Consider the following 57,671-nt stretch of genomic DNA (forward strand, 5'->3'; position numbering starts at 1 on the left):
ACAGAACCCCGCTCACTGAGCGGGGTTTTTTATTTGCGTTGCCACAGGCGGTCGTCAGGGTGAAACAGGGAATTCGGGACGCAAACAGTTTTGCGTCACGCCTGTTTCACGCCTTGAGCTCTGCGACCAAACTGCCGGGAGCAGTTGGGGACTGCTTCAGCGGGTCGCGAAGCGACGAGACCCAGGATGGGTCGAGCAATGGCCGGACAAGACGGTCCGCTGTCGCCTGACCCAGAACCCCAGGATGGGGTGAGCACTGTAGTTCACCGCCAGGCGGACAAGACGACCCGCTGTCACCTCATCGCCCAGAGCACTGTAGTTCACCGCCAGACGACCCACTTCCGCCTGACCCAGAACCACAAATTCAGAATCTATCTGGCTCATTAGCCAGGTGTTTGCAGGAGAATGCTGAGAACAAAAAAGGCCACTCTTATGGTGGCCTTAGTGCTTGTTTCTGGAGAAATTACTGCTTTAAAAACTCAGCAGAAAGCTTCAACTCGTCGTTCAAATTTACACCCACACCACGGCTAATGATGTTTTGTGCAATCTCTTTGGCTTCAGCTAAAGAATGCATCTGCGCTGTACCACATTGATAAATATTCAGCTCAGGGATTTCAGACTGATTTTGTACTGTCAGTACGTCGGCCATAGCGGCTTTCCATGCGTTTGCTACACGCTGCTCATCCGGCGTACCAATCAGGCTCATATAAAAACCTGTGCGGCAACCCATAGGGGAAATATCGATGATTTCTACGCCGTCACCATTTAAATGATCACGCATAAAACCGGCAAATAAATGCTCTAGTGTATGAATGCCCTTTTCCGACAGGATTTCTTCGTTAGGCACGCAGAAACGTAAATCAAATACGGTGATGTCATCACCTTTTGGGGTATTCATTTTTTTCGCTACACGTACAGCAGGCGCTTTCATAATGGTGTGGTCAACGGTAAAGCTGTCTAATAAAGGCATGATCTCTCTCTCTGTTGAGGCTCGGTATTCAAGCAATTTTGCTGAATTATACGCTGCAATTGCTTTTTGAGTTAAATGCTTTTCTGTTCTATCGACTTAGTTTCAGCACTATTAAACCCTTAGCTCCCGCATTTTGTTTGCTTATTGCTCGAAATTGCACAAAGGATAAATTTTTTTAAAAAAATAACCTTGAATCGAATAGGGATAAACCCCATTAACTGGTCAACACAATTTTAATTGTAAAGATTAATAAGCGGAGAGTAGTTATGGGTAGAATTATTGGTATTGACTTAGGTACAACAAACAGCTGTGTGGCTATTTTAGATGGTGACCAGCCACGCGTTCTGGAAAATGCTGAAGGTACCAGAACCACTCCTTCCATCATCGCTTATGCCGAAGACGGCGAAGTATTAGTAGGTCAGCCAGCCAAACGTCAGGCTGTGACTAACCCTAAAAATACTTTGTTCGCAATTAAGCGTTTGATTGGTCGTCGTTTTGAAGATGCTGAAGTTCAGCGTGACATCAAAATCATGCCTTACCAGATTGTTAAAGCTGATAATGGTGACGCCTGGGTTGAAGTTAAAGGCAAAAAATTAGCTGCACCACAGATTTCTGCTGAAGTGCTGAAAAAAATGAAGAAAACTGCTGAAGATTATCTGGGCGAGCCAGTGACTGAAGCTGTTATCACTGTTCCTGCTTATTTCAACGATGCTCAGCGTCAGGCGACAAAAGATGCTGGTCGTATTGCTGGTTTAGAAGTTAAACGTATTATCAACGAGCCAACAGCAGCTGCTCTGGCTTATGGTATGGATAAGAAAAAAGGCGACACCAAAGTTGCGGTTTATGACTTAGGTGGTGGTACTTTCGATATCTCTATCATTGAAATCGACGATGTAGATGGCGAACAGACCTTCGAAGTGTTAGCTACCAATGGTGATACTCACTTAGGTGGTGAAGACTTTGACTCTCGTGTTATTAACTACTTAGTCGACGAGTTCAAAAAAGAGCAGGGCATTGACCTGCGTAACGATCCACTGGCGATGCAGCGTTTAAAAGAAGCGGGCGAAAAAGCTAAGATCGAATTGTCTTCTGCTTCTCAGACTGAAGTGAATCTGCCGTATATTACTGCGGATGCCACTGGTCCTAAGCACTTAAATATCAAAGTAACCCGTGCTAAGCTGGAATCTTTGGTAGACGATTTAATTCAGCGCACTATTGAGCCGCTGAAGCAGGCTTTAAAAGACGCCGACCTGTCTGTGAGTGAAATTAACGACATCATCCTGGTGGGTGGTCAGACTCGTATGCCTAAAGTTCAGGAAGCGGTAACAGCTTTCTTCGGCAAAGAGCCACGTAAAGACGTGAACCCTGACGAAGCTGTCGCTGTAGGTGCTGCGATTCAGGGCGCTGTATTGTCTGGTGACGTGACTGATGTCTTGTTGTTAGACGTAACTCCACTGTCTTTAGGTATCGAGACTATGGGTAGCGTGATGACAGCCTTGATTGAGAAGAACACCACTATCCCAACCAAGAAGTCACAAACGTTCTCTACAGCAGATGACAACCAGTCAGCTGTAACTATCCATGTGCTGCAGGGGGAGCGTAAGCAAGCTTCTGCCAACAAGTCACTGGGTCAGTTTAACTTAGAGGGTATTCGCCCCGGTCGTCGTGGTGAGCCACAAATAGAAGTCACCTTCGACTTAGACGCAGACGGTATTCTGCATGTGTCTGCGAAAGACAAAGACACAGGTAAAGAGCAGAAGATCACTATCAAAGCTTCTTCAGGCTTAACAGATGAAGAAGTGGAACGTATGGTACGTGATGCTGAACTGAATGCTGAAGAAGACAAAAAGTTTGAAGAGTTAGTGCAAACCCGTAACCAGGCTGATGCTTTAGTGCATGCAACCCGCAAGCAAATTGAAGAAGCTGGTAACGACTTAGCGACCAACGACAAACAAGAGATTGAAGCTGCTGTTGCCGCGTTAGAAGCTGCTATCAAGGCGAACGACAAAGCTGATATAGAAGCCAAAACTCAGGCTCTGATCCAGGCTTCTCAGAAACTGTCTGAAGTGGCTCAGGCAAAAGCGCAACAAGGTGGTGCTGAACCACAAGCCCGCAATGCCGCTGGTGATGACGTAGTAGACGCTGAGTTCGAAGAAGTAAAAGACAACAAGTAATCATTGTGTCTGTGGGGGCGCATCTTTAAGATGCACCCCATACCAGAGTTAATTTGAGCGACCGCCCTGTGCGGTCGCTCCTCTATCAAGATGAGTTGTTATGTCGAAGCGTGATTATTACGAAGTGCTTGGCGTCCAGAAAGGCGCTGACGATAAAGAAATCAAAAAGGCCTATAAACGGCTCGCCATGAAATATCACCCTGATCGAACTCAGGGTGATAAGGCTATGGAAGAGAAGTTTAAAGAAGTGCAAGAAGCCTATGAGATCCTGTCGGATGACCAGAAGCGCGCTGCGTATGATAACTATGGTCACGCTGGTGTGGATCCAAATCGTGGCGGCGGTGGTGGTGGAGCCGACTTTAATGACATCTTCGGTGATGTGTTTGGTGACATCTTTGGTGGTGGCCGCCGTGGTGGTCAATCCCGCGCGCAACGTGGTTCAGACTTACGCTACAACCTGGAGTTAAATCTCGAGGATGCTGTACGTGGTAAGTCAGTTGAAATTAAAGTACCAACCTGGGTGTCCTGTGATGTCTGTGATGGCTCAGGCGCGAAAAAAGGCACGCAGGCTAAGTCTTGTCCAACCTGTCATGGTGCGGGTCAGGTGACCATGCGTCAGGGCTTTTTTGCTGTTCAGCAAACCTGTCCTACCTGTAGTGGTCGCGGCAAAATTATTCCGGACCCCTGCACTAAGTGTCATGGCGATGGCCGCGTAGAAAAAACTAAAACACTGTCAGTGAAAATTCCTGCTGGTGTGGATACGGGCGATCGTATTCGTTTAGCAGGTGAGGGTGAAGCAGGGCAGTTTGGTGCGCCGGCTGGTGACTTGTATGTGCAGGTGCATGTGAAAGATCACCCTATCTTTGTGCGTGATGGCAACAACCTGTATTGTGATGTGCCTATCAGCTTCAGTACTGCTGCTTTAGGCGGTGAAATTGATGTGCCGACTTTAGATGGTCGCGTCAAGCTGAAGATCCCGGCAGAAACCCAGACCGAAAAAATGTTCCGTCTGCGTGGTAAAGGCGTGCAGTCTGTCCGTGGTGGCGGTGTAGGTGATTTGGTTTGTAAAGTGGTGGTGGAAACGCCTGTCAACTTAAGCGACAAGCAAAAAGACTTATTGCGTCAGCTTGATGAAAGCTGGGGTGGTGACAGTGAAGCGAAACACAGACCTAAGTCCAAAGGCTTCTTTGATGGTGTGAAGAAGTTTTTCGATGATTTAACCGGCTAAGCCAGTTTTCGAAACTATCTGAATGAAAACCACCTGCGGGTGGTTTTCTTTTTTCAGATGCCGCACAATAACTGAACTTATTTCAGTTTTTATAGTTCTATAAGCTGCAATTTCCAGTACGAAAAGAAGGATCATTGAATGCGTACTAAGTTAGTACTTCCCTTGTTAATCGCTAGTGTGCTGCTTGCAAGCTGTACTCAGTCGCCGACAGGTCGTCGCCAGTTGATGTTATTTGATGATAAAAAACTCAGCGCTATGGGTATTCAGACTTTTGAAGGGATGAAGGCAGAAACTCCGATCAGTAAAAACAAAAAAGTGAATCAGTATGTGCAGTGTGTGGCAAATAACCTGCTCAAACATACCGATGCAAAATGGCAACAAACCCCATGGGAAATCGTGGTGTTTGAAGATGATCAGGTGAATGCTTTTGCTTTGCCAGGTGGCAAAATGGGTGTGTACACCGGACTTTTGTTAGTGGCAGATAACCAGTCACAACTTGCGGCTGTGATAGGTCATGAGATTGCACACGTCATGGCAGGACACAGTAACGAGCGCTTATCCAGCGACCAGTTTATATCTACTGCCCTCACAGTCGCCGACAGTGCCCTGACTGTCGCAGGCTCGCCTTATCAGGAGCAAATGAAAACAGCCTTTGGCTTAGGTGCTCAGGTCGGTATTGCTCTGCCTTTTAGCAGAGCTCATGAAACAGAAGCCGATATTATGGGCCTTGAGCTGATGGCCAAATCTGGTTTTGTACCTACTGAATCTGTGAAGTTATGGCAGAACATGGCGGCTAAGGGCAGCGGTTCAACGCCACAGTTGTTATCCAGCCACCCTGTGCCGGACAATAGAATTAAAGAGTTGAATAAACATATGGCGGTGGCACAAAGTTATTATCAGCAGCGCCGCAGTCAGGGCGCTTTACCGAATTGTAATAAAGCTTAAAGTTTAAATAACAGGGCCAGCTTAATGTTGGCCCTGCTCTTAGAGATGGCTGCAGCCCAATGCCTGTCCAGGCCATCGTCGCTGCGCTTCGATGTTAAAAATCGCTCCGGTCGATTTTTTCAACCAAAATACGTGCTGTGGCAAAAACTGCGAGAATTAAACAGTAGTAGCTATGTGTTACCACGTCCCATGGCGATATGCCAAAACTAGCACCCAATAACAGAGCCTGAGCACCATAAGGTACTAAGCCTTGCGCTATACAGGCAAATACATCCAATAAACTGGCACTGCGTTTCGGTGGGATTTGATGGTGCTGCGCTATATCTTTACTCACATCCCCTGTGACAACTATGGCTACAGTGTTATTGGCAATACAAAGATTGCTGACAAAAGCCAAAGCGGCAATCGCCAGTTGCTGTGCTTTGTTACCTGCTAGTTTGAGCTTTAAAGCCCAAGCAGTGACATGACTGGATAAATACTGCAGGCCACCTTGTTGTTTAACAAATTCACCTAAAGCGCCCACCAGCATCGATAACAGGAAAATCTCCTGCATAGAACCAAAACCTTTGTAAATATCTTTACCCAGGTTCGTCAACTGATAATCGGCCAGTACAGCTCCTTGTAACGCCGCTAACACTATCCCCAGCAACAATACAGCGAAGACATTCATGCCGGCTACAGCTAGGAACAGGATAGCTGCATAAGGTAAAACTCCAGTCCAGCTAAAGTCTTGTACCCTCACTTCGGCGTGGCTTTGGGCTAAAAAAGCGAACAATGCTAAAGTGACCAGTGCTGCAGGCAGCGCAATTTTCAGGTTCTCTTTGAATTTATCTTTCATCTGTGCACCCTGAGTGCGGGTGGAGGCGATGGTGGTATCAGAGATAATCGACAGGTTATCGCCAAAAATGGCGCCGCTTAACAGCACACCAGCCACTAAAGTTGGCTCTAATTGCGCTTGTGAACTTAAGCCTACAGCAATAGGTGCCAGAGCACCTATGGTGCCCATAGAGGTGCCCATAGCTGTCGCTACTATGGCGGAAATTACGAATAAGCCGGGCAATAAAAATTGCGCTGGTACAAGCGATAAACCGGCGTTGACTACCGCATCAACACCACCAGTGGCCTGAGCGACAGTGGCAAAAGCTCCTGCCAGCAAGTAAATGATACACATGGTAATAATATTGCTATTACCCGCCCCCTTCACCAGGACTTCAATTGATTCTGCCAGTGGCGCTTTATACAACCAAATCGCCAATACCAAAGCAGGAATAATAGCGACAGGCCCTGGCAACTGATAAAAGGCATAATCAACGCCTTGAGATTGCAGATACAAGCCTGTGCCTAAAAACAGCGCGACAAAGAGCAATAAAGGCAGCAAGGATAAACGGGCTTGCTGTTTTTGCGATAACGTCATGAGTTTTCCTCTAAACCTATAAGGTTTTAAAATTTTCTGGAATATAGAGACGTCCAGAAGTCCTGTCAAATAGTAAAGCTGACTAAGCTATAGCCAAACTAATAAAAATGATTGCTTCTGATCACAAGTTTCATAACAAACAAGGCGTTTCATTCGCTTAAAATCAGCCTAACTGAATTCCGGCATTTTGCCTATGACAGAAGAAAAAACCAAAAGCGGCTTGAACTTAACGCGGTTCAGGCCCATATAAACCACTGAATTTTTGTATTACACACCGGAGTTACTATGTTTAATTTTTCTTACCATAATCCAACCCGTATTGTGTTTGGTGATGGCCAAATCAGTCAGTTGAGCAAGTTGGTTCCTAAGGAAAGCAAAGTATTGCTGACCTATGGCGGTGGCTCTATTAAGCAAAATGGTGTGTATCAGCAGGTGATTGATGCATTAAAAGACCATCAGGTGCTGGAGTTTTCTGGTATTGAACCCAACCCCAGCTATGAAACTTTAAGTAAAGCTGTTGCCTTGGTAAAAGCAGAAAACATCGATTTCATTCTGGCTGTTGGTGGTGGTTCAGTGGTAGACGGCAGCAAATACATAGCAGCTGCTGCGTTATTGGAGCAGGATGGTTGGGCAATTTTAGAGAATAAAGTACGTATTAAAGCGGCGTTACCTTTAGGTTGCGTGCTGACTTTGCCCGCGACTGGAACTGAAAGTAATGCCAATTCGGTGATTACCCGTCAAAGTACCCAGCAAAAGCTGGCCTTTTCGCACCCATCTGTGTATCCGCAGTTCGCAATTCTTGATCCAAAAGTCACGTACAGCTTGCCTGCTAAACAAATTTCTAATGGGGTAGTCGATGCTTTTGTTCATGTGATGGAGCAATACCTGACCTATCCGGTTAATGCTGCAGTGCAGGACAGATTTGCTGAATCCTTGTTACTGGTGTTGATTGAAGAAGGACCAAAAGCTATAAATGAACCCGAAAACTACGATATCAGAGCCAATGTGATGTGGGCTGCTACTATGGCACTGAATGGTCTGATTGGTGTAGGTGTGCCGCAGGATTGGGCGACGCACGGCTTAGGTCACCAGCTCACCGCTTTGTATGGTTTAGATCATGCGCAAACTCTGGCGATAGTATTGCCAGCTTTAATGCAGCAGCAACGAGCTACCAAACGTGACAAGTTGTTGCAGTACGCCAACAGAGTCTGGGGAATACAGCAGCAGGATCCGGAGCGTCAGATTGATGAAGCCATCCATCATACCCGGGCCTTCTTTGAGCAAATGGGGATTCCAACCCGCTTAACGGCTTATGGCTTACCGGCATCTTCTGTAGACGAACTGATGGCCAAAGTCATCAGTCAGGGCATGGATAAGCTGGGCGAACACGGCGATATCAACTATGATGTCAGCCGTGCTATTTTTAGCGCCGCGGTTTAGCAGAACGGGCAGTTTGGGGTTGCATATCCATCCAGACTGCCGTTTAATAGCGCCGAAATAGACATAGCCAGATACAGGAATTACAGATGAGTACAGTAGGCATTTTGGGCGCCAATGGTCGTATGGGCAGAGCTTTAGTTAGTGTGGCTAAAGAACACAAACTGCCTATTTGCGCTGCTACTGTGCGTGCTGGTTCCGCTTTAAAAGGTATGGATGCAGGTGAACTGGCCGGTTGTGGCAAATTGAATCTGCCTTTTATAGAGACTTCGTTAGCTGCTTTAGGTTCAGCCGATATCTGGATTGATTTCACTATGCCAGAAGCCATGCTACAGCATCTGGAGCTGGCGGTGCAGGCTAAAAAAGCCATGGTGATTGGTGTGACTGGCCTCACAGATAACCAATACGCAGCAGTACAACAGGCAGCTCAACATATCCCCATCGTCTGGGCGCCGAATATGAGTGTGGGTGTGAACCTGTTGCTCCATCTGGTGCAAACTGCAGCTAAAGTGATGGGCCAGACGGCGGACATTGAAATTATTGAAGCGCACCACAGATATAAAAAAGACGCCCCTTCAGGCACTGCTATGGCGATAGGCCATCAAATTGCCAAAGCTTTGGATCGTAATCTCGCCGATGTGGCAGTCTATGGCCGTGAAGGCATAACCGGTGAGCGTGAACAAAAAACCATTGGTTTTGCGACGGTCAGAGGCGGTGACATTATTGGTGATCATACCGCACTCTTTGCAGACCTTGGAGAACGGCTGGAAATTACCCATAAAGCTTCCAGTCGTAGTACTTTTGCTCAAGGCGCATGGCGCGCAGCGCTCTGGTTGCAAAATAAACAGCCAGGACTTTATTCTATGCAACAAGTACTGGGTTTAGCTGACTTAGCTTAACTTTTTGAGCAATATGTTATAAAAATGCGATCAAAGCGTCATTTTTATAAAATTTCAAAAAAGAGTTAGACCAAATAGCTCAAATCGCCTAGAATAGTCAGGTTTGCCCAAGCAAACGTGGATACAAAAATTCTGGGTCAAAACGGGTGGTGAACTGTAATGTTTTTCCCCCGTTTTCTGCTGTTTGGAGGTTATTTTGACTAAGTCCGCCCTGCTCGTACTGGAAGACGGCACCGTATTTCGCGGTACAGCCATTGGCGCTGAAGGTATTTCTGTTGGAGAGGTGGTATTTAATACCTCGATGACCGGGTATCAGGAAATCCTCACGGATCCCTCCTATGCTGAACAAATCGTCACTCTGACATATCCTCATATTGGAAATACCGGCACAAACGATGAAGATGAGGAGTCTGATAAAATCTGGGCCAAAGGCCTTATTATCCGTGACCTTCCTTTGTTAGCCAGTAATTTCCGTAATCAAGCCTCTCTTAGTCACTACCTTAGCTCCCGTAATATTTTAGGCATCGCCGATATCGACACCCGTAAACTGACCCGTATTCTGCGTGAAAAAGGCGCACAAAATGGCTGCTTAATGGCGGGTGATCACTTAGACGAAAACAACGCTTTAGAGTTGGCACGTGCTTTCCCTGGTTTATCTGGTATGGATTTGGCCAAAGAAGTCTCAGTCAAAGAGTCCTATCAATGGACTGAAGGAAGCTGGGCTTTAGGTCAGGGCTTTGCTAAACCAGATAATTCAGCCTTTCATGTCGTTGCCTACGATTTTGGTGTGAAACGTAATATTTTGCGTATGTTGGCTGACCGTGGTTGTCGTTTAACTGTGGTTCCGGCTCAAACTTCTGCTGAAGAGGTATTAGCACTGAATCCTGACGGTATTTTCTTATCTAATGGCCCTGGCGACCCAGCGCCTTGCGATTACGCTATTCAAGCCATCGAAACTTTCCTGACCACTGATATTCCTGTGTTTGGTATTTGTTTAGGTCACCAATTACTGGCGTTAGCCAGCGGTGCTAAAACAGTCAAAATGACAGTGGGTCACCATGGTGGTAACCATCCGGTGAAAAATCTGGATACAAACAAGGTGTTAATCACAGCACAGAACCACGGTTTTGCTGTGGAAGAAGCCACATTGCCTGCCAATTTACGTGCGACTCACAAGTCGTTGTTTGATGGTACTTTGCAGGGGATTCACCGCACCGACAAACCAGCGTTTAGCTTTCAGGGCCACCCTGAAGCCAGTCCTGGTCCACACGAAGCCAGTGAATTGTTTGACCACTTTATCGAATTGATGCAACAGCGTCAGGCTTAATTGGTAAGAATCAGAGAGACAGAGAATAGCTATGCCAAAACGTACCGATCTTAAAAGTATTCTTATCCTCGGCGCCGGTCCTATTGTAATCGGCCAGGCTTGTGAGTTCGATTATTCAGGTGCTCAAGCCTGTAAAGCATTAAAAGAAGAGGGTTACCGCGTCATTCTGGTGAACTCTAACCCTGCCACTATCATGACAGACCCGGAAATGGCCGATGCAACCTACATCGAACCCATCCACTGGCAAGTGGTAGAAAAAATCATCGAAAAAGAACGTCCATGTGCGGTGTTACCTACTATGGGCGGTCAAACCGCATTAAACTGTGCGCTGGACTTAGAGCGCCATGGTGTTCTGGCAAAATACAATGTTGAAATGATTGGCGCTACTGCCGATGCCATAGACAAAGCAGAAGATCGCAGCCGTTTTGATAAAGCCATGCGTTCTATAGGTTTAGCTTGTCCACGTGCAGGCCTAGCGCATTCGATGGAAGAAGCTTACGAAGTACTGGAGAAAATTGGTTTTCCATGCATCATTCGTCCGTCTTTTACTATGGGCGGTTCAGGTGGTGGTATTGCTTACAACCGCGAAGAGTTTGAAGAAATCTGTACTCGTGGTCTTGATCTGTCGCCAACTAAAGAGTTGCTGATTGACGAATCGCTGATCGGTTGGAAAGAATACGAGATGGAAGTAGTGCGTGATAAAAACGACAACTGCATCATCGTTTGTTCTATCGAAAACTTTGACCCTATGGGTGTGCATACAGGCGACTCTATTACCGTAGCGCCTGCTCAGACCTTAACGGATAAAGAATACCAAATCATGCGTAATGCTTCTTTGGCTGTTCTGCGTGAAATAGGTGTCGAAACTGGTGGTTCAAACGTACAGTTTGGTATTAATCCTGAAGATGGCCGTATGGTGATCATCGAGATGAACCCACGTGTATCGCGTTCTTCCGCTTTAGCGTCCAAAGCCACAGGCTTCCCTATTGCTAAAGTCGCCGCAAAGCTGGCCTGTGGTTACACACTGGACGAACTGGCCAACGATATTACTGGTGGTAAAACACCGGCTTCGTTTGAGCCAAGTATCGACTATGTGGTGACTAAAGTGCCACGTTTTAACTTTGAAAAGTTTGCTGGAGCTAATGACCGGTTAACTACTCAGATGAAGTCTGTCGGTGAAGTGATGGCCATTGGCCGTAACCAGCAGGAATCGCTGCAAAAAGCCTTACGTGGTCTGGAAATTGGCGTTTGTGGTTTAGACCCAATCATTGATATTCGCGCACCAGAGGCCAAAGAAAAAATCATTCGTGAACTGCGTGAACCTGGCTCGCACCGTATTTGGTACATAGCTGATGCGTTCCGCATGGGCATGAGCATGGATGAAATCTATGCACTGACCAAAATCGACCATTGGTTCCTGGTCCAGATTGAAGATTTATTGAAAGAAGAAGCCGCGGTGCAAGCTGCAGGTTTTGCTGGTTTAGATGAAAGCCGCTTAAAAGTATTAAAACGTAAAGGTTTTGCCGACCAACGTCTGGCAGACTTATTGGGCGTTGCTGAAAGCGAAGTGCGTAAAAAACGTCACAGCTTCGGCCTGCACCCTGTCTACAAACGGGTGGATACCTGTGCGGCAGAGTTTTCATCCAACACGGCTTACATGTACAGCACCTATGACGAGGAATGTGAAGCTGCACCAAGCAATCGTGACAAAATTATGATTATCGGTGGCGGTCCAAACCGCATAGGTCAGGGTATTGAGTTTGACTACTGCTGTGTGCATGCAGCGCTGGCCTTACGTGAAGACGGTTACGAGACCATTATGGTCAACTGTAATCCTGAAACCGTATCGACTGACTATGACACTTCAGACCGTTTGTACTTCGAATCTATTACTCTGGAAGACGTGCTGGAAATCGTCCGTAAAGAACAGCCAAAAGGTGTGATTGTTCAATACGGTGGCCAGACGCCATTAAAATTAGCCCGTGCTTTGGAAGCGAATGGCGTGCCAATCATTGGCACATCGCCAGACGCCATTGACCGTGCTGAAGACCGTGAGCGTTTCCAGCAGGCAGTGGAGCGTTTGGGTTTAAAACAACCTCAAAACGCTACGGTCACTAGCCTTGAAGAAGCTATTGCCAAAGCCCCTACTATTGGTTACCCGATGGTGGTGCGCCCATCTTATGTATTAGGTGGCCGTGCTATGGAAATCGTTTATGACGACCAGGACCTGCGTCGTTATATGACCGAAGCGGTCAGTGTGTCGAATGACTCTCCGGTATTACTAGACCGTTTCCTTGATGACGCGATTGAAGTGGATATCGACGCCATTTGTGACGGCAAAGAAGTCATTATCGGCGGTATCATGGAACACATTGAACAAGCCGGTGTGCACTCAGGCGACTCAGCCTGTACTTTACCACCACACAGCTTATCTGCCGATGTACAGGACAGAATGCGTGAACAGGTGAAAAAGCTGGCACTGGAGCTGGGTGTGGTCGGCTTAATGAATACTCAGTTTGCGGTCAAAGATAACGAAATTTATTTGATTGAAGTGAATCCGCGTGCTGCCCGTACTGTGCCTTTTGTCTCTAAGGCTACAGGTATGGCGGTGGCTAAAGTAGGCGCCCGCTGTATGGCTGGCCAGTCTTTAGCTGCTCAGGGTATTACCAAAGAGATTATCCCGCCTTATTTCTCCGTGAAAGAAGTGGTGATCCCGTTCAATAAATTCCCTGGTGTCGATCCAATCCTCGGCCCTGAAATGCGCTCTACGGGCGAAGTTATGGGCGTGGGTGATAGCTTTGCAGAAGCTTTTGCCAAAGCACAATTAGGTGCTGGTACAGTGATCCCAACCGGTGGTCGTGCTTTACTTTCAGTGCGTGACAGCGATAAAGTGCGCGTTGTTGAACTTGCCAGAACTATGATTGAGCTGGGTTTTGAACTTGATGCTACAGGTGGTACAGCTAAAGCTTTAGAAGCAGCAGGCATAGAATGCCGTACTGTCAGCAAAGTATTTGAAGGCCGACCACATATTCTGGATAGAATCAAAAACGGTGAATACAGCTACATTGTTAACACTACTGAAGGGCGTCAGGCCATTGAAGATTCGAAAGTGTTACGCCGTGGCGCGTTGCAACACAAAGCCAACTACACCACTACGTTAAATGCAGCTTTTGCAACCTGTAAAGCCAATGCGGCCAATGCCTTTGCTACAGTTGCATCAGTACAGGAACTACATAAGAGAGTAAACGGATGAGTCAAATCCCTATGACTGTTGAAGGCGCTCAACGCTTGCGTGATGAATTGCATGAGCTGAAGACAGTAAAACGCCCGGCTATCATTCAGGCGATAGCCGACGCGCGTGAGCATGGTGATTTAAAAGAGAATGCGGAGTACCACGCTGCCCGTGAACAGCAGGGCTTTTGTGAGGGCCGCATTCAGGATATCGAAGCCAAGTTATCCAACGCACAGATCATCGATATCACTAAGTTGCCAAATAACGGCAAAGTGATTTTTGGTGCTACTGTGACTATTTTGAACCTGGATACGGAAGAAGAAGTGACTTACCGTATCGTAGGGGACGATGAAGCAGATATTAAAAACTTCAGGATTTCGGTGAATTCACCTATAGCCCGCGGTTTGATTGGTAAATCAGAAGAAGATGTGGTCACTATCAATACGCCAGCTGGTATGGTGGAGTTTGAGATCACTCAAGTGCAGTACTTATAAGTTGTATCTGCAACAAAAAGGCGGCTTAGGCCGCCTTTTTAGTCTTAATCACTCAGAGTGGATTGCCATGCAAAAACGCCAGACAAAGGCTTATCAGATCCAACAGATGGACCATGTGCTTTGGGTTCAGGTTTTTGGCGTGTCGAGCTTGCTGGGGACAGAAGAATATGTCAGAGATTTCCGCGCTTTGATTACTCCGGTTATAACGAAACCCTGGGCCGTTGTTCTGGATATCCGATTATGGCAAGCCAGTCCTGCGCAATCACTGCAGTTGTTAAAACAGAATTCTGAATGGGCTATTGCCAATAATTTACATCATGTCGAATTGTTGTTACCGGCGGATGAAATGCTGACATGGCAGTATCTAAAAGCCACTGAAGTAGAGAAGCCTGAGTATTTGACTCGGCATATCGCAGAAAGTGAAGAGTCGGCCCGCTTGAATTTGCAGGCCGCAGGTTACTTAAAAGGTGCAGATTAGCCCTTTGGAATATGTAACTTTTTCTCTTTGGCTGCGCGGTAAAGCACTAATATATGGCCAATCACCTGAACCTTTTGTGCTTTGGCTTCACGCACTATAGCGTCCATAATGGCTACTTTCTCTTCGCGGTCGATGCTTGGAACTTTAACTTTGATCAGTTCATGGTGCTCTAACGCCAAATCAATTTCGGCCATCACGCCTTCAGTGAGTCCGTTGCCACCCAGCAGAATGATTGGCTTTAACTCGTGTGCTTTGGCTTTTAAAAACTGTTTTTGTTTATTACTAAGGTTCATATATGTAGATTTTCCGTGTTGGAAAGCTTGAAATTACACTATTGTACCGCCATCTCGCTATGAAGACTATTTAAGAGTACTCAGATGACAAAGAAAAAACGTTCCGGCAGCTCGTCTCGCTGGTTACAGGAGCATGTAAGCGACCCTTTTGTGCAAAAAGCACAGAAATTAGGCTTGAGATCCCGAGCCGCTTTTAAGTTGGATGAAATTCAGGACAAAGATAAACTGATCAAAACCGGCATGACAGTCGTAGATCTGGGGTCAGCACCTGGCAGTTGGTCTGCACGGGCTGCTGAATTAGTTGGTCAGTCAGGTTGTGTGGTGGCTTGTGATATTCTGCCGATGGACCCTTTAGCTGGTGTGGCTTTTTTACAGGGCGACTTTCGTGAAGAAGCTGTATTAAACGCCTTGTTAGAGCGTATAGGTGGCCGCAACGTGGACGTGGTTCTGTCTGATATGGCACCTAATATGAGTGGTAACAGCACAGTGGATCAGTCCAGAAGTATGTATCTTGTGGAACTGGCGTTGGAAATGTGTAACAACGTATTGAAGAAAAATGGCAGTTTTGTGGTCAAAGTATTTCATGGTGAAGGCTTCGAAACCTTTGTACAGCAGGTTCGCAGTGTATTTACCACGGTACGAATTCGTAAACCGGATTCGTCCCGGGCACGATCCAGTGAGACATATATCGTAGCGACAGGCTTTAAAGTTTAGTAAAGTAACGGTAGGTTCATTGTATCGTAATCGTTTTTGTAACTATTTTCGTAACTGAGAGGTTCTCACCTTGAGTGACATGGCAAAAAATCTCATCGTATGGCTGGTCATCGCCGTTGTATTGATGTCGGTATTTAATAGTTTTGGTCCTGCTGATAAAGCAGACAAGCAAATGAGTTATACCCAGTTTCTGAAAGAAGCCAATCAGGGCCAGATCCGCGAGGTGAAGGAACAGAATGGTGTCATCACGGGTATAAAACGTTCTGGTGACCGTTTTGAAACTGTGATCCCAACTGGCTACGATCCAAAGCTAATTGATGACATGTACAAAAATGACATCACCTTCTCTGGCACAGCACCAGAGAGTCCAAGCATGCTGGGGCAGATTTTCATCTCCTGGTTCCCAATGCTGTTGCTGATCGGCGTCTGGATTTTCTTTATGCGTCAGATGCAGGGCGGTGGTGGCAAAGGCGCTATGTCTTTTGGAAAGAGCCGTGCCCGCTTAATGGGCGAAGATCAAATCAAAACGACTTTTGCTGACGTGGCTGGTTGTGACGAAGCCAAAGAAGAAGTCACCGAGCTGGTAGATTATTTAAAAGACCCATCCCGCTTCCAGAAGTTGGGCGGTAAAATACCAAAAGGTATTTTAATGGTAGGGCCGCCAGGTACGGGTAAAACTTTGCTAGCCAAGGCCATTGCCGGTGAGGCGAAAGTGCCGTTTTTTGCCATCTCGGGTTCTGACTTCGTCGAAATGTTTGTTGGTGTCGGCGCCAGCCGTGTGCGTGACATGTTTGAACAAGCAAAAAAGGCCGCTCCATGTATCATCTTTATTGACGAAATTGACGCCGTAGGCCGTCAGCGTGGTGCAGGTTTAGGTGGTGGTCATGATGAACGTGAACAAACTTTAAACCAGATGCTGGTAGAAATGGATGGTTTTGACGGTAACGAAGGTATCATCATTATCGCCGCGACCAACAGACCAGACGTGCTGGACGCCGCATTATTAAGACCGGGCCGTTTTGACCGTCAGGTGGTCGTAGGTTTACCTGATGTACGTGGCCGTGAACAAATTCTGAAAGTACACATGCGCAAAGTGCCGTTAGGTGACGATGTTAAGGCCAGTGTGATTGCTCGTGGTACTCCTGGTTTTTCTGGTGCAGATTTAGCCAACCTGGTGAACGAAGCCGCATTGTTTGCCGCCCGTGGTAACAGCCGTGTGGTTGGCATGGAAGAGTTTGAAAAAGCCAAAGATAAAATCATGATGGGTGCAGAGCGCCGCTCTATGGTGATGTCTGAAGCTGAAAAAGAAATGACTGCATACCACGAAGCAGGACACGCTATTGTGGGTTGCCTGGTGCCAGAGCATGATCCTGTACACAAAGTCACTATTATTCCTCGTGGCCGTGCTTTAGGTGTGACGTTCTTTTTACCTGAAGCTGATGCCATCAGTATCAGTCGTCGTAAATTGGAAAGTAAAATTTCAGTAGCTTACGGCGGTCGTTTGGCGGAAGAACTGATCTACGGTGGTGACGCTGTATCAACTGGTGCCTCTCAGGACATCAAATATGCGACTTCTATTGCGCGTAATATGGTGACTCAATGGGGCTTCTCAGACAAATTAGGTCCGCTGCTGTATGCCGAAGAAGAAGGTGAAGTATTCCTGGGCCGCAGTATGGGCAAAGCCAAGAATATGTCTGATGAAACGGCGAGTATTATCGATTCTGAGATCAAAGCCATCATCGATCGTAACTACAACAGAGCCAAAACCATGATTGAAGAAAACATGGATATTTTGCACGCAATGAAAGACGCGTTGATGTTGTATGAAACTATTGATTCCAGACAGATTGAAGATTTAATGAACCGTCGTACTGTGCGTCAGCCAGAGAACTGGGAGCCTAAAGATAAAAACAAAGGCTCCAACAGTGACGATTCTAAGCCTGTTGATACGGTCAGCCCGTCAGAGCCATCTACAGAAAATCCTCTGTAAATTATAAGTTTTTATGAATCAAACCCCGGGAACTCCCGGGGTTTTGCTATGTGCAAGACCAGAGGATGTCGCAACAGCCTGTATAACGCCTCCGGCTCAGGCGAAAGCAGGCTGCTTGTTGCGACTGTCCAGACGATGAAGGAGCTTTATTATGTTATTGCAGTTACCCCGTCAGCGGCAGTTGGATTTATCTCGCCCTAAAGTGATGGGTATTTTAAATATCACGCCGGATTCATTCTCCGATGGTGGTCGTTTTATTGGAAAAGAAGCTGCCATCAGACAAGCCAGGGCTATGCTGGACGCTGGCGCTGCTATTTTGGATATAGGCGGAGAGTCTACACGCCCTGGAGCCGAAGAGGTTTCAGTGCAGCAGGAACTGGACAGAGTCCTGCCTGTGATTGAGGCTATTCGCTCTGAGTTAGATTGCGTGATTTCTATTGATACCTGCAAAACACAAGTGATGAAAGAGGCTGTGGCTGCTGGTGCTGATATCGTCAATGATATTAGAGCTTTATTGGACACTGGAGCTGTCGACTTTGCCGCCTCGGCGCAGGTCCCTGTCTGCCTGATGCATATGCAAGGGCAACCCAGAACTATGCAGCATGCTCCTTTGTATCAGGATGTAGCGAAAGAAGTGTGTGATTTTCTGATACAAAGAGCAGAGGTTTGTCTCGCCGCAGGTATTCCTAAAGGTCAGATCATTCTCGACCCAGGTTTTGGTTTTGGTAAAAGTCTGCAACATAATTATCAATTGTTAAGTCAGCTTTCAGTCTTAATGTCGCATCATTATCCTGTTTTAGTTGGTATGTCGCGAAAATCAATGATTGGTCAATTATTAAACCTTCAGGCTGATGAACGTTTGGCAGGTAGTTTGGCCTGTGCCACAATAGCTGTCATGAAAGGTGCCCGCATTATCCGCGTGCATGATGTGAAAGAAACTGTGCAGGCCGTGGCTGTTGCTTGTGCCACTTTATTTGGAGTAGAGCATGTCTAGGAAGTATTTTGGCACTGATGGGGTGCGTGGCAAAGTGGGTGAGTTTCCAATCACCCCTGAATTTGCAATGAAGTTAGGTTGGGCGGCTGGTCGTGTGTTATCGCAGCGTGGTACCAAAAAAGTACTGATAGGAAAAGATACGCGGATTTCCGGGTATTTACTGGAAACTGCGCTAGAAGCTGGTTTAGTGGCTGCTGGTGTCGATGTACGTTTATTAGGCCCTATGCCAACCCCAGCCGTTTCTTACCTGACCCGCACTTTCCGTGCTGAGGCTGGTATTGTGATTAGTGCATCACATAATCCTTATTATGATAACGGCATTAAGTTTTTCTCGGCCGATGGTACTAAGTTACCAGATGACGTCGAACTTGCTATCGAAGAAGCCATGGAACAGCCTATGGTCTGTGAATCATCCGAGCGTTTGGGCAAAGCCATGCGTATTGATGACGCGGCTGGTCGTTATATTGAATTCTGCAAAAGTCATATGCCAAACCACTTGTCATTAAGTGGTTTAAAAGTGGTGCTCGACTGTGCGCATGGCGCGACTTACCACATAGCTCCTAATGTATTCCGTGAATTAGGTGCCGAGGTTCAGGCCATAGGCGTCAGTCCTAATGGTTTAAATATCAACGACCATTGTGGTGCTACCCATACCGATCTGTTGCAACAGACTGTAATAGAGACCGGCGCTGACTTAGGTATTGCCTACGATGGTGATGGCGATCGGGTCATGATGGTAGACCACACCGGCCGCGTGATTGATGGTGATGAAATCGTTTATATCATTGCCCGCAATGCACAAAAGCTGAATAAGCTACAGGGCGGAGTGGTGGGTACTTTAATGAGTAATATGGGTCTGGAACTGGCTCTGGCTGAGTTGGGTATTCCTTTTGCTCGCTCTAATGTTGGCGATCGTTATGTGGTTGAAATGCTGGCGCAGAAAAACTGGCGTATTGGTGGCGAAAATTCCGGTCATGTACTGAATCTGGACCATGCAGGAACAGGTGATGGCATTATTGCCTCCATCCAGGTATTAACCGCTATGTTGGAAGCAAAATTATCTTTAGCTGAATTGGCACAAGGCATGACTAAATTGCCACAAGTGCTGGTGAACGTGAAGTTTGAAAAAGGCACAGCCCCTTTAGAAAACTTACACGTCAAGAAAGTCATACAGCAAGTTGAGCAGCAGTTGAACGGTCAGGGACGCGTTTTGATCCGAAAATCCGGTACAGAGCCATTGATCCGTGTAATGGTAGAAGGAAGAATACAAGACGAAGTACAGAATTTAGCGCAAAAAATAGCCGATGCAGTCAAGGTCGCTAGCTAAAAACTGTTAATTTAGTCATCAAGTCTTGTCTGTGCGGGCGAGGTTAGTTACTATCTCGCCCGTTTTAATTCAGAGGCAATAACATGAGACAACGCAAGCCGTTAGTGGTCGCTAACTGGAAAATGAATGGCAATTCTGAGCTGGTTCAACAGATGTCAGAAGCCTTGTCTGTGTTAAAACAGCCTCTACCTGATATTTTGATCTGCCCTCCGGTAATTTTTCTTGCCGACTTTCCAAAACATCCTAATTATAAGTTGGGTGCTCAGAATCTGAGCGAACAGTTGGTGGGGGCCTTTACCGGTGAAATCTCTGCGGATATGCTGTGTGCGTCTGGAGCTTCTTCTGTAATCGTTGGCCATTCAGAACGTCGTGCTCTTTACGGCGAACAAGACTCTGTGATCAGTCAGAAAGTAAAAGTAGCCATCGAAGCAGGTCTTACACCAATACTTTGTGTGGGTGAGACATTAGCGCAAAGAGAAGAAGAAAAAACTTTGCAGGTTCTTGCACGGCAATTGGATGCGGTGTATGCTGCGCAGCCTCATTTACTGGCGCATTCTGTAGTAAGTTACGAACCGGTTTGGGCCATAGGCACAGGTCGCACAGCAACCCCAGAACAAGCCCAGCAAGTGCATCAGTTTATGCGTCAGCATCTGGCGCAATATGATGCGGAAGCTGCAAATGAGTTAAGAATTATTTATGGTGGCAGTGTCACTGCTGCTAATTGTGAAGCCCTGTTTGCAGAGGCGGATATAGACGGCGCTCTTATTGGTGGCGCCAGTTTAAAAGTGGCAGATTTTTCTGCGATTTGCACAATGGCAAAGGATTCATAATGTACGAATTGTTTATTGTATTGTATCTGTTGGTCGCTTTAGCGCTGATCGTTCTGGTGTTAATCCAGCATGGTAAAGGTGCGGATATGGGCGCTTCTTTTGGTGCTGGTGGTTCAGCTACTATTTTCGGTTCTTCAGGTTCAGGTAACTTTTTAACTCGTACTACCACAGTACTGGCGACTTTGTTTTTCGCTTTGAGTCTGTTGTTGGGTAACCTGAGTACAGACCGTGTGAAAGCTGTAGACGAATGGCAGGATTTATCAGTGCCAGTTGAAACTAAAGCAGCTGATGCAACAGAAGAGAAAAAGCCAGCATCAGATATTCCTGTAGGAAACTGATTGCACCTCTGATTTTTAGCCGAGATGGTGAAATTGGTATACACGCTACCTTGAGGTGGTAGTGCCTTCGGGCGTGCGGGTTCAAGTCCCGCTCTCGGCACCAATATTCAAAGCACAACAAGCAATGCTTGCGATAGTCAGACCAGGACTATATAATGTGCGTCGTTTACGGACGCGGGATGGAGCAGCCTGGTAGCTCGTCGGGCTCATAACCCGAAGGTCGTCGGTTCAAATCCGGCTCCCGCAACCAAATTCGCACGGTGAAGTAAATATGAAGAAAAAGCCTACGGGCTCCTCTTTATAACCCCGGGCGAAGGGCGTCGGTTTAAATCCGGCTCCCGCAACCAACTTTCTCACTGAATAAAGTTTTTAAATTCTTTATATCGAAATGAGTAAGTTCATAGTAAGTTGCTTCTTTTGGAAGCAAATGTGTGGCCCAGGTTATACAGTTCGCTGTGAAACCTACAGAATTCAGGATTTTGATTGGCGATATCAAAGTCCAGTCAGCTCTAAAGTCGCCCCGAGATTTCGGGGCGTTTTTATATCTGGCGACAAGGTTTTATTACTATTCTGGGCTCTATGCCCTTTTTTTATTTCTGGAGGTCTCTTTGACTAAACAAGAACAGCAGTTAACTGAGCTGTTAACGCCAACAGTAGAAGCCGCAGGCTTTGAGCTGGTCGGCATAGAGTTCGTTCGTGCTGGACGTCACTCTATTCTGCGGGTTTATATTGACCATCAGGATGGTATTACCGTGGACCACTGCGCCACTGTAAGCCGCGAAGTGAGTGCGTTACTTGATGTTGAAGACCCTATACCGAATGAATATTACCTTGAAGTGTCCTCTCCTGGTTTAGATCGCCCACTTTTTACTCCTGCTCATTTTGCCAAAGTTGTTGGTCAGATCATTGAAGTAAAATTGGCTATTCCTCAGGATGGACGCCGCAAATTTAAAGGCCTGCTGACACAAATCGAAGACGATATGTTAGTAGTGGAAGTGGATGGCAAACTCTACCGTTTGCTGATGGATAACGTAGATAAAGCGAACGTAGTACCTGTGTTCTGATACACAGGTCAAAGCGAGGCAAAATAATATGGCTAAAGAAATTTTATTAGTAGTAGACGCGGTCTCGAACGAAAAGTCAGTTCCGCGTGAGAAAATTTTCCAGGCGTTAGAGTACGCGTTAGCGGCCGCCACTAAAAAGAAAAACGAAGGCGATATCGAAGTCCGCGTAGCAATCGATCGTAAAACTGGCGCTTATGAAACTTTCCGTCGCTGGTTGGTGATCCCCGACGAGCAGGTACAGGAACACCCGTACCGCGAAATCACTTTGTCTGCGGCTCAATATGACGAACCTCATTTACAAGTAGGCGATTATGTTGAAGAGCAAATCGACTCTATTACTTTTGACCGTATCACCACCCAAATGGCGAAACAGGTCATAGTACAAAAAGTACGGGAAGCTGAGCGTTCACAAGTCGTTGAAGCTTATGTCGATCAGGTTGGTGAATTAGTCACTGGCGTGGTAAAAAAAGTAAACCGTGACAGCATCATTGTTGACTTAGGTAACAATGCAGAAGCTATGTTGGCTAAAGAAGAAATGTTGCCACGAGAGACTTTCCGTCCAGGCGATCGAATCCGCACTTTATTGTATGAAGTAAAGCCAGAAGCACGTGGTGCTCAGCTGTTTTTAAGCCGCACCCGTCCTGAAATGCTGATCGAATTGTTCCGCATTGAAGTGCCGGAAATCGGCGAAGAGATGATCGAAATCCGCGGCGCCGCGCGCGATCCAGGTTCACGCGCTAAAATCGCTGTGAAAACCAACGACCGTCGTATCGACCCTGTAGGTGCTTGTGTTGGTATGCGTGGTTCACGTGTACAAGCTGTATCCAGCGAATTAACAGGCGAACGTGTTGATATCGTTTTATACGATGACAACCCGGCGCAATTTGTCATTAACGCTATGTCTCCGGCAGAAGTGGCTTCCATCATCGTTGATGAAGACAAGCACTCTATGGACATCGCAGTAGAAGACAGCAATCTGGCGATGGCCATTGGCCGCGCTGGTCAGAACGTACGTTTAGCTAGTCAGTTAACTGGCTGGGAACTCAACGTGATGACGGTTTCTGCCATGAAAACCAAACACCAGGAAGAAAATGCCAAGGTGTTGGAACTGTTTATGACTGCACTGGAAATCGACGAAGATTTTGCCGGTGTATTAGTAGACGAAGGTTTCTCGACTTTAGAAGAAATCGCTTATGTACCGGTCAGCGAACTGTTGTCTATCGATGGCCTGGACGAAGATACTGTAGAAGAGTTACGTAAACGTGCTAAAGCCGTGTTAACTACACGCGCTCTGGCCAGCGAAGAATCACTGGAAGGCTCAACGCCTAGTGAAGCATTAGTTAATCTGCCAGGTGTTGGTACCCACACAGCTTATGTGTTGGCCAGCAAAGGCGTCATCACTCTTGATGACCTGGCAGAGCTTGGGGTAGATGATTTGATTGAAATCGAAAAAATGACTGAAGAAAAAGCGGCAGAGCTGATTATGGCTGCCCGTAATATTGTTTGGTTCAGTGAAGACAAATAAGTGGGTCAACGGAGGTAAAAACTGACATGGCAGATGTAACCATAGAAAAACTGGCCAGTGACGTCAATACGACTGTTGATCGCATAATCCAACAGTTTGCGGACGCAGGCATAACAAAACAAGTCGGCCAAATGGTCAATGAAGAAGAGAAAAAAACGCTTCTGGATCACTTAAGCCGTGCCCATGGCGGTCAGTCCGCTGAACCGTCTAAACTGACGTTAGTTCGTAAAGAAAAAACCACTCTGAGTGTGGCTGGTGGCGCTGGTCGCAACCGTGAAATTCAGGTGGAAGTGCGCAAGCAAAAAACTTTTGTTAAACGTCCTTCTGGCGAAGAAGCTGCAAAACTGGCTGAAGAAGAACGTATTGCAGCTGAACAAGCCGCAGAGGCTGCTCAGCGCGAACAAGAGCGTTTAGCCGCTGAGCAAAAAGCGAAAGAAGAAGCTAATCGTAAAGCAAAAGAAGAGGCTGAACGCAAAGCTGCTGAACAGAAGAAACGTGACGAAGCAAAACATGCGCAGTTAATGAAAGACGATCCGGAAGAAGCGGCTCGTCGTGCGGCGAAAGAAGAAGCTAAGGCTGAAGCTGAACGTATCAAAGCACAACAGGAAGCTGAGCAGTTACGTAAGCTGGAAGCCGAAGCCAAACAACAAGCTGAAGCTGCACGTCGCTTAGCAGAAGAAAATGCGGAACGCTGGGCTAAAGAAGAGACTAAACCAGCAGAAGAAGCTGATTATCACTTAACCAGCAATGTCTACGCCAAAGCTGCTGAAGACGAAGTGGACGCCCGTGAAGAACGTGGTGGCCGTCGTACGACGAAAAAAGCACCTGCCGGCAAAGCCAAGAAAAAAGATGATGTAGATGATAAAGACGCCTTTAACCGAGCTAATCGTCACAAGAAAAAGAAAACGCCTGTCAGCATGCAGCATGGCTTTAACAAACCAGCTCAGCCAGTAGAACGTGAAGTGAAGATTGGCGAAACCATCACTGTCGCTGAATTAGCTTCCAAGATGGCTGTTAAAGCCTCTGAAGTGATCAAGGTCATGATGAAAATGGGTGCTATGGCAACCATTAACCAGGTGATTGACCAGGAAACTGCAGCTATTGTTTGTGAAGAAATGGGCCACAAGTTCACTCTGACCAAAGAAAACGAGCTGGAAGAAGCGGTCATGTCTGACCGTGAAGGTCAAGGCGAGTTAGAACCTCGTGCTCCGGTTGTTACCGTTATGGGTCACGTTGACCATGGTAAAACCTCTACGCTGGATTACATCCGTAAAGCCAAAGTAGCAGCTGGCGAAGCCGGTGGTATTACTCAGCATATCGGTGCTTACCATGTAGAAACAGAACGCGGTATGGTCACTTTCCTGGATACTCCTGGTCACGCGGCTTTTACTTCAATGCGTGCCCGTGGTGCGAAAGCCACAGATATCGTTATTCTGGTGGTTGCAGCAGATGATGGCGTGATGCCACAAACTAAAGAAGCTATTCAGCATGCTAAAGCTGCTGGCGTGCCTCTGGTTGTTGCTGTCAACAAGATGGATAAACCGGATGCAGATCCGGATCGTGTTCGTAACGAATTATCTCAGTACGGCGTTATTTCTGAAGAGTGGGGCGGTGATACTCAATTCGTGCCTATCTCTGCAAAAACCGGTATGGGTATCGACGACCTGCTGGAAGCTATCCTGAACCAGGCTGAACTGCTTGAACTAAAAGCAGTGAAAAAAGGTCTGGCCCGTGGTGTGGTGATTGAATCCCGTCTGGATAAAGGCCGTGGTCCTGTGGCGTCTATTCTGGTGCAGGAAGGTACACTGCAACAAGGCGAGATCGTACTTTGTGGCTTTGAATACGGTCGTGTTCGTGCAATGCGGGATGAAAACGGCAAAGAAATCAAAGTAGCTGGCCCGTCTATTCCGGTAGAGATCTTAGGTCTGTCCGGTGTACCTCAGGCTGGTGATGAAGTGACTGTAGTAAAAGACGAGCGTAAAGCCCGTGAAGTTGCTTTGTACCGTCAAGGTAAGTTCCGTGATGTTAAACTGGCTCGTCAGCAAAAATCTAAGCTGGAAAACATGTTTGCCAACATGTCTGAAGGTGATGTGGCAGAACTGAATATAGTTCTGAAAGCTGACGTACAAGGTTCTGTCGAAGCTATCAGCGAATCCTTAAGCCGTCTGTCGACTGATGAAGTGAAAATCAAAATCATCGGTAGTGGTGTGGGCGGTATTACTGAAACTGACGCGACGCTTGCAGCTGCATCATCGGCTATCGTGATCGGCTTCAACGTACGTGCAGAAGGTACTGCCCGTAAGATCATCGAAGACGAGAACCTGGACTTACGTTACTACAGCATCATTTATGAACTGTTAGACGAAGTTCGTGCAGCGATGACAGGTATGTTAGCGCCTGAGTTTAAACAACAGATCATTGGTCTGGCTCAGGTTCGTGCCGTGTTCCGCTCACCGAAGTTTGGTGCTATCGCAGGTTGTATGGTGACCGAAGGTGTGATTAAACGTAACGCACCAATTCGTGTACTGCGTGACAACGTAGTTATTTTCGAAGGTGAACTGGAGTCCCTACGTCGTGTCAAAGACGACGTATCCGAAGTACGCAACGGCTTCGAGTGTGGTATCGGCGTGAAGAACTACAACGACGTGCGTGAAGGCGACCAGATTGAAGTGTTTGAAGTGGTTCAGGTGGAACGTACTTTATAACAGCTTTAAGTTGGTAAATATAAAGTTGAAGAGATCGGCAGGGGCATAGGCCCCTGTTTCTTTCTGCTCACATGTGTTGGAAAGAGTTATGGCTAAAGAATTTACCCGGGTAGACCGCCTGTCGCAGCAAATGCAGCAGGAAATCGCAGTGATTTTACAACGTGAAATCAAAGACCCACGTTTACACAACATGATTACAGTGTCAGATGTGGATGTGTCGCGTGATTTATCGCACGCAAAAATTTTTGTTACTTTTTTAGGCTTAGAAGCTGACAAGGTAAAAGCAAACCTGGATATTTTAAATGACGCCTGTGGTTATATCCGCAGTCTGATCGCTAAGCGTATTCAGGCCCGTATCGTACCTACTATACGTTTTTACTTTGATCAGTCGTTGGACCAAGGTATTCGTATGGCGAATCTGGTTGAACAGGTACGCCGTGACGATGAGAAGCGTCGTATTGAAGCAGGTCAGGAACCAGAGCGTAAAGCTAAGGTTGGTAAGGACGAGGAAGAGTAATGGCGCGTCGTGCAGTCCACGGCATTTTGTTACTTGATAAGCCGTTAGAAATTTCCAGCAATGGTATTTTACAGCGCGTGCGTTGGTTGTATCAGGCGGAAAAGGCTGGCCACACCGGCGCTTTAGATCCGTTAGCCAGTGGCTTATTACCAATTTGTTTTGGTGAGGCCACTAAGTTTTGTCAGTTTTTATTAGACACTGACAAAACCTATCTGGTGACTGCACATTTTGGTGTGCGCACTGACACCAGTGATGCGGCAGGTGAAATCATCAGTCGTAAGCCTGTGAGCTTTGATCAAGCCACGCTTGAGCAGATGATGCAGCAGTTCCGTGGTCCGCAGATGCAAGTCCCGACTATGTTTTCGGCTTTAAAGTATCAGGGGCAGCCGTTGTACAAGTATGCCCGTCAGGGCATTGAAGTACCACGTGAAGCTCGGCCTATCACTATCTTCCGTTTTGAATTACAGCAGTTTGATGGCGAATACGCCAGCTTTCTGGTGCATTGCAGCAAAGGCACTTACATCCGAACCTTAATCGATGATTTAGGTGAGGCTTTAGGTTCTGGGGCTTATGTCAGTGCCTTGCGCCGTATTCATGTTGGGCCATTTCATGCGGAGCAAATGCTGACGCAAGAACAGTTGGTGCCTTTAAATGACAAGCAGGATTGGGCAGGCTTAGACGCTTTATTATTGCCTATGGATTTGGCTTTAACTGGCTTACCGGAACTGCAACTGAATGAAGCGCAGCAAAAACGTCTGGTCCATGGTCAAACTGTGGTGTTGAGTGATGCTGAGCTGGCCGATTTAGGCACTGAAGCTGCTGATGCTATTAAGTTGTATGGGCCAGAACAGCAGTTTATTGGTGTGGCTTCGTTAGAAGCTGGCGTGTTGTCGGTACGACGTTTACTGAATACCAGCATGTGGCAAACACCAGCTTTATAATAGTACTTGTCAGTTCAATACAAAACGCATAGAATGCGCGCTCATTTTCGTTGTTGCTGGATTAGTGGCCGGCACAACATATCTCTCTATTGGAGGCTCTATGTCACTAACTACAGCTGAAAAAGCGCAAATCTTAGCAGATTTCGCTGTTAAACAAGGCGATACCGGTTCACCAGAAGTACAAGTTGCTTTATTAACTGCAACTATTGCTAAGTTACAACCGCACTTTGCTGACCACAAGCACGACCACCACTCACGTCGTGGCCTGTTACGTATGGTTAGCCAACGTCGTAAGTTATTAGATTACTTAAAAGGCAAAGACGGTCAGCGTTACGCTACTCTGATCGAGCGTTTAGGTCTGCGTCGTTAATTCGCAGCTTATGCCTGAAAAAGCCAGTCCCAGACTGGCTTTTTTATTCGCCGCCATCCATGGCGCTCACCCTGCCGGGCCATCGTCGCTTCGCTCCAATGTTCAAAATCGCTCCAGGCGATTTTTTACATTTTGCTGTCCTGCAAAATGCCCTTCGGGCCAGCTGAAGCTGTTAAAAATAGCTCCAGGCGATTTTTTACATTTTGCTATCCTGCAAAATGCCCTTCGGGCCTGCATGGCACAGAAAAAATTCATACCAATGCAACTTAATGCCTGCATGATGTTCTTACCGCCCGGACATGCTTAAATTTTATACCCAACGACTCTGGTCCCAGCTATCTTTTAAGCGGTGTAACAGGCTATACTGTGCCGCGAAAAACAGACCAAAAGACTCCGCGAAAAAACGCGAAAAATAGAAAGGAAATAATCAGTGAACCCCATCGTAAAATCATTCCAGTTTGGCCAACACACTATTACTCTGGAAACCGGCGTTATAGCCCGTCAAGCTGACGCGGCTGTATTGGCCAGCATGGGTGATACCTCTGTGTTAGTCACAGTGGTAGGTAAAAAACAACCTAAACCTGGTCAGGATTTTTTTCCTCTGACCGTAAACTACCAGGAAAAAACTTATGCGGCAGGCCGTATCCCTGGTGGTTTCTTCAAGCGTGAAGGCCGTCCGTCAGAAGGCGAGACGTTAATTTCACGTTTAATCGACCGTCCAATCCGTCCATTATTCCCTGAAGGCTTCACCAACGAAGTTCAGGTGATAGCCACTGTCGTTTCTGTACAACCTGAAATTCAACCGGACATCATCTCTATCATTGGTACTTCTGCTGCACTGGCTATTTCTGGTATCCCGTTCAGTGGCCCGTTGGGTGCGGCTCGTGTTGGTTACGTAAACAACCAGTACGTATTAAACCCATCTGAAGTTGAATTAAAAGACAGCAAATTAGATTTGGTTGTAGCTGGTACTGCAAACGCTGTATTGATGGTTGAATCTGAAGCTGGCGTATTGTCAGAAGAAGTGATGTTAGGTGCTGTGGTGTTTGGTCATGACCAAATGCAAACCGTGATCAACGCCATCAACGAATTCGCAGCTGAAGCAGCAAAACCGGCCTGGAACTGGGTCGCTCCAGCTAAAAACGAAACGCTGAGCAGCAAAATTGCCGCTCTGGCTACAGCTCCGGTAGGCGAAGCGTACCGCATCACTGAAAAAGCTAAACGTTACGAAACTATTGGTGCAATCAAAGCTGAAGTTTTTGCCCAGATCAAAGCTGAATTAGCTGAAGGCGAAGCCTTCGATGAAACTGAAGCCAATGAGCTGTTCCACAGTCTGGAAAGCCAGATTGTACGTAGCCGCATCATCAAAGGTGAGCCACGTATCGACGGTCGTGATAACGAAATGGTTCGTGCGTTAAGCGTGATGACTGGGTTATTACCTCGTACACACGGTTCAGCCTTGTTCACTCGTGGTGAAACTCAGGCTTTAGTGACTTGTACTTTAGGTACTGCTCGTGATGCACAAACCGTAGATGACTTGCTGAGCGAAAAAACGGATCATTTCCTGTTCCACTACAACTTCCCTCCGTTCTCTGTGGGCGAGACAGGTATGGTAGGTTCACCAAAACGTCGTGAAATCGGTCATGGCCGTTTAGCTAAACGTGGTGTAGCTGCAGTCATGCCGGATTTCAATGACTTCCCGTACACAGTACGTATGGTATCTGAAATCACTGAATCAAACGGTTCAAGCTCTATGGCTTCAGTCTGTGGTTCTTCATTAGCTCTGATGGACGCTGGTGTACCTATCAAAGCTTCTGTCGCTGGTATCGCTATGGGTCTGGTGAAAGAAGGCGACGAATTTGTTGTTCTGTCTGACATTTTAGGTGATGAAGATCACTTAGGTGATATGGACTTTAAAGTTGCTGGTACTACTGAAGGTATTACTGCGCTGCAGATGGATATCAAAATTGAAGGTATCACTAAAGAGATCATGCAGATCGCTCTGAAACAAGCCAAAGCGGCCCGTATTCATATTCTGAACGTGATGGACCAGGCGATCAGCACCCACCGTGAAGAGCTGTCTGAACATGCTCCACGTATTTACACTTTAAAAATCAACCCGGAAAAAATCCGTGATGTGATTGGTAAAGGTGGTGCGGTCATTCGTCAAATCACTGAAGAGTCAGGTACTACTATCGAAATCGAAGATGACGGTACAGTGAAAATCGCTGCAACTAACTCGCAAGCTGCCAACATTGCCATCAACAAAATTGAAGCTATCACAGCTGAAATCGAAGTGGGCGCAGTGTATCAGGGTGAAGTAGTACGTATTGTTGACTTCGGTGCTTTCGTTAACGTTCTGCCAGGTAAAGATGGTTTAGTTCACATTTCACAAATCTCTGATGAGCGCGTGAGTAATGTAGCTGACCACTTGGCTATAGGCCAGAAAGTGGCTGTGAAAGTGATGGAAGTGGACAAGCAAGGTCGTGTGCGTTTAAGCATTAAAGAAGCTCAGGACAAACCTGCAGCTGTTGAGTCTGCCGATGCTGTTGAAGCTCAGTAAGGTCTCAAACCTGACCAAAAAAGCGGTGCTGCTTACAGCACTGCTGGCTCTGGGCGCTTGCGCCCAGAAACCTTCGACTGAAGTTGCTGTACTGGTAGAAAATCCACTGGCACCAGAATCAGTTCCTGTTTCTTATCGCACTGAAATAGCGATAGCCCGTATTTCAGAACTACTGACCAAAGCCGAAGCTACAGATGAACAGCGCGCCCGGTTATTTTACGACCGTGGTGTGATGTACGACAGCGTAGGTTTGCGTTCTTTGGCACGTTTTGATTTCCTGCGCGCTTTGCGTTTACAGCCAGATATGGCAGATGCCTATAACTTTATTGGCATTCACCATACCTTGGTAGGCAATTACACCGAAGCTTATGAGTCTTTTGATGCTGCTTTAGAGTTGGCACCAGATTATGATTATGCCTATTTAAACCGGGGTATAGCTCTGCTGTATGACAGTAAAATCGATCTGGCCGTCGGAGACTTTGAGTCATTTTATCTGGCTAAGCCAGAAGATCCATACCGCTCATTGTGGTTGTATTTTGCTGATGCCAAGTTATCAGCACCTGAAGCTCAGGCGCGATTAGCTTTGAATCAGTCAAAGTTGGATCAAAAACATTGGGCAAGCTCCATAGTGGCTTTTTATCTGGGGAAAATCTCAGAACAGGAGTTATTAGAGATTGCTGCGAATGTAAATTCAGATCCCCAACAGCTGGCTGAACGTTTATGCGAAGTTTATTTTTATCTGGCCAAATGGCATGAGCAACAAAACCCGACCAAAGCACTGGATTACTATAAAAAAGTACTGGCGACTAATGTGTATGAGTTTGTTGAACATCGTTACGCCCGAATCGAAATGAACAGGTTGCGTGGTTTAGATGCAAGCGCTGCTCCAGTTAATTAACAGACTGATGCAACTCAATAAAAAAAGCCGGTTTTCTGGCTTTTTTATTTTTAAGCCCATTCTGTTTATCCTGATGATCGCTTACTTATCTGGTTGTGAGCCAGCGCTTGAGCATTTGCCTGAGCAGCAATTAATGGATAAAGCTCAACAAGGTAATGGTGCTGCCGCAGTACTGCTTGCGAAAAAGCGGGAACAGCAAGCTGATTTTCCAGCAGCACTAAACTGGTACCAAAAAGCCATAGATGCCGGGTTTAGAAATGAGCTTACAGCCCTTATTACGCTGAAAAAGCAACAGGATGGCTTTTTAGCGGCTGCTGGTTATCTTGAGTACTACCTGCAGCAACAGCAGGGATTAAGCGGCGCAGAGACTGATTTAGCCGCTAATTATGGCCTCTGGCAGTATGTTCAAAGTCCCACTCATGCCATATCAAACTCACATTCTTCCTGCAGCCTGACGTTACAGCCTGTAGTTCAGTCCGAAGCGGGTAGCAATCGCCTGATGTCGTTATTGCAACAGTGGCAACAGGATCCACAGTTATCTGCGTTGTCTGTGTGTTTTTTACCTGAGCTCAGAGTCAATAGCACAGACTTGCAATGCAGTCACCAATCAGGGCAACGCATTCAGTGCCAGTATCAGGTATTAATGCAAAAGGTAGCTCAGGGCGGCTTTACCCAATTACTTGTGGTTGCAGGAGAGGGGAACGCCAATTATAACAATGGCATAGTTCAGCTATCTGAGAGCAGTTCCTTTGAAGTGTTCCGGCATGAGTTTGCCCATATTCTGGGCTTTATCGATGAATACAGTTTAAGTACGGAAGTCGCGCAAGCTGAATGCAGCAACGACAAAATCAGGCCTAATCTGCTGACAGATGAAAAGCAGCTTCAGTTCTATCTGAAACATTGGCAACTGGAGCCGCATCAGGTGCAGTTATACCCGGTAGATAGCTGTAACCAGGCAGGAAAACAAGCTTACGCACCGGTTAAGACGTTAAGTTTTATGCGCTCCCATGAGGCCGAAGTACCAGATCTGTACGTTGAGTTGATGCAGAAGGTATTAACCAGGCCCGAACTAATTATGCCGGTGCAGTATTTTTACGCTTATTTGGCCAGACAACAGCAAGACTGGCATAGCTGGAAGTTACTGATGGAACAGGCTGCGAAGCAGGGGTATCCTGATGCACAAGAGTCTATGCACAAGGCGACAGTTACTCCGACAGCTCCGTAAGCTCACGGCTTAACAAATCAGCGTCACCCAAATTCAGCTCAAGTAAACGGCGTAAATGACTGGCTGAGTCTATATCTATTTTGTCACAACGCACACCCACAGAAGAACCATGTAAATGCGCTACCGTGACATCCATCGATAAATCCAGACCAGATTCGTTCAGTTGAAACTGTAACTGAAAGTGCTGACCTAGCTGTAACGCTGAAGAGGCGTCCAGTTGCAACAGGGCACCTTTGAGAGATAAGTCCTGCAATTGGCCAGTGTAGAGAGCTTCATTATTTTTAAGTTGTACCGGACCGGAAAATAACACCCGGCTAAAACGTCTGTTGTCCATACCAAATCCTTCAGTTCGTTGCTTTGAGCATAGTTGTTTTCGGAATGAAAAGACAGAACGGGCAGTTAAATTTAACTGCCCGTACAATGAGTTATCTTAACTGACTTCTTCACCAGCTGCCTGGCGATCTGCATGATAACTCGATCGCACGAATGGGCCTGAGGCAACGTGTTTAAAGCCTAACTCGTAACCAATACGTTTAATTTCGTCAAATTCATCCGGAGAAACGTACCGTTTTACCGGTAAATGATGCTTGCTTGGCTGCAGGTACTGGCCTACGGTCAGCATATCAACGTGATGAGCACGTAAATCGCGCATCACTTCGATGATCTCTTCTGTGGTTTCACCTAAACCGACCATCAGGCCTGATTTGGTTGATACTTCAGGATGAGCTTCTTTGTAGCGACGCAGTAATTCCAGTGACCATTTGTAGTCAGCACCAGGGCGAGCCAGTTTGTAGAGACGTGGCGCAGTTTCCAGGTTGTGGTTAAACACGTCTGGTGGGGTTTGCGTCAGAATATCCAAAGCTGCATCCATACGGCCACGGAAGTCCGGCACCAGCACTTCAATTTTAATAGCCGGACTTTCGCGACGGATTGAGCTGATGCAGTCGGCAAAATGCTGTGCACCACCATCACGTAAGTCATCACGGTCTACCGAAGTGATCACCACATATTTCAGCGCCATATCTTTGATGGTCAGTGCCAGTTTTTCCGGCTCTTCTGCGCTTGGTGGCAGAGGACGACCATGAGCGACATCGCAAAACGGACAACGTCTGGTGCAGATGGCACCTAAAATCATAAAAGTGGCTGTACCGTGGTTAAAACACTCGGACAGGTTAGGACAGGACGCTTCTTCACAGACCGAATGCAAACCATGTTTGCGCATAGCGCCTTTGATTTGTTCAATACGGTCTGTGCTGCGTGGTAATTTGATTTTTAACCAGTCTGGCTTACGTAACATTTCGTCACGTTCAGTTGGTAATACTTTGACTGGGATCAGGGCCATTTTGTCGGCATCACGTAACTTAACGCCTGGTTCCATACGAGCTGTTTTGATGGTCATATTACTCACTTAACCCTGTTTTGTGCTCAATCTGGCTCACCGCCAGTTGAGCCACAAATTGTGACTGCAAAGCTTGTTTTGCTTCGTCCACGCTTTGTGGACCTGCAATATCTTTGGTTTGGATCATCTGCATGCCGGCATAACCACATGGATTGATCCTGGAAAAAGGTGACAAATCCATATTCACATTTAAAGCCAGACCATGAAAGGTACAGCCTTTTCGCACCCGCAATCCAAGCGAAGCGACTTTTTGTTCCTGCACATAAACACCGGGAGCGTCAGCTTTGGCATAGGCTGAAATACCATAAGAAGCCAAAGCTTTGATGATGACTTGTTCAATCAAAGTCACCAATTCACGCACACCCAACTTACGCCTTTTGATATCGAGCAACACATAAGCGACCAACTGGCCAGGACCGTGATACGTCACCTGGCCGCCTCTGTCGACTTGCACTACGGGGATATCACCCGGCATCAGCAGATGTTCTGCTTTACCAGCCTGACCCTGAGTAAAGACCGGGTCATGTTCAACAAACCACAGCTGGTCCGGACTTTGCTCGGTCCGCTCATCTGTATATTTTTGCATGGCTTGCCATACCTGAACATAAGGCTGGCGCCCTAAATCCCGTATCACTAAGCCTTGAGAGTCAACCACAACGAACTCCGGTTCAGTTGAAAGTGCCGGTATTATACCTGCTCTGCCAGCAAAAAGGGCAGTGCCACTCGTCAGATCACATAACGAACCAGTTCTAAACGGCCAAGTTCAGTGTACAGCAGTTCCATATGTTCTTTACTGGTGACTGTGACTGCGACACTGACAGAGTGATAATTGCCTTTACTGCTTGGGCGGACCTGTGGATTGTAGTCGTCGGCTTTGGCATGTTCTTGCAGCACAATTACGATATGATCTACCAGTTCTGGTACAGCGACGCCCAGCACTTTAAAGTTTACAGAGCATGGAAACTCTAAAAATTCATCAAAGCGGGTGTCTTTTACTTCAATTGTCATGATGTTCTGCTCACAAAAATAATCTTTGTCTATTCTAACAAAAAGTCCCGGACTTGCCGGGACTAATTTGGAGATGGACTGTGTTTCCATATCCGCAGTAATTGGAGTTGCAGTCAACGCAGCTGCAGCTTCAAGTACGAAAGGTATTACTGAAAACGCATTTTCACCATATCGACTAAACGACTGATGATGCCTGCTTGTTCAATATCTTCCAGCGCCACCAGCGGGAATTCGGCGATATCTTTGTCACCTAATTTCAGATACACAGTGCCTAATACCTGCCCCTTAGATATGGGGGCAATCAGTTCCTGATTCAATTTAAAGTCAGCTTTTAAATCTTTACGCTGGTTACGTTGTAAAGTGATAGGCGTTTCTGCCAGTACACCTAAAGTAATGATTTCTTTTGTGCCTTGCCATACACGCTGTTCAGCAAACTTTTCACCTGCTTTGTAAGGGGAGAAAGTTTCAAAGAAGCGGAAGCCATAGGTCAGTAACTTTTTGTTTTCGGCCTCACGGATTTTGGCGCTTTCAGTCCCCATCACCACTGAAATTAAACGCATATCGTCTTTGGTGGCTGAAGTGATCAGGCTGTAGCCCGCCTCTGAGGTATGACCCGTTTTGATACCGTCCACATTCAGGCTTTTGTCCCACAACAAGCCGTTACGGTTGTATTGTTTGATGCCGTTAAATACATATTCTTTTTCTGAGTAAATTTTGTATTCTTCCGGTGTGTCACGAATGAGGGCAACTGACAGCTTTGCCATATCACGGGCTGTGGTACGTTGAGTCTCATCTGGTAAACCATGGCTGTTGGCGAAATTAGTATTATCCATACCCAAACGTGTAGCATGTGCGTTCATCAGTTCCACGAAAGCCCCTTCAGTGCCGGCTATATGTTCAGCCATAGCCACACAAGCGTCGTTACCTGACTGAATAATAATGCCGCGGTTTAACTCTTCAACGCTGATGGTTTCACCCACTTCGATAAACATTTTTGATGAGTCTGAATACTGCTTAGCCCAGGCGTTTTCAGTGATAGTAACTGGATCCGATGGTTTTATAGTGCCGTTTTTGATTTCTGTACCGATGATGTAGCTGGTCATCATTTTCGTCAGGCTGGCAGGCGCTAGTAAGCCATCCGCATTACCCTCGGCCAACACAGCTCCCGTATGATAATCAATCAGGATGTAACCTTTGGCGTTCACTTCAGGAGGTTGCGGCGTCATTTGCGCTGCGGTCAGAGGGGCTGTTTGTCCGGCTGCTAAAAAACTGGCAACACCAAAGGAGCAAGCAATAAAAATTCTGGAGTACGTATTCATGAGACCTTTCTTATGTTGTTGAGCTGTGTTCATTCTTAAACGAAATTAGCCGTGGTGTTAGCCACAGCTTTTTTTATCTGTGATGTAAGCCGACGGATACTCGGCACTTCTAAAACGTTCCAGCCAGCTGTTCGCTTCGGCCGCTGATGGCATTGGACCCGCGAGTAACCGGAAAATTCCATTGCCATCGTTAATTTGTGTCGAAACCGACCATTGTTGCTGCAGATCAGCCCCTAATTGCTGTAGTTTTTCTCTGTTACCACTGGCAACCAGCTGAATAAAACAACCGGACACTTTAGGCCCTGCTGATGCTGCTACAGAGGTTGGAGCGACAACAGCTGGCATAGCGGCAGGAGCTGCAACACTGCCAGGTCTTGGGCTTGCTGGATTAGAGGCTATAGTGGTTTCTTCAAACTGATTGCTTCTGCTGCCAAGGCCCATGGCATAACTTTCCTGACTGGTCATGGCAGGTGAGGCTAACAGCTCCACCTGAACACGGGCTGTACCTTTGCCCATCATGCCAATTTTATAAGCAGCAGAATAGGATAAGTCGATCACTCTGTCCTGATGGAAAGGACCGCGGTCATTGACCCGCACTATGGCTGATTTCCCGTTATCCAGATTGGTCACTCTGACGTAAGAGGGTAAAGGTAAAGTTTTATGCGCAGCAGACATGGCAAAGACATTGTAAGTTTCGCCATTGGAGGTCAGATGGCCATGAAACTTATGGCCATACCAGGAGGCAATACCTGTTTCTTTATATTCCATCAAGTCAGTTCGAGGTGAATAATCCACGCCATAAATATTATAAGGTTTATTGCCACCGCGACTTAAGGCTTCTGCACGGGGTTCCGGGTCAGTCATTTCTAATAAGGTGGGAAGCCGATCCGGATGACTGTCAGTGGCTTGAGAATAGCGGCCTTTGTTTGGTTCTTCCCAACCTTGATTGGTTTGTGTAGAACCTGAGCTTGATTCTGGTGTTTGTGAACAGGAAGCCAGCATCAGGGTACAGCATAAAGCGCTTATTTTTTTTATCATAGGTTTGTTCTACTGCTGAGCTAAAAGTCGTTTATGGGTGCTGATTGACATTAGAATACCAAAACCAGCCATTAGTGTAACCATGGAAGTCCCGCCGTAGCTAATCAAGGGCAGAGGCACACCTACTACGGGTAACAAGCCTGATACCATGCCAATGTTAACAAACACGTAAACAAAGAAGGTCAAAGTGATGCTGCCGGCCAGTAGCTTACTGAAATTGTCCTGAGCGCGGCTCGAAATGATTAAGCCACGGGCAATGATAAAGGCATACAGGGTGAGCAGAAATAGTACACCTATCATGCCCAGCTCCTCGCTGAATACCGCAAAAATAAAGTCAGTATGACGTTCTGGTAAAAACTCCAGCTGCGATTGAGTACCATGCATCCAGCCTTTACCTTCAAAACCACCCGAACCTATCGCAATTTTCGACTGAATAATGTGATAACCAGAACCTAGCGGATCACTCTCTGGATTTAAAAAGGTCAGGACCCGGCGTTTTTGATAGTCGTGCATAAAAAATAACCACATAGTGTAAGACGCAACCGGGATGATCATGGCGATGGCGGTAATAATGCGCCAACTCATGCCGCCTAAAAACAGCACAAAAACACCAGCGACAAAAATAAGAATAGAGGTGCCTAAGTCCGGTTGTTGCTGGATCAATACTGTCGGAATAGCACACATGACAAAACCAATAATCAGGTGTTTAAATTTCAGCGGCAATGGATGAGAAGATACATACCAGGCAACAGCCATAGGTACGGCCAGTTTCATTACTTCGGAGGGCTGAAACTTCATAAAACCTAAATCCAGCCAACGCTGCGCGCCTTTGCCTATGTGACCAAAGGCCAGCACCATCACCAGCATAGCTGTACCAGCTAAAAACAGCGGAACGGCCCAAAAACTAAAGGTCTGAGGTTTCACCTGCGCCAGCAATAACATAGCGCCAAAGGCAATCAGAAGTCGTGTACTGTGCGCGGCCATCATATCCCAGTGCTGACCGCTGGCGCTGTATAGGACAAACAAACCGGTGCAGCACAACACCAAGAGTCCGGCAAATAAAGGGCCGTCCAGATGCAATTTCGCCAGAATTCCTTTGTGGGTCGGATCTTTTAACAGGGTCATGGTTGAGCTCCGGCTGCGCTTTGACGGGTAAAGTAATGATCCATCATTTTACGGGCTATAGGACCTGCGTTGGCACCACCACCACCGGCGTTTTCTAAGGCGACAGTGACCAGAATGCTTGGATTTTCAGCCGGAGCGTACGCTATAAACATCGCATTATCCCGGTGGATTTCCTTAATTGCATTGGCATCGTACTTCTGATTTACCGCCATATTAATAACCTGAGCTGTACCTGATTTACCAGCCGCGCTGTAGCTGATGCCTTTAAAGGCATTAAACCCTGTGCCTCCTTGTACCATCACTGTCTGACGCATAGCCTCTTTGGCAATACGCCAGTTATTGTGATCTTTAACTTCCATCGCAGTTTGTAACGGTGCAATCAGACTGGTGTCCTTTCCCTGGCTGCGGAAGTAGCGTCCCATATGAGGAGTGGGTCTTTGGCCATCATTGACCAGAATAGCGGTGGATAACGCCAATTGCATAGGAGTTACGCTCCAGTAACTTTGGCCTATACCCAAAGACACCGTATCACCTGGGTACCAGCTTTGTTTGTGTCTGGCTCTTTTCCACTCTTTAGAGGGCATCAGACCTGCGCTTTCTTCCATTACATCGATGCCGGTGCGGGAACCAAAGCCAAACTTTTTCATGTAATCAGAAATTTTGTCTATACCAAGCTTCACGGCCAAATCATAAAAATAAGTGTCACAGCTTTTGGTAATAGCGGTGTAGACATCAACCCAGCCGTGTCCCCATTTGACATGGTCACGGTAAGGACGGCTGTAATTTGGTAGTTTATAAAAACCAGGGTCGGGAATGCGGGTTTGTTCTGTCACTGTGCCATTTTCTAATCCCAAAACCGCCATATGCGGCTTAATAGTCGAAGCCGGTGGATATACACCCTGAGTCACTCTATTGACCAGTGGACGGTTGGGGGAATTCAGCAGCTCACGGTAATTTTTACCGCTAATACCATGTACAAATAAGTTCGGGTCATAACTTGGGTTACTGTAAAAGGCTAAAACAGCACCATCCCGTGGGTCCATAGCTACGATAGCTCCGCGGTTGTCGCCAATCAGTTCCTGGGCTTTTAGCTGCAGGCTCATGTCGATGGATAAAATTAAATCATCACCAGAGGTGGCTGGTTTAGAGTCCAGAATACGAATCACCCGGCCTCTGTTATTTACCTCCACTTGCTCAAAACCGACCTGACCATGCAGCTGGCTTTCGTAAAAACGCTCCAGCCCTATTTTGCCGATGTCACGACTGGCCGCATAGTTAGCACTAACGCCTTCTTCCTCGAGCTTCGCCAGCTCTTTAGCATTAATTTTGCCGATGTAACCTAAGGCATGGGTAAAGAGTTCACCAAAAGGATAATGTCGGGTTAAGCGAGCTTCTAAAGTCACACCCGGCAGTCTATGTTGGTTGACCGCAATAATGGCGACTTCCTGCTCTGTCAGATGCTCTTTGATTGCGATACTGACAAAACGTCTGTGGTACTTTACTTCTTTTAAAAACTCTTGCTGGCGCTCTGGCGTAATTTCAATCAGGCGGGCAATTTCAGCCAAAGTTTCAGGAATATTTTTCACTTGCTCCGGAACGAGTTCCACCGAGTGGATAGGACGGTTTTCCGCTAACAAAATACCGTTACGATCGTAGATCAGGCCCCGGTTCGGCGGCTGAGGAATAAGCTTAATACGGTTACCATCGGCACGGGTCATATAGTGTTCGTGCATCACCACTTGTAATTTGTATTGATTAAAAATCACCACACAAAAACAAATCAGTACTACAGCAAAGCCAAACAACGCCCTTTGATTAAACATCTGGCTTTCGGCTGCTGGATCCTGAATTGACGGGCGTTTTTTAATCATGGTTAGTCGCGGTGATAGACAAAAAGAGGATGGCTGATACTCCCACAAATCAGGGTTACAACAAAATCAAACAAAGCCTTTTGACTAAATAGCTGATTTTGTGATGCCAGAACCTGTGTAGGCGGGAGATGATTCATAATAATTATTCGCGATGGTAAGGGTGATTAGTACTGATACTCCAGGCCCGGTACAAGCTTTCTGCCAGGACAACCCGAACCATGGGATGGGGCATCGTCAGCGCAGACAAAGACCATTTACCTTCACTGGCTGCGATACACTCAGGTGCTAAGCCTTCAGGGCCGCCCACCAATAAACACACATCACGGCCGTCCATTTGCCATTGCGTCAGTTTTTGTGCCAGTTGTGGACTACTCCAGTTGGCACCTTCCACCTCCAGCGTGATAATGCGGGCACCTTTGGGAATCGCTGCCAGCATTTTTTCGCCTTCGGTTTCAAGAATACGTTTAATATCCGCATTTTTTCCGCGTTTACCAGCCGGAATTTCAATGAGCTCCAGTGGTAAATCGCGCGGAAAACGACGGGCATATTCCTGATAAGCCGTAGAGACCCAATCGGGCATTTTGGTGCCGACTGCAATCAGCATTAACTTCATGCTGTTAAACGCTCCAGAGTTTCTCTAACTGGTAAAAACTGCGGCTTTCTTCCTGCATCACATGGGCAATCACTTCACCCAAATCAATCAGTACCCATTCCCCTGAACCTTCACCTTCAATGCCTAACACACTGACTCCGGCTTTTTTCGCTTCTTTGACCAGATGATCGGCGATAGAACGGGTATGACGGTTTGAGGTGCCTGAACAGATCACCATAGAATCCGTCACATTGGATTTTTCTCTGACATCCAGGCTGACGATATCCTTGGCTTTCATGTCGTCCAGCTTGTCGAGGACGAAGGCTAATAAATCTTGTGCTTGCACTTTTAACTCCGGGGTCTAAAAACGCGACATGTTAACACTTTTTGTTGTGATCTTATATGCCGCTGTACAGCCTTTCTGTTTTTATATATTGCAGCACTTCGGCTGGTATTAACGGAGTAAGTTCGTCGCTTTGCTGGTTTTTTTCCAGCAATGCTCTGATACGGGTTGCGCTCAGATCCTGTGGAGGATTATCCAACAGCATAATTTTGCCTGCGTCCAACAAATGCAGGTCTTGCAGAGAGTTTGTGCCGTAGTGCTGCAGCAGCGACGGGCAATCACCATCTTCGGCTGAACTGCCTGGTCTTTGGCAGACCACCAGATGTGCTAACTGCAAAATATTTTGCCACTGATGCCACTGTTTAAAGTACGCCAATGAGTCCATGCCCATCACAAATAATAAGCCACCTCGCGGATACTGTTCACGTAATAAACGCAAACTATCGACAGTGTACGAAGGGCTATGTTTATTCAACTCGAGTGATTGAAGATGCACTCCCGGAATATGCTCAATGGCGATTTGTACCATGGCCGCTCTGTGTTCTGCGCTCACACCTGGGCTGGCTCGATGCGCTGGCAGATGACAGGGCATCAGTTGCACTTCCCGCACTGCACAGTGTTTTAACACGTACTGTGCGCAGGCTAAATGCGCCATATGTATGGGATCAAAAGTGCCGCCAAAAACGGCAAAAGCGCGATCAGGGCGTGAAGTCGGCATAACGCTGCTGCAATGAAAATACTTTGGAGACAGGGCTGACCAATAAACTGGTCAAATGTGCCAAAGCCAGTTCAGGGTTATGTAGCGCGCCGGATTTAAAAGCCCGGTCAAAGGCGGCTAGTTCCTGTTGCACGTACCCCAACCATTTAGCGGGTAAACGTGATACTGCTGTTTGGTACATAGGTTGGCGTTTAGGCCAAATTGCATTTTTTTTGAAAAAGTCCGCCAGCGGTTTGCCTTGCTGCTGGGCCAGATGCATTTGCATCAAGGTTGTGACTTCTTTTTGCAATTGCCAGGCAATAATGACAGGCTCAGTGTCCTGCTGTAGCAGACGGTCAAGACGGTGCAAAGCTTCATTTCCCTGACCTGCGAGTAAAGCATCGACTAACTGAAACACCGAAAAATGCGACTGATCCGCTAAATGTTGTTCCAATAGTTCTGCATCTATAGTGCCGCTGACCAGACTTAACCCCAGTTTCTCCAGCTCCTGTGCCGCTGCTAATAAATTACCGGCACAATGATGCTGCATTAGGGTAATTGCATCTGGGGTTAAGTGTAGTTTTAATGCAGAGGCGCGTTGTTGTAACCAGCGCTGAAACTGTTGATCATCCAGCGGATAAAACTGCACCTGAACGGCTTGTTCCGCTAAGGTTTTAAACCAGGCGGATTTCGCGTAATCATTGGCGTTTTTAGCGGCGTGTAACACCAGAATTAAATCCGGGTGTAATAACGAAGGCAACTGTTTTAATAGGTCACTGGCACCTGTCGGTAACTTGGCCGGCAGTTCCAGCTCAAAGACACGACGGGGTGAAAATAACGATAAGTTATTCAGTTCCATCAGAAAGTCGTTCCAGCTGAAACTAGTGTCCCAGCTGTAACTTTGCCGTTCTTCAAAGCCGTGTTTTTTCGCTGCAGCACGGATTAAATCTATGCTTTCCTGCTTTTGCAATGGCTCTTCACCAAACACCAGGTAAACAGATGTCAGGCTTTTTTGTAACTGTGCAGCAAGCTGATTGCTATACAGTTTCAGCATTAGTTAATCCTGTTTAACTGACGGATGATGCGGCTGGCTGCCTGACTTCTCAGTTCTTGCAGCAACAAATCCAGCTCTTTGGCTTTGGCAAGCGCCAGGTTTGGGTCGTCCTGATAGTCACGCGTCAGTTCAAACTGAAACTCCTGAATATCCTGTCCTGGTAATAGCACTTGATATTTCACCCGATAAATCAGTTCGTATTCTGCGACCTGACCATTAGGAAATAACGATAAGGTGCGACGCTCCAGACTATCCTGCTGTAGCATCAGGGCTGGTGCTTTAGGGTCGAGTTTTGTCAGCAATTTCACAGCATTACTTTCCAGCTGTTCAGACAACAGACTGGCCAGTTCCGAATGTTTTTTCGCGTCCACGAAAATAGCTGGATAACGCTCAAGCGGCAGGCTACCACGTAAGTGGAAGCCACAGCTGGTCAGAAGCAGGCTGCCAGCAAGCAGCAGCCCTGTCCACATCAGGTTTTTTTTCATTTTATCCTACGGCCAGACTCAGCAGTTTACCCGGCACATAAATCACTTTACGAATAGTGACGCCTTCCAGGAAACGCTGAACATTTTCTTCAGCATGAGCAAGTTCCAGTACTTGTGCTTCTGTCGCATCAGCGGAGACAGTCACTTTAGCGCGGACTTTACCGTTTATTTGCACCACCACCAGTTTTTCATCTTCCACCATAGCAGCTGCATCAGCCACTGGCCATGGGCTTTGCTCTAGTGCTGTTGCAAAACCTAACTCTTTCCACAGGTACTGCGACAAGTGAGGCGTGATAGGGTTTAGCAACTGAATTAAGGTCTGAATGCCTTCACGTTTCACTTGTTTATCGGCGTCCGTCTCAACCGGCGCTTTTTGTACTTTATTTGCCAGTTCCATAATGGCTGCGACAGCGGTATTAAATACATTACGACGGCCGATATCGTCAGACACTTTAGCGATAGTTTTATGAATATCACGGCGCAAGGCTTTTTGGTCGGAGTTTAATTCCAGCGATGTCACTGCTGTGCTGAACAGCTCTTTGTGTTCAGCCGCTAAAGTCCAGATCCGGCGTAAGAAACGGTTTGCACCTTCTACTGCTGAATCCTGCCATTCCAGGGTTTGTTCTGGTGGTGCAGTAAACATCATAAACAAGCGCACAGTATCGGCACCGTATTGGTCAATCACCAACTGCGGGTCAATACCATTGTTTTTCGACTTGGACATTTTGCTCATGCCAGCGGACAATACCGGCTTGCCATCTGCTTTTAAAACAGATGCTGTAATACGGCCTTTTTCGTCACGCTCCGTTGCTACATCGGCAGGCGAGAACCACTCTTTACCGCCGTTTTCAGTTTCACGGTAGAAGGTTTCAGCCAATACCATGCCCTGACACAATAAACGTTTGAAGGGCTCATCACATTGGACTAAACCTACGTCGCGCAACAGTTTATGGAAAAAGCGTGAATACAATAAATGTAAAATCGCGTGTTCGATACCACCAATATATTGATCAACCGGCAGCCAGTAGTTGGCTTTAGCCGGGTCCAGCATGGCTTTGTCATGATCCGGGCTGCAGTAACGGGCATAGTACCAGCTCGATTCCATAAAGGTGTCGAAGGTGTCTGTTTCATGCAACGCAGCCTGACCTTGATAGGTCGTTTTTGCCCACTCCGGGTCGGCTTTGATCGGTGAGGTGACACCGTTCATGACTACATCTTCAGGTAAACGTACCGGCAGCATATCCTCTGGTACAGGCACTTGAGTGCCATCTTCCAGTGTCAGCATAGGAATAGGTGAACCCCAGTAACGTTGACGGGACACCCCCCAGTCACGTAGGCGGTAATTCACTTTGACCTGACCAATACCCATAGCAGTTAACTTGTCGGCTATGGCATTAAAAGCAGTGGTAAAATCTAAACCGTTAAATTCGGCAGAATTCACCAGCACACCTTTTTCAGTAAAGGCAGCAGTGGTTAAATCACAGACAGCAGTACTGCCAGCTTCGGGCTGAACCACTTGTTTAATCGCCAGACCGTACTTAGTGGCAAATTCAAAGTCGCGCTGGTCATGACCCGGCACCGCCATCACTGCACCTGAGCCGTAATGCATCAACACAAAGTTAGCCACCCAAACCGGGACCTGTTCGCCTGTTAAAGGGTGAATAGCGAATAAACCGGTAGGTGCGCCTTTTTTCTCCATAGTCGCCATATCGGCTTCAGCCATTTTTCCGCCCTTGCAGTCGTCAATAAAAGCCTGTAACTCAGGGTTATTGACCGCAGCTTGTTGGGCTAATGGATGCTGAGCCGCCACTGCTACATAAGTAACACCGTATAAAGTATCAGGGCGGGTGGTGTAAACCGTCATGGTCTGATCTGAACCTGCGACTTTAAACTCGATCTCTACGCCTTCAGAGCGGCCGATCCAGTTTTTCTGCATGGTTTTAACTTGCTCAGGCCAATCGTCTAACTGGTCTAAGTCTTGTAGTAATTCTTCAGCGTAATCAGTGATTTTAATAAACCACTGCGCCAGTTCGCGCTGTTCTACTAATGCACCAGAGCGCCAGCCGCGGCCGTCAATCACTTGCTCATTCGCCAGAACACACTGATCGACAGGGTCCCAGTTCACCGTGGCCATTTTTTTGTAGACCAGACCTTTTTCAAACAGCTTAGTGAAAAACCACTGTTCCCACTTGTAATAGTCCGGTTTACAGGTCGCCACTTCGCGATCCCAGTCGTAACCAAAACCTAAGCGCTTCAACTGGCCTTTCATATAGTCGATATTGGCGTAGGTCCATTTGGCTGGTGCTGTTTTATTGGCAATAGCAGCGTTTTCAGCCGGTAAACCAAAGGCATCCCAACCCATAGGTTGCATCACGTTTTTGCCTTGCATACGCTGGAAACGGCTGATCACATCACCTATGGTGTAGTTACGCACGTGGCCCATATGTAAACGACCACTTGGGTACGGGAACATGGAGAGGCAGTAGTATTTTTCTTTTGAAGCATCTTCTACTACTTTAAAGGCCTTTGTTTGTTCCCATTCCTGTTGCAGCTGCTGTTCAATCAACTGCGGATTATATTGTTCGTGCATTAAAAACCTTCCAACGTGAAGTCAAAACCAGACCGATGAAACCGGCGGGAAAAATTGCCGCTAGCATACCGCAAGCGGGGGGGGCGCAACAACAGGCACTCTGAGGAATATCACTATTGTGCAGCATAAAATATCGCGCAGCACAAAAAGCCCCACAGCAGACAGGCCCTGTTGCGCTTAGTCTGTTGTGGAAGAGGGCAAAGCGTTCAGCACTTTACCTACCAGTTGATTGAGCTCATCGCCATTGCCTATCCAGCGTGCGATCATCAGCAGATCGTTTTCTTTGTCGATGTAAATAATATTTCGGCCAGCGCCCTGAAAAGTCACTGCGGTTTCGGGAGCACTTGGTAAAGCCTTCCGGCCCGGATTTAAGAACCAGTTGGCAAAACCATATTCAGGGTTCGCTGAGCCACCTGTGCTGGCAAGGCGGATCCATTCTTTGCTGATCAGTTGCTTGTCCTGCCACTTACCATCCCGTAAAAACAGATAACCAAAACGGGCTAAATCCCAGGCATTAATAAACATACCGCCACCCCAATGGCCGCCACCGGATACCGATTGCATCTTCTGACCATCCAGCTCAATCCAGCTGTTGTCATAGCCATACCAGCGCCAGGTCGATGAAGCGCCTATAGGCGTCATGATGTGTTCGTTCAATACTTGCGGCAGAGGTTTACGCCAGACATACAAGGTCGATAATGCCAGCAGGTTGACCCGTACATCGTTGTATTTGTAATAACTGCCCGGCGTACGTAACGGCCGATGTGGCCAGTCAGCCGGTGTTTTGCCTTCAGGTCGGTCAGCCCAGTCGGGTTTGCCCCACAAGGTACCTTGCCAGTCGCTGGTTTGACGCAGCAGATGATCCCAGCGAATTTTGCTGTTGTGTGCGCCTTGATATAAATCAACGCCATGAGGCATGTAGCTGCTTACTTTGTCCTGCAGGTTATGAATTAAGCCTTGTTGCCAGGCCAGGCCTGTTACCGTAGTTAGAAAAGTTTTGGTGATGCTGTGGGTCATATCCACAGCCTCTGTATCGCCCCACTGAGCTATCACGGCGCCTTTGTAAATAATGATGCCGTTGGCCGGAGCCCGGGTTTTCATCGGGCCGATAATTTGATCGTAGGGCTCTTTAGCGCCAAAAGTGGTGGCCTGAACTATGGCCTGATCCGGGTCTGCGTTGTTTTCGGCTTTGATGGCGTAATCCACCGCTTGTTGCAGTAGAACGGTATTTACCTTTAATTCGGCGGCTGGTTTTTGTTGCCATTGCCCGGCCGGAGGAAAGTACTCAGCGCTGTTGCTGGCAGAGCTAAAGAGTAAAGCCACGGTGGTAAAAGCAAAATAAAGTTTCATTAACAACCCCTTTTATAATTCTGTCTGCAGCCTGAGCTTCAGCGTTAAAAGCCGCAATAGTCTTGCGACTAAAAAACCGGGCTACAGGTTTAAAATCCAGCCAGTTGATTTTGTCCGTCTATACTCACTAAGAGTTGTAAGGAGGATTTATGTCCGAATTTAAAGATAAATATCAGAATTGGCTCAATGAGTTAGCCGCTATGTTCAAAGAAGGGCGGCAGCAGCAACTGGATAATCTGGTGAGCTTTGCCGACACAATCAAAGCTTATGCCAAAGCGGGTAAAGAGCTGACGGCTTATGAAACCCAGCTTTTTATCGAAACCTTTAAACGCCAGGCCACTGAGTCTGAACAAGCGCCATCACTCTGGCCTGAAACTCTGTGGTATGAACTTTCACTGATCACCGACAAAACTCAGATTGAATGGCAGGAACTGATGCAGGATTTGGAGCATCAAGGCACCTATCAACAAGGTGAAGAAGTGGGCATGGGGCTGTATCAATGCCAGCAGTGTCAGCAACAGCTAGCTTTTTATCATCCGGCCGAATTAGGTGCTTGTGTCTATTGTGGAGGTACGCAGTTCAGCCGACAGGGCCTGCCTTTTTAAAACCGTCGTCCTTGAAGCTGCAGCTTTGTTGACTGCGCCACTCGCCCCAGTCACATAGGTTAACTATGCTCCTGGGGTCTCAGAGGCTTGTCGCCTCCCTGCAACTCCAAGTTACTTAGGTTTACATCATTCATTTTATTCAATGATTTGTTAAGATGACGGAAATTGTAGTTTTCATCTTTCAACACTGAGCAGGTTGCATGACGCACAACAGCCACAAGTATGCTTTAACCGCCGAACATTTAGGCCCACAATTGGATAAAAACCTGATCCAGCAAGCGCTGGATGTGACGGGTTTATCCAGCACTTTTATTGGTCAGGACAGAGCAAAGGCGGCATTAAATTTTGCCATTGGCATGGATATGCCGGGTTACAACCTTTATGTCATGGGTGAGCCAGCTTTAGGCCGTTACACCTTAGTGCAGGATATTCTGCAGCAAGCTGCCAGCGAAAAAGCCACGCCGGATGACTGGTGTTACATCAATAATTTCGACGATGAGCGAATTCCAGGTACCTTACGTTTAGTACCGGGTGAAGGTAAGGTGCTGGTCAAAAAGGTCGAAGCCTTAATTGACGAATTACTCGATACTTTCCCTGCAGCTTTTGATAACCCAGGGTATCAGCGCAAGAAAAAAGCCATACATCAGGCCTTTGACGACAAATACGAAGCCGCTATTGCTTTGGTGGAACGCAAGGCCTTAGAGCAGCAAGTGGTACTCTATGAAGAAAATGGTGCAGTCAGCTTTTCGCCTGTGGTCGATGGAAAAGCCTTGGATGACAGCGAGTTTGCTAACTTATCTGAAGAAAAACGCCAGTTTTTCTATGATTTAGTCTCTGATCTTGAAACCATTCTGAACGAGCAGTTGCTGGAATTACCGCAGTGGAAACGCGAGTTGTCAGAAAACCTGCGTGCATTGCGCCGTGACACCATAGAACAAGCCATAAAGCCCTTGCTAAAGCAGTTAGAGCACGACTATTCAGGTGAACTGGGCGTATTACGTTACTTACGTGAAATGAAGCCCGCTTTAGTCAAAGCTATGCTGGAACTGCTGCCGGAAGAGGCTGAAAGCGATAAGCTGGAAGAGCTGGATATTCGCAGCATTTTTGTTGGCGATTTTGTACCTAATGTGCTGATGCACCACGAGTTAATGGACGGCGCTCCGATCATTTTTGAGCCTAACCCAAGCTACGGCAACTTATTTGGCCGGGTGGAATACAGCTCGATGCAAGGCTCTTTGTACACGAACTACCGCATGATCCGTCCCGGTGCTTTACATAAAGCCAATGGCGGTTATCTGATACTGGATGCGGATCGTTTGTTATCTCAACCTGCGGTTTGGGATGCGCTGAAACTGGCCTTGAAAAGTGGCGAAATAGTGATCGACACCTTAAGCGATCACGCAGTCACCAACTCCACCATTATCACGCCCAAAGCTATACCATTGAGTGTCAAAGTGGTGCTTTTGGGGTCACGGGATTTGTATTATCTGGTGCAGGACGTGGACGATGAGTTTAATGAACTGTTCCGCGTCTTAGCTGACTTTGAGCATTATTTGCCTTTTAACGAGCAGACAGTGCGTTTTATGTCGCTGCAAATTCAGGATCAAATTCAGCAAATGGAGATGGAAACCTTGTCCGCCTGCGGCTTAAAGCAGTTGCTGAATTTCAGTTTCCGTCAGGCTGAACACCAACGCAAACTTTCTGCCCGTTTTGCTGAAGTGCTGGAGCTGGTGCGCGAAGCTTGTTTTTACGCCATTCAGCATGACTCGTCTGAGCTGCGTGCTGAGCATGTGCAAATGGCGCTGGAAGGCAAACAATACCGTACAGGCCGCATCAGTGAATCCTTTTTGGAAGATATTCAGGAAGGCCAGATTTTAATAGACACAGACGATTGGGCGGTCGGCAAGATTAACGGCTTAACTGTACTGGAAATTGGCGATACTGCTTTTGGTACGCCAGCTCGCATCAGTACCACAGTTTTTGCCGGTTCCACTGGTGTGGTGGATATAGAACGTGAAGTTGAGCTGGGTAAATCCATTCACTCCAAAGGGGTCATGCTGTTAACCGGTTATTTAGGGGCTAAATACGCTCAGCATTTTCCACTGACTTTATCGGCCAATATAGCGATGGAGCAATCTTACGGCTTAATAGATGGCGATAGCGCCTCTTTGGCTGAGGTTTGTGCGCTGATTTCTGCTATTGCCGATATTCCTATTACCCAAAGTCTAGCGGTGACGGGTTCTATTAACCAGCATGGTCAGGTGCAGGCTATAGGTGGTGTGAACGAAAAAATCGAAGGTTTCTTCCGTTTGTGTCAGTCCCGTGGTTTAACCGGCAAACAAGGTTGTATTATTCCGGCCAGCAATCAGTTGAATCTGGTGCTGAATGATGAAGTGATCAAAGCGGTTGAACAGGGCCAGTTCCATATTTATGTGGTTAAAGGGGTGGATGAAGCGCTGGAACTGCTGATGGATATGCCGGCAGGTGAACGCAATAGCAAAGGCCAGTATCCAAAACGCACTATCAACTACCTGGCACTGCGTCGTCTGGAAGACATTGCAGCTATAGTCAACGGCTCCGATGATTAACGCCTTAGATCAGAAGATCAGAGCTATCAGCTCTGATCCACAACTCAGATAGTCCCTCGACTACGATGTGAAGAGAAAAAACGTGAAAGCTTTTAATTGGATTTTATTCGACGCCGACGAAACCTTATTTCATTTTGACGCTTATGCTGGTTTGCAGTTGCTGTTTAAAGGCTATGGCGTGGATTTCACCACCCAGCATTATGAAGACTATCAGGCACTGAATCAGCCACTCTGGCTGCAGTATCAAAGCGGTGAAATTACTGCGAAACAGTTACAGGAACAGCGTTTTAGCTATTGGGGGCAGCAGTTAAATATTGCGCCTTCAGTGCTCAATGCTGGCTTTTTACAAGCCATGGCAGAAGTTTGTACTCCTTTGCCTGGTGCTGTCAGTTTACTCAATGCGCTGCAAGGTAAAGCCAAACTTGGCATTATCACTAATGGTTTTACCGACTTGCAGCAAATTCGTTTAGAGCGCACTGGCTTGCATAATCACTTTGACATTCTGGTGATATCCGAGCAGGTGGGGGCGGCGAAACCTCATCCGCAGATCTTTACGCACGCCAAAGAGCTGATGGGAAAACCCGATCCGTCGCAAGTACTGATGGTGGGAGATAATCCTGTCGCTGATATCAAAGGTGGCAAAGATGCTGGCTTTTATACCTGCTGGTTAAATCGCTTTAATGCCATCTTGCCCGCAGGCATAGTACCGGATTGTGAAGTTCATTCTTTGTCGCAGCTGGAAGCTTTGTTGATCCAATAAAAGGGGGCAGCATCCGTGCCAGACACCCCGATACTCCTGAGTTTTATACTCTTTTGTTCGATGCTTCAGTTCAGGCTGTGATATTTACAGCGGAGCCTGATTGAGCATGTGTTTTGGTTTGACCACCATAAGTATCCATGAGCTGTTGCATAGTACGGCTAAGCAGCTGGCTGATATTTTCACTCTGATCAGAGCTGCGGCTTACCTTGCTGGCTAAAGACGAAGACTCAGTGTGCTGGCTTTCCCTGAAACTTTTGGCTTCCTGAATAGTCACTTTGCCATCTCCGTCTGTATCTGCACTGTCAAAGTTAGCCAGCAAAGATTGCAGAGCTTCGGTGGACTTGTCATCCTCCTGTTCCAGCTCTTCCAGTAAAGCGGTCAGCTCGTCTTTTGACTTGCCGCTATCTTCTGGTGGAGCAGGTCTGTTCCCCATAGTGCCCTGAGCGCTATACAAAAGGTTACTGAAGTTATCGCTGAACTCAGAGCTGGTCAGCTGGCCATCTCCATCACAATCCAGCGCACTAAACAGCTCTTCACTTTTTGTACTGGCGTTGTCGTTTTGCAAGCTACTGAGCAGGCTTGAGAAATCGCTTTGCTCTAAATAGCCTTTATTTTGACTGTCTAATTGACCGAATAAATGACCCGCAGCTTCAGTCAGTTGTTCCTTGCTAAGTTGTGGCCTTGTAGCGTACCCGGTGTTGTATACACTTTGGCCAGAGAATTGAATGCTCATTCAGGCTCTCCATCAAACGCGACCGGAATTGATCGCCCGGATAAACTGCAAAGTGCCGACCAGAACTGGTTTAGATCTGTCTGTTCTGAGTAAAGTTGGGTTAGGAAAGCTTGGCTAACGTATGTAAATACCGATCTTTGTTCAACAAAATGGATAAAACAGCTATTGAACGCGACGGTTATTTGGCCAGCTTTAATGCAGTGGCAAAGTGTTGCCTTCCCGTTATTGGCCGGCACCACTGTCTGCAAGTTTGGGTGCATTCTGCAGTTAAGCCCTGTACTATCGGTGTTTTATCAGAGAATGTAAGGCCAAAGTTAAACACCGATGTTGGTGTGAAATAAAGGAGTGATGGATGCGTCAAATCCCTGTGTTACTGCTGCTTAGTCTTTGTCTGGGCGGTTGCCAGCAAGCTTACTATGCCACTATGGAAAAATTTGGCGTGGAAAAACGCGAAATTCTGGTTGATAGGGTCAAAGATGCCCGGGATGCTCAGGTCGAAGGTCAACAACAGTTTAAAAATGCGTTGGATGAACTTAGTCAGCTGTTGAAGTTTCACGGCGGCGATTTACAGCGGAACTACGAAGAGCTGGATGCGGAGTATCAGCAAAGTGTCAAAGCGGCCGAATTGGTCAGCAACCGTATTAACAAAGTGGAATCAGTGGCTGATGCTTTGTTTAACGAATGGCGGGATGAGCTGGAGCAGTATCAAAGTGCCAGTTTAAAATCTCAAAGCAAACAAAAGCTGGTGACGACAGAAAAACAGTTTGATGTGCTGCTAAAAAAAATGCGCTCTGCTGAAAAGAAAATGCAGCCAGTGCTTAAAATCATGCATGACAATGTCTTGTTTTTAAAACATAACTTAAATGCCAAAGCCATAGGTTCTATTCAGACTGATTTTGCTGGATTACAGCAGGATGTCAGCAGCCTGATTAGCGAAATGAACAAGGCCATTGCTGATTCGAACAAGTTTATTGCTCAGATGCAGGCTGAATAACTGCGCGGATAAACAACGCCGATTAGTTGATCGGCGCTTGTTGTGGTTTTAGAGTGGTCGCTGTCCCAGCAGGTTTTAACAGTTCCAATTGGGCTTTGGCTTGCTGCTCTTCGTCTTTTTGTTTGATACGCACTAACGAAGCGTAAAACTGTGCTGCAGTAAAAGACTGGGTCGATTGGATCAGATCGCTGACATCGGCAGTGCTTTGCTGCAACATCTGCTTAAAGATTTCCAAATGGCCATTCTTTTGCAATAAAGGCGCCAGGTTGGTTTCCTCAGCACCATCTCTGATGGTGTAGTACTTCAGTAATAACTCGGCTCTGGCCGCTAAAGTCAAAACAGGAGCATCTGCAGCACGGACAGGGCTTGTCGTTGATTGTTCTGTTTTCACTGGCGTTTTTTCGGTTTCCGCTTCTGTTTGAGTCAGAGAATTAAATAAAAAAGCGGAAACAATCAAACCACTAAACAAACCCCAGAAATAGCTTAACAACGGTGTGGGCTTATACATAACAACCTGTCCTGATACGGCATAACAACAAAAGACTGCAGGGATTATAACTGTCCATACCAGCATCAATGCAAACTTTTCTCAGTTTTTCTGTGGCAGAACGTCAGATTTCTCCGCCAGAGGGCCGGATTTTATCTGGTAGCTACAAAAAGTTGAGCCTTTGCCCTGATCCTCCGCCCTGATATAGTGGCGCCATAAACTCAGAATGTGGTGACCAGATGAAACAATATGCACTGCTGCTGGCTGTGATGACATTAAGTGCAGGAGGATGTATGGGACAAAAATCAGTGGATCAACAGGATTTACGCCGTCAGATAGGGCAAAAACTGATGATCGATTTACGCCACTTTTGCGCTCAGGGCAGCTCAGCGCAATGCAAAACTGATCTGACTGAGTTACCCAAAGAATTTTCCGACGCTATCACTCAACTGCATTTAGGTGGCGTGATTTTATTTGCCAATAACTTAAAAGATACCCACCAAATCCGCCGTCTGACTGCTGATTTACAGCAAGCCAGCAGTGATGGGTTGCCCTTGCTGATTGGTATCGATCAGGAGGGCGGTCGTGTGGCCCGTTTGCCGACATCAGAGTTTCCGGCTTTTGCCGGCAACATGGCCATAGGTGCAACTTTGGCATCTTCAGGCACTCGTTATGCCACAGAAGTTGGTCAGGCTATAGCACAGCAATTAAAGTCGCTGGGTATTAACTTAAACTTTGCGCCTAGTGTGGATGTCAACAACAACCCAGCGAATCCAGTGATTAACGCCCGTTCTTTTGGCGATAAGGCTGCAGCGGTGGCTTGGGCGGGCGGCGCTATGCTCAGTGCTATGCAGAATGCCGGTGTACTAGGCACAGTGAAGCATTTCCCTGGCCATGGTGATACTCATGTCGATAGCCACACAGGTTTACCTTTGGTCGAACACGACAGAGCCACGGTAGAGGCGGTTGATTTATACCCGTTCCGACAGCTTATTAAACAGCATCAACCCGCTCTGGTGATGACGGCACATATTCAGTATCCGGCACTGGATAACAGTAGTTTAATCACTAAATCCGGTGAAGCAGTGATCAAACCTGCCACGTTATCCCGCGCTATCCTGACCGACTTATTGCGCGAAGATATGGGTTTTGATGGCATCATTATTACTGATGCATTAAATATGGCTGGGATCAGCCAGTTTTTTGACCCGGCACAGGCGGTGATTGAAACCTTTGCAGCTGGTGCTGATATAGCTTTAATGCCTTATGAAATCAAAACACCCTCTGATATAGCAGCGCTTCAGGTCCTGATTGATCAGGTGGTAACCGCAGTGCAACAAGGTAAGCTCAATAGCGCTGAGATCGCAGAGTCGGCTCAGCGGGTAACCCGCTTACGGCAGCAACTATCAACCCAAACACCACCATTGGTATTGCCAGACCAGCAACGTTTAGCCCAGGATCTGCACCTGGAACAACAACTCGCTCAAGCCAGCCTGACTGTAGTGGGCACAAATAAATTAAAGTTACCGCTTAATTTCGCCGCTTTAAAACTGCACCTGATCGCCCCCGATCAAACGAAATGCCAAAGCTGGTTGCAGGCGTTGAAGCATTGGGGTGTTCAACCCTTAGCTGTGACCTGTAGTGATTTAACCTCTTCAGAGCAAAATCAGGCATTGGCTCAGATCAAACAGGCTGATTTGGTACTGGGATCTTTGATATCACCAGCTCAAAGTGCTGCTGAGTTGGGTGTCTTGGCCGACTTACAGGCTTTACCAGCGATGAAGCTGACCGTATCAGAACAAAAACAGCTACTGGTTCAGCTCGTACAACAGGCGAAAAAGCTGGCCAAAAAGACGGTCATGGTATCGTTACGCACCCCTTATGAGCTGGCAGACTTTGCCGATAGTGCGGATGTGCGACTGGCCACTTATAGTTATAACCAAAAGCCTCAGACTGCAGAGCGGCCATTTTCTGGTCCTGCTTATGATGCGGTGATTGGATTTTTACTCGGAAATGTTCAGGCGCAGGGTCAGCTGCCTGTGTCTCTGACTACAGAAGACAAGTCGATTGAAAGGAGATAAAAATGACAGTGGCTATCAAAGCACTGGATCAGTTAATCAGTACTATGCAGCCCGAGTTGCAGCCGGACATTTACGTATATTGTGTCTGGCCTTTGGATAAGTACTGGCATGGGCCTCTGCCATTGGCAACTTTTAAAGAAAAAGAGGGATTGACCTTAGTATTGACCGAGCAGCAAGCGCAAGAGTATCAACTTGATATTTTGTTCAGGGCGCGCTGGATCTGCCTGACCGTGCATTCAGCTTTAGAAGCTGTAGGTTTGACTGCTGCTTTTGCCACAGCTTTAGCTGCTGCAGGCTTAAGTTGTAATGTATTTGCCGGGGCTTATCATGATCATCTGCTAGTGCCTGTGCATCAGGCTGAAGCGGCTATGCAGGTCTTAAAGCAATTACAACGAAGTAAGCAAAACAAAACCTAGAAAAGGATAGCGAATGTCATTACAACAAATTTTTGGCTGGGGCACCCTACGGCTGGCATTAGCCGGATTGATAGGTGCGCATGGCTGGCACAGAGCTTTAACCGGAGGCGTGCAGCTTTTTGGTCAGTGGTTGGATAACAATGGCTGGCCTATGGGTATTTTGATCGCTGTGGCTATTACTGCTTTTGAAATCATCGGTCCTTTATTTCTGGCATTAAACCGTTATGTCACTTTGGTTTGTCTGGGTTATGTTGGTATTTACGCCACAGGCATAGCTATTTTGCATGCCAAAGTTGGCTGGTTTGTGGTGGGGCCTGGCCGCAACGGTGCAGAATTCAGCGCTTTGCTGATTTTGGTGTTGCTCTCTGTGGCCGTACATCATTGGCCGTCAAGGCGCTAATTCTGCATCCTCTGGCGATAAAAAAGGCCTTGCGATATTCTCTGCGCAGGCCCTTTGATTTTATAAAACTATTAAACTTTTCTGAAACGACGACTCAGAACTAACGCGATGAAAGCAAAGACCGAATACCAGCCAAAGCTACCACTCGAACCTTTAGGCTGAGTGGCTTCAAAGTTTAAAGTCACTTGGGACGAAGCGCCCGCGCTATCGGTAGCTGTGATCAATGTACTAAACTTACCTGCATTAGCAACCTTACCGGCAATAGTGCTGCCAGATAAAGTTAAACCCGCTGGCAAATTGCTTGCGCTGAAACTAATGCTTTGTCCTTCTGCATCATTGAACAACGTTGCCAGGTTGATAGACGCAGTTTCATCAGTAGAAAGTGTCAGATTGGCTGAACCTGTTAATGCAGGTGCAGCATTGACACTTAAATCCAATGTATGAGAGCTGGTTGCTCCTTTGCTGTCTTTCACCAGCACCGTTAACTGATGAGCTTGTCCTGTTGTTAGAGTGCCACTAACAATACCTTTAGTTGAAGCAGTCAGATTTGCTGTTGAGGTGATTTCATAAGTTAAAACTGAACCTTCTGGATCGGCAAAAAACTCATTTAAATCCAGTACAAAAGTTTTGTTTTGATTAATCACTGGTACAACCCAGGCTTGAGCCAAGGCTGGTGCTTTGTTGTGCTCGAATGCCAGAGTAATGTCGGAGTACAGACCTGTATTGTCTGTTGCTCGGACAACCACTTCACTGACAGATAAAGGGCTACCGTCGTAATTCAGAGTACCTTGTTCAGTGACTGTAATGCCTTTCACTGTATTGACCAACGAGAAAGTCAGCGTAT

At 46.9% G+C, this 57,671-nt stretch carries 52 protein-coding genes and 2 tRNA genes (1 of these 54 running past the window's edge); 33 read left to right on the forward strand and 21 right to left on the reverse strand.

The window, feature by feature from the left end:
* Window positions 1-463: 463 nt before the first annotated feature.
* On the reverse strand, window positions 464-970 hold the full coding sequence (luxS, locus tag IEW88_RS16420; RefSeq protein ID WP_053422748.1) for an S-ribosylhomocysteine lyase: 507 nt from the start codon (window positions 968-970) through the stop codon (window positions 464-466).
* A 266-nt stretch (window positions 971-1,236) separates the two neighbouring features.
* On the opposite strand from luxS, the gene dnaK reads away from it, so the two are divergent.
* The 3 genes from dnaK to IEW88_RS16435 all read left to right on the forward strand — a co-directional run bounded on the left by dnaK (window position 1,237) and on the right by IEW88_RS16435 (window position 5,317).
* Window positions 1,237-3,144 (forward strand): molecular chaperone DnaK, encoded by a 1,908-nt coding sequence (gene dnaK, locus IEW88_RS16425; protein WP_147905195.1) that lies wholly within the window; start codon window positions 1,237-1,239, stop codon window positions 3,142-3,144.
* 100 nt (window positions 3,145-3,244) lie between these two features.
* Window positions 3,245-4,372, forward strand: coding sequence for a molecular chaperone DnaJ (gene dnaJ, locus IEW88_RS16430; protein WP_053422746.1), 1,128 nt, complete (start codon window positions 3,245-3,247; stop codon window positions 4,370-4,372).
* A gap of 138 nt (window positions 4,373-4,510) precedes the next feature.
* Complete coding sequence (locus IEW88_RS16435; RefSeq protein ID WP_147905194.1) at window positions 4,511-5,317, forward strand: M48 family metallopeptidase; 807 nt, start codon at window positions 4,511-4,513, stop codon at window positions 5,315-5,317.
* Between the two features lie 94 nt (window positions 5,318-5,411).
* Here IEW88_RS16435 and IEW88_RS16440 read toward each other — a convergent pair whose 3' ends face one another.
* A complete protein-coding gene (locus tag IEW88_RS16440; protein WP_147905193.1) occupies window positions 5,412-6,731 on the reverse strand; it encodes a Na+/H+ antiporter NhaC family protein in 1,320 nt (439 codons plus the stop codon).
* Between the two features lie 285 nt (window positions 6,732-7,016).
* On the opposite strand from IEW88_RS16440, the gene IEW88_RS16445 reads away from it, so the two are divergent.
* The 6 genes from IEW88_RS16445 (at window position 7,017) to IEW88_RS16470 (ending at window position 14,598) form a co-directional block, all read left to right on the forward strand.
* Window positions 7,017-8,171 (forward strand): iron-containing alcohol dehydrogenase, encoded by a 1,155-nt coding sequence (locus tag IEW88_RS16445; RefSeq protein WP_147905192.1) that lies wholly within the window; start codon window positions 7,017-7,019, stop codon window positions 8,169-8,171.
* Between the two features lie 86 nt (window positions 8,172-8,257).
* Window positions 8,258-9,067: a 4-hydroxy-tetrahydrodipicolinate reductase gene (dapB, locus tag IEW88_RS16450; RefSeq protein ID WP_147905191.1), complete on the forward strand. Its 810-nt coding sequence runs from the start codon at window positions 8,258-8,260 to the stop codon at window positions 9,065-9,067.
* 196 nt (window positions 9,068-9,263) lie between these two features.
* Complete coding sequence (gene carA / locus IEW88_RS16455) at window positions 9,264-10,394, forward strand: glutamine-hydrolyzing carbamoyl-phosphate synthase small subunit (RefSeq protein WP_147905190.1); 1,131 nt, start codon at window positions 9,264-9,266, stop codon at window positions 10,392-10,394.
* 31 nt (window positions 10,395-10,425) lie between these two features.
* On the forward strand, window positions 10,426-13,647 hold the full coding sequence (gene carB, locus IEW88_RS16460; RefSeq protein ID WP_147905189.1) for a carbamoyl-phosphate synthase large subunit: 3,222 nt from the start codon (window positions 10,426-10,428) through the stop codon (window positions 13,645-13,647).
* Window positions 13,644-14,120, forward strand: a complete 477-nt coding sequence (greA, locus tag IEW88_RS16465) for a transcription elongation factor GreA (RefSeq protein ID WP_053422740.1) — start codon at window positions 13,644-13,646, stop codon at window positions 14,118-14,120. The genes carB and greA overlap by 4 nt, the downstream gene beginning before the upstream one ends.
* Entirely contained in the window at window positions 14,092-14,598 is a 507-nt protein-coding gene (locus IEW88_RS16470; RefSeq protein WP_147905188.1) for a hypothetical protein, read from the forward strand. The genes greA and IEW88_RS16470 overlap by 29 nt, the downstream gene beginning before the upstream one ends.
* Here the strand turns inward: IEW88_RS16470 and yhbY are convergent.
* Entirely contained in the window at window positions 14,595-14,891 is a 297-nt protein-coding gene (gene yhbY, locus IEW88_RS16475; RefSeq protein ID WP_053422738.1) for a ribosome assembly RNA-binding protein YhbY, read from the reverse strand. The genes IEW88_RS16470 and yhbY overlap by 4 nt on opposite strands.
* Window positions 14,892-14,975: 84 nt before the next feature.
* Here yhbY and rlmE point away from each other — a divergent pair, with 84 nt between their 5' ends.
* The 17 genes from rlmE (at window position 14,976) to IEW88_RS16560 (ending at window position 32,892) form a co-directional block, all read left to right on the forward strand.
* Complete coding sequence (gene rlmE, locus IEW88_RS16480) at window positions 14,976-15,605, forward strand: 23S rRNA (uridine(2552)-2'-O)-methyltransferase RlmE (protein WP_147905187.1); 630 nt, start codon at window positions 14,976-14,978, stop codon at window positions 15,603-15,605.
* A gap of 79 nt (window positions 15,606-15,684) precedes the next feature.
* A complete protein-coding gene (gene ftsH, locus IEW88_RS16485; protein ID WP_188713516.1) occupies window positions 15,685-17,595 on the forward strand; it encodes an ATP-dependent zinc metalloprotease FtsH in 1,911 nt (636 codons plus the stop codon).
* Window positions 17,596-17,746: 151 nt separating this feature from the next.
* On the forward strand, window positions 17,747-18,589 hold the full coding sequence (gene folP / locus IEW88_RS16490) for a dihydropteroate synthase (RefSeq protein WP_147905186.1): 843 nt from the start codon (window positions 17,747-17,749) through the stop codon (window positions 18,587-18,589).
* A complete protein-coding gene (glmM, locus tag IEW88_RS16495; protein WP_053422734.1) occupies window positions 18,582-19,916 on the forward strand; it encodes a phosphoglucosamine mutase in 1,335 nt (444 codons plus the stop codon). The genes folP and glmM overlap by 8 nt, the downstream gene beginning before the upstream one ends.
* Before the next feature lie 83 nt (window positions 19,917-19,999).
* On the forward strand, window positions 20,000-20,746 hold the full coding sequence (tpiA, locus tag IEW88_RS16500; protein WP_147905185.1) for a triose-phosphate isomerase: 747 nt from the start codon (window positions 20,000-20,002) through the stop codon (window positions 20,744-20,746).
* Window positions 20,746-21,084 (forward strand): preprotein translocase subunit SecG, encoded by a 339-nt coding sequence (gene secG / locus IEW88_RS16505; protein ID WP_053422732.1) that lies wholly within the window; start codon window positions 20,746-20,748, stop codon window positions 21,082-21,084. Before tpiA ends, secG begins: the two co-directional genes overlap by 1 nt.
* An 18-nt stretch (window positions 21,085-21,102) precedes the next feature.
* Window positions 21,103-21,187: transfer RNA gene (locus tag IEW88_RS16510), tRNA-Leu, on the forward strand.
* A gap of 70 nt (window positions 21,188-21,257) precedes the next feature.
* Window positions 21,258-21,334 (forward strand) — tRNA-Met (locus IEW88_RS16515).
* 358 nt (window positions 21,335-21,692) lie between these two features.
* Window positions 21,693-22,148: a ribosome maturation factor RimP gene (rimP, locus tag IEW88_RS16520; protein WP_053422754.1), complete on the forward strand. Its 456-nt coding sequence runs from the start codon at window positions 21,693-21,695 to the stop codon at window positions 22,146-22,148.
* Window positions 22,149-22,176: 28 nt separating this feature from the next.
* The gene (nusA, locus tag IEW88_RS16525) at window positions 22,177-23,673 is read left to right on the forward strand and encodes a transcription termination factor NusA (protein ID WP_147905184.1); all 1,497 of its coding nucleotides are present in this window, start codon (window positions 22,177-22,179) and stop codon (window positions 23,671-23,673) included.
* Between the two features lie 26 nt (window positions 23,674-23,699).
* Window positions 23,700-26,378 carry a translation initiation factor IF-2 gene (infB, locus tag IEW88_RS16530; protein WP_147905183.1) on the forward strand — a complete coding sequence of 893 codons (2,679 nt, stop codon included), beginning with the start codon at window positions 23,700-23,702 and terminating at the stop codon, window positions 26,376-26,378.
* 88 nt (window positions 26,379-26,466) lie between these two features.
* The gene (gene rbfA / locus IEW88_RS16535) at window positions 26,467-26,895 is read left to right on the forward strand and encodes a 30S ribosome-binding factor RbfA (protein ID WP_147905182.1); all 429 of its coding nucleotides are present in this window, start codon (window positions 26,467-26,469) and stop codon (window positions 26,893-26,895) included.
* Window positions 26,895-27,836, forward strand: a complete 942-nt coding sequence (truB, locus tag IEW88_RS16540) for a tRNA pseudouridine(55) synthase TruB (RefSeq protein WP_147905181.1) — start codon at window positions 26,895-26,897, stop codon at window positions 27,834-27,836. Before rbfA ends, truB begins: the two co-directional genes overlap by 1 nt.
* Window positions 27,837-27,936: 100 nt before the next feature.
* Window positions 27,937-28,206: a 30S ribosomal protein S15 gene (gene rpsO / locus IEW88_RS16545; RefSeq protein ID WP_008900377.1), complete on the forward strand. Its 270-nt coding sequence runs from the start codon at window positions 27,937-27,939 to the stop codon at window positions 28,204-28,206.
* A 430-nt stretch (window positions 28,207-28,636) separates the two neighbouring features.
* Window positions 28,637-30,769 (forward strand): polyribonucleotide nucleotidyltransferase, encoded by a 2,133-nt coding sequence (gene pnp / locus IEW88_RS16550; RefSeq protein WP_147905180.1) that lies wholly within the window; start codon window positions 28,637-28,639, stop codon window positions 30,767-30,769.
* Window positions 30,750-31,667, forward strand: coding sequence for a lipoprotein NlpI (gene nlpI, locus IEW88_RS16555; RefSeq protein ID WP_147905179.1), 918 nt, complete (start codon window positions 30,750-30,752; stop codon window positions 31,665-31,667). Before pnp ends, nlpI begins: the two co-directional genes overlap by 20 nt.
* Window positions 31,642-32,892, forward strand: coding sequence for a hypothetical protein (locus IEW88_RS16560; RefSeq protein ID WP_053422727.1), 1,251 nt, complete (start codon window positions 31,642-31,644; stop codon window positions 32,890-32,892). Before nlpI ends, IEW88_RS16560 begins: the two co-directional genes overlap by 26 nt.
* Here IEW88_RS16560 and IEW88_RS16565 read toward each other — a convergent pair.
* The 15 genes from IEW88_RS16565 to IEW88_RS16635 form a co-directional block, all read right to left on the reverse strand.
* Window positions 32,873-33,226, reverse strand: coding sequence for a PilZ domain-containing protein (locus tag IEW88_RS16565; RefSeq protein WP_147905178.1), 354 nt, complete (start codon window positions 33,224-33,226; stop codon window positions 32,873-32,875). The genes IEW88_RS16560 and IEW88_RS16565 overlap by 20 nt on opposite strands.
* A gap of 96 nt (window positions 33,227-33,322) precedes the next feature.
* Window positions 33,323-34,291 (reverse strand): lipoyl synthase, encoded by a 969-nt coding sequence (gene lipA, locus IEW88_RS16570; RefSeq protein WP_147905177.1) that lies wholly within the window; start codon window positions 34,289-34,291, stop codon window positions 33,323-33,325.
* A 1-nt stretch (window position 34,292) separates the two neighbouring features.
* Window positions 34,293-34,946, reverse strand: coding sequence for a lipoyl(octanoyl) transferase LipB (gene lipB, locus IEW88_RS16575; RefSeq protein WP_147905176.1), 654 nt, complete (start codon window positions 34,944-34,946; stop codon window positions 34,293-34,295).
* Window positions 34,947-35,017: 71 nt separating this feature from the next.
* A complete protein-coding gene (ybeD, locus tag IEW88_RS16580) occupies window positions 35,018-35,299 on the reverse strand; it encodes a DUF493 family protein YbeD (protein WP_053422724.1) in 282 nt (93 codons plus the stop codon).
* Window positions 35,300-35,445: 146 nt separating this feature from the next.
* A complete protein-coding gene (locus IEW88_RS16585; protein WP_053422752.1) occupies window positions 35,446-36,618 on the reverse strand; it encodes a D-alanyl-D-alanine carboxypeptidase family protein in 1,173 nt (390 codons plus the stop codon).
* A 57-nt stretch (window positions 36,619-36,675) separates the two neighbouring features.
* Window positions 36,676-37,656 carry a septal ring lytic transglycosylase RlpA family protein gene (locus IEW88_RS18820; protein ID WP_147905175.1) on the reverse strand — a complete coding sequence of 327 codons (981 nt, stop codon included), beginning with the start codon at window positions 37,654-37,656 and terminating at the stop codon, window positions 36,676-36,678.
* 9 nt (window positions 37,657-37,665) lie between these two features.
* Window positions 37,666-38,781 carry a rod shape-determining protein RodA gene (rodA, locus tag IEW88_RS16595; protein ID WP_147905174.1) on the reverse strand — a complete coding sequence of 372 codons (1,116 nt, stop codon included), beginning with the start codon at window positions 38,779-38,781 and terminating at the stop codon, window positions 37,666-37,668.
* On the reverse strand, window positions 38,778-40,652 hold the full coding sequence (gene mrdA / locus IEW88_RS16600; protein WP_053422721.1) for a penicillin-binding protein 2: 1,875 nt from the start codon (window positions 40,650-40,652) through the stop codon (window positions 38,778-38,780). Before mrdA ends, rodA begins: the two co-directional genes overlap by 4 nt.
* Before the next feature lie 142 nt (window positions 40,653-40,794).
* Window positions 40,795-41,265, reverse strand: a complete 471-nt coding sequence (gene rlmH, locus IEW88_RS16605; protein ID WP_053422720.1) for a 23S rRNA (pseudouridine(1915)-N(3))-methyltransferase RlmH — start codon at window positions 41,263-41,265, stop codon at window positions 40,795-40,797.
* Window positions 41,266-41,269: 4 nt separating this feature from the next.
* Window positions 41,270-41,590 carry a ribosome silencing factor gene (gene rsfS, locus IEW88_RS16610; RefSeq protein WP_147905173.1) on the reverse strand — a complete coding sequence of 107 codons (321 nt, stop codon included), beginning with the start codon at window positions 41,588-41,590 and terminating at the stop codon, window positions 41,270-41,272.
* 52 nt (window positions 41,591-41,642) lie between these two features.
* Window positions 41,643-42,305, reverse strand: a complete 663-nt coding sequence (nadD, locus tag IEW88_RS16615) for a nicotinate-nucleotide adenylyltransferase (RefSeq protein ID WP_147905172.1) — start codon at window positions 42,303-42,305, stop codon at window positions 41,643-41,645.
* The gene (gene holA / locus IEW88_RS16620; protein ID WP_147905171.1) at window positions 42,286-43,338 is read right to left on the reverse strand and encodes a DNA polymerase III subunit delta; all 1,053 of its coding nucleotides are present in this window, start codon (window positions 43,336-43,338) and stop codon (window positions 42,286-42,288) included. The genes nadD and holA overlap by 20 nt, the downstream gene beginning before the upstream one ends.
* Window positions 43,338-43,823, reverse strand: coding sequence for an LPS-assembly lipoprotein LptE (locus IEW88_RS16625; RefSeq protein ID WP_147905170.1), 486 nt, complete (start codon window positions 43,821-43,823; stop codon window positions 43,338-43,340). The genes holA and IEW88_RS16625 overlap by 1 nt, the downstream gene beginning before the upstream one ends.
* Before the next feature lies 1 nt (window position 43,824).
* On the reverse strand, window positions 43,825-46,413 hold the full coding sequence (leuS, locus tag IEW88_RS16630; RefSeq protein WP_147905169.1) for a leucine--tRNA ligase: 2,589 nt from the start codon (window positions 46,411-46,413) through the stop codon (window positions 43,825-43,827).
* A 177-nt stretch (window positions 46,414-46,590) separates the two neighbouring features.
* Window positions 46,591-47,763, reverse strand: coding sequence for a serine hydrolase domain-containing protein (locus tag IEW88_RS16635; RefSeq protein WP_147905168.1), 1,173 nt, complete (start codon window positions 47,761-47,763; stop codon window positions 46,591-46,593).
* A 149-nt stretch (window positions 47,764-47,912) separates the two neighbouring features.
* On the opposite strand from IEW88_RS16635, the gene IEW88_RS16640 reads away from it, so the two are divergent.
* From IEW88_RS16640 to yjjG, 3 genes are all read left to right on the forward strand, one after another.
* Entirely contained in the window at window positions 47,913-48,368 is a 456-nt protein-coding gene (locus tag IEW88_RS16640; protein WP_147905167.1) for a zinc ribbon-containing protein, read from the forward strand.
* 200 nt (window positions 48,369-48,568) lie between these two features.
* Entirely contained in the window at window positions 48,569-50,956 is a 2,388-nt protein-coding gene (locus IEW88_RS16645; RefSeq protein WP_147905166.1) for a Lon protease family protein, read from the forward strand.
* A gap of 82 nt (window positions 50,957-51,038) precedes the next feature.
* The gene (yjjG, locus tag IEW88_RS16650) at window positions 51,039-51,716 is read left to right on the forward strand and encodes a pyrimidine 5'-nucleotidase (RefSeq protein WP_147905165.1); all 678 of its coding nucleotides are present in this window, start codon (window positions 51,039-51,041) and stop codon (window positions 51,714-51,716) included.
* Between the two features lie 70 nt (window positions 51,717-51,786).
* Here yjjG and IEW88_RS16655 read toward each other — a convergent pair whose 3' ends face one another.
* On the reverse strand, window positions 51,787-52,449 hold the full coding sequence (locus IEW88_RS16655; protein WP_147905164.1) for an EF-hand domain-containing protein: 663 nt from the start codon (window positions 52,447-52,449) through the stop codon (window positions 51,787-51,789).
* 352 nt (window positions 52,450-52,801) lie between these two features.
* Between IEW88_RS16655 and IEW88_RS16660 the strand changes: the two genes are divergently transcribed.
* A complete protein-coding gene (locus tag IEW88_RS16660; protein WP_147905163.1) occupies window positions 52,802-53,443 on the forward strand; it encodes a DUF2959 domain-containing protein in 642 nt (213 codons plus the stop codon).
* A gap of 22 nt (window positions 53,444-53,465) precedes the next feature.
* Here IEW88_RS16660 and IEW88_RS16665 read toward each other — a convergent pair whose 3' ends face one another.
* Entirely contained in the window at window positions 53,466-53,951 is a 486-nt protein-coding gene (locus IEW88_RS16665; protein ID WP_147905162.1) for a hypothetical protein, read from the reverse strand.
* 218 nt (window positions 53,952-54,169) lie between these two features.
* Here IEW88_RS16665 and IEW88_RS16670 point away from each other — a divergent pair, with 218 nt between their 5' ends.
* Genes IEW88_RS16670 through IEW88_RS16680 form a run of 3 tightly spaced genes read left to right on the forward strand, consistent with a single transcriptional unit; the run spans window position 54,170 to window position 56,827 of the window.
* Window positions 54,170-56,011, forward strand: coding sequence for a glycoside hydrolase family 3 protein (locus IEW88_RS16670; protein ID WP_147905161.1), 1,842 nt, complete (start codon window positions 54,170-54,172; stop codon window positions 56,009-56,011).
* A gap of 2 nt (window positions 56,012-56,013) precedes the next feature.
* Complete coding sequence (locus tag IEW88_RS16675; RefSeq protein WP_147905160.1) at window positions 56,014-56,427, forward strand: ACT domain-containing protein; 414 nt, start codon at window positions 56,014-56,016, stop codon at window positions 56,425-56,427.
* 13 nt (window positions 56,428-56,440) lie between these two features.
* On the forward strand, window positions 56,441-56,827 hold the full coding sequence (locus IEW88_RS16680; protein ID WP_147905159.1) for a DoxX family protein: 387 nt from the start codon (window positions 56,441-56,443) through the stop codon (window positions 56,825-56,827).
* 71 nt (window positions 56,828-56,898) lie between these two features.
* On the opposite strand, the gene IEW88_RS16685 is transcribed toward IEW88_RS16680, so the two are convergent.
* Window positions 56,899-57,671: the 3' portion of a putative Ig domain-containing protein gene (locus tag IEW88_RS16685; RefSeq protein ID WP_147905158.1), read on the reverse strand. 2,143 nt of this gene lie beyond the right edge of the window; only the last 773 of its 2,916 coding nucleotides appear in the window; its start codon lies beyond the right edge, outside the window; the stop codon is at window positions 56,899-56,901.

The sequence above is a fragment of the Rheinheimera tangshanensis genome (genome assembly GCF_014645135.1).
GTDB classification, from domain to species: Bacteria; Pseudomonadota; Gammaproteobacteria; order Enterobacterales; family Alteromonadaceae; genus Pararheinheimera; species Pararheinheimera tangshanensis.

Excerpts from the sequence above, each read along its gene's own strand:
- IEW88_RS16660 (WP_147905163.1), top strand. The coding sequence starts at position 52,802 with ATGCGTCAAATCCCTGTGTTACTGCTGCTTAGTCTTTGTCTGGGCGGT.
- IEW88_RS16560 (WP_053422727.1), top strand. The coding sequence starts at position 31,642 with ATGCAAGCGCTGCTCCAGTTAATTAACAGACTGATGCAACTCAATAAA.
- nadD (WP_147905172.1), bottom strand. The coding sequence starts at position 42,305 with ATGCCGACTTCACGCCCTGATCGCGCTTTTGCCGTTTTTGGCGGCACT.
- IEW88_RS16635 (WP_147905168.1), bottom strand. The coding sequence starts at position 47,763 with ATGAAACTTTATTTTGCTTTTACCACCGTGGCTTTACTCTTTAGCTCT.
- tpiA (WP_147905185.1), top strand. The coding sequence starts at position 20,000 with ATGAGACAACGCAAGCCGTTAGTGGTCGCTAACTGGAAAATGAATGGC.
- glmM (WP_053422734.1), top strand. The coding sequence starts at position 18,582 with ATGTCTAGGAAGTATTTTGGCACTGATGGGGTGCGTGGCAAAGTGGGT.
- ybeD (WP_053422724.1), bottom strand. The coding sequence starts at position 35,299 with ATGACAATTGAAGTAAAAGACACCCGCTTTGATGAATTTTTAGAGTTT.
- truB (WP_147905181.1), top strand. The coding sequence starts at position 26,895 with ATGGCGCGTCGTGCAGTCCACGGCATTTTGTTACTTGATAAGCCGTTA.
- rlmH (WP_053422720.1), bottom strand. The coding sequence starts at position 41,265 with ATGAAGTTAATGCTGATTGCAGTCGGCACCAAAATGCCCGATTGGGTC.
- IEW88_RS16680 (WP_147905159.1), top strand. The coding sequence starts at position 56,441 with ATGTCATTACAACAAATTTTTGGCTGGGGCACCCTACGGCTGGCATTA.
- rbfA (WP_147905182.1), top strand. The coding sequence starts at position 26,467 with ATGGCTAAAGAATTTACCCGGGTAGACCGCCTGTCGCAGCAAATGCAG.
- folP (WP_147905186.1), top strand. The coding sequence starts at position 17,747 with ATGTTATTGCAGTTACCCCGTCAGCGGCAGTTGGATTTATCTCGCCCT.
- holA (WP_147905171.1), bottom strand. The coding sequence starts at position 43,338 with ATGCTGAAACTGTATAGCAATCAGCTTGCTGCACAGTTACAAAAAAGC.
- rpsO (WP_008900377.1), top strand. The coding sequence starts at position 27,937 with ATGTCACTAACTACAGCTGAAAAAGCGCAAATCTTAGCAGATTTCGCT.
- ftsH (WP_188713516.1), top strand. The coding sequence starts at position 15,685 with ATGGCAAAAAATCTCATCGTATGGCTGGTCATCGCCGTTGTATTGATG.
- secG (WP_053422732.1), top strand. The coding sequence starts at position 20,746 with ATGTACGAATTGTTTATTGTATTGTATCTGTTGGTCGCTTTAGCGCTG.
- IEW88_RS16645 (WP_147905166.1), top strand. The coding sequence starts at position 48,569 with ATGACGCACAACAGCCACAAGTATGCTTTAACCGCCGAACATTTAGGC.
- IEW88_RS16440 (WP_147905193.1), bottom strand. The coding sequence starts at position 6,731 with ATGACGTTATCGCAAAAACAGCAAGCCCGTTTATCCTTGCTGCCTTTA.
- IEW88_RS16585 (WP_053422752.1), bottom strand. The coding sequence starts at position 36,618 with ATGAATACGTACTCCAGAATTTTTATTGCTTGCTCCTTTGGTGTTGCC.
- IEW88_RS16675 (WP_147905160.1), top strand. The coding sequence starts at position 56,014 with ATGACAGTGGCTATCAAAGCACTGGATCAGTTAATCAGTACTATGCAG.
- dapB (WP_147905191.1), top strand. The coding sequence starts at position 8,258 with ATGAGTACAGTAGGCATTTTGGGCGCCAATGGTCGTATGGGCAGAGCT.
- IEW88_RS16670 (WP_147905161.1), top strand. The coding sequence starts at position 54,170 with ATGAAACAATATGCACTGCTGCTGGCTGTGATGACATTAAGTGCAGGA.
- mrdA (WP_053422721.1), bottom strand. The coding sequence starts at position 40,652 with ATGATTAAAAAACGCCCGTCAATTCAGGATCCAGCAGCCGAAAGCCAG.
- rlmE (WP_147905187.1), top strand. The coding sequence starts at position 14,976 with ATGACAAAGAAAAAACGTTCCGGCAGCTCGTCTCGCTGGTTACAGGAG.
- IEW88_RS16435 (WP_147905194.1), top strand. The coding sequence starts at position 4,511 with ATGCGTACTAAGTTAGTACTTCCCTTGTTAATCGCTAGTGTGCTGCTT.
- IEW88_RS16625 (WP_147905170.1), bottom strand. The coding sequence starts at position 43,823 with ATGAAAAAAAACCTGATGTGGACAGGGCTGCTGCTTGCTGGCAGCCTG.
- IEW88_RS16665 (WP_147905162.1), bottom strand. The coding sequence starts at position 53,951 with ATGTATAAGCCCACACCGTTGTTAAGCTATTTCTGGGGTTTGTTTAGT.
- greA (WP_053422740.1), top strand. The coding sequence starts at position 13,644 with ATGAGTCAAATCCCTATGACTGTTGAAGGCGCTCAACGCTTGCGTGAT.
- IEW88_RS16655 (WP_147905164.1), bottom strand. The coding sequence starts at position 52,449 with ATGAGCATTCAATTCTCTGGCCAAAGTGTATACAACACCGGGTACGCT.
- yhbY (WP_053422738.1), bottom strand. The coding sequence starts at position 14,891 with ATGAACCTTAGTAATAAACAAAAACAGTTTTTAAAAGCCAAAGCACAC.
- luxS (WP_053422748.1), bottom strand. The coding sequence starts at position 970 with ATGCCTTTATTAGACAGCTTTACCGTTGACCACACCATTATGAAAGCG.
- dnaJ (WP_053422746.1), top strand. The coding sequence starts at position 3,245 with ATGTCGAAGCGTGATTATTACGAAGTGCTTGGCGTCCAGAAAGGCGCT.
- nusA (WP_147905184.1), top strand. The coding sequence starts at position 22,177 with ATGGCTAAAGAAATTTTATTAGTAGTAGACGCGGTCTCGAACGAAAAG.
- IEW88_RS16640 (WP_147905167.1), top strand. The coding sequence starts at position 47,913 with ATGTCCGAATTTAAAGATAAATATCAGAATTGGCTCAATGAGTTAGCC.
- carB (WP_147905189.1), top strand. The coding sequence starts at position 10,426 with ATGCCAAAACGTACCGATCTTAAAAGTATTCTTATCCTCGGCGCCGGT.
- rodA (WP_147905174.1), bottom strand. The coding sequence starts at position 38,781 with ATGACCCTGTTAAAAGATCCGACCCACAAAGGAATTCTGGCGAAATTG.
- IEW88_RS16445 (WP_147905192.1), top strand. The coding sequence starts at position 7,017 with ATGTTTAATTTTTCTTACCATAATCCAACCCGTATTGTGTTTGGTGAT.
- dnaK (WP_147905195.1), top strand. The coding sequence starts at position 1,237 with ATGGGTAGAATTATTGGTATTGACTTAGGTACAACAAACAGCTGTGTG.
- IEW88_RS16565 (WP_147905178.1), bottom strand. The coding sequence starts at position 33,226 with ATGGACAACAGACGTTTTAGCCGGGTGTTATTTTCCGGTCCGGTACAA.
- lipA (WP_147905177.1), bottom strand. The coding sequence starts at position 34,291 with ATGACCATCAAAACAGCTCGTATGGAACCAGGCGTTAAGTTACGTGAT.
- infB (WP_147905183.1), top strand. The coding sequence starts at position 23,700 with ATGGCAGATGTAACCATAGAAAAACTGGCCAGTGACGTCAATACGACT.
- leuS (WP_147905169.1), bottom strand. The coding sequence starts at position 46,413 with ATGCACGAACAATATAATCCGCAGTTGATTGAACAGCAGCTGCAACAG.
- IEW88_RS18820 (WP_147905175.1), bottom strand. The coding sequence starts at position 37,656 with ATGATAAAAAAAATAAGCGCTTTATGCTGTACCCTGATGCTGGCTTCC.
- nlpI (WP_147905179.1), top strand. The coding sequence starts at position 30,750 with ATGCTGTTGAAGCTCAGTAAGGTCTCAAACCTGACCAAAAAAGCGGTG.